This is a genomic window from Streptomyces sp. NPDC023157 (genome assembly GCF_055560575.1).
In genome coordinates this window covers 678,716-736,229 of sequence record NZ_JBVHIL010000003.1, presented here as the reverse complement: position 1 = coordinate 736,229, position 57,514 = coordinate 678,716, and the positions used below count along the sequence as shown (strand labels likewise).

The 57,514-nt window shown below is 73.3% G+C and carries 44 protein-coding genes and 1 pseudogene (2 of these 45 cut by a window edge); 21 read left to right on the top strand and 24 right to left on the bottom strand.

What is annotated here, in order from left to right; genetic code table 11:
- Window positions 1–881: the 3' portion of a peptide-N4-asparagine amidase gene (locus ACZ3ZE_RS14250; RefSeq protein WP_361627561.1), read on the top strand. It extends 721 nt beyond the left edge of the window; the window shows 881 of its 1,602 coding nt (coding positions 722–1,602); its start codon lies beyond the left edge, outside the window; it ends in the stop codon at window positions 879–881.
- Window positions 882–946: 65 nt separating this feature from the next.
- Entirely contained in the window at window positions 947–1,132 is a 186-nt protein-coding gene (locus tag ACZ3ZE_RS14245; RefSeq protein ID WP_361179104.1) for an antitoxin, read from the top strand.
- A gap of 67 nt (window positions 1,133–1,199) precedes the next feature.
- Here ACZ3ZE_RS14245 and ACZ3ZE_RS14240 read toward each other — a convergent pair whose 3' ends face one another.
- Window positions 1,200–4,124 carry an FAD-binding and (Fe-S)-binding domain-containing protein gene (locus tag ACZ3ZE_RS14240; RefSeq protein ID WP_361179102.1) on the bottom strand — a complete coding sequence of 975 codons (2,925 nt, stop codon included), beginning with the start codon at window positions 4,122–4,124 and terminating at the stop codon, window positions 1,200–1,202.
- Window positions 4,125–4,161: 37 nt separating this feature from the next.
- A complete protein-coding gene (locus ACZ3ZE_RS14235) occupies window positions 4,162–4,629 on the bottom strand; it encodes a MarR family winged helix-turn-helix transcriptional regulator (protein ID WP_361179100.1) in 468 nt (155 codons plus the stop codon).
- Window positions 4,630–4,753: 124 nt separating this feature from the next.
- Here ACZ3ZE_RS14235 and ACZ3ZE_RS14230 point away from each other — a divergent pair.
- Window positions 4,754–6,590 (top strand): annotated as a pseudogene (locus tag ACZ3ZE_RS14230) (ABC transporter ATP-binding protein).
- Between the two features lie 297 nt (window positions 6,591–6,887).
- Window positions 6,888–7,754, top strand: a complete 867-nt coding sequence (gene mltG, locus ACZ3ZE_RS14225) for an endolytic transglycosylase MltG (protein WP_363292477.1) — start codon at window positions 6,888–6,890, stop codon at window positions 7,752–7,754.
- Here the strand turns inward: mltG and ACZ3ZE_RS14220 are convergent.
- The 3 genes from ACZ3ZE_RS14220 to ACZ3ZE_RS14210 all read right to left on the bottom strand — a co-directional run bounded on the left by ACZ3ZE_RS14220 (window position 7,720) and on the right by ACZ3ZE_RS14210 (window position 10,798).
- A complete protein-coding gene (locus tag ACZ3ZE_RS14220; protein WP_467259184.1) occupies window positions 7,720–8,811 on the bottom strand; it encodes an NAD(P)-binding domain-containing protein in 1,092 nt (363 codons plus the stop codon). The genes mltG and ACZ3ZE_RS14220 overlap by 35 nt on opposite strands.
- 75 nt (window positions 8,812–8,886) lie before the next feature.
- Window positions 8,887–10,092: an LLM class flavin-dependent oxidoreductase gene (locus ACZ3ZE_RS14215; protein WP_363292479.1), complete on the bottom strand. Its 1,206-nt coding sequence runs from the start codon at window positions 10,090–10,092 to the stop codon at window positions 8,887–8,889.
- 70 nt (window positions 10,093–10,162) lie between these two features.
- Window positions 10,163–10,798, bottom strand: coding sequence for an ATP-binding cassette domain-containing protein (locus tag ACZ3ZE_RS14210; RefSeq protein ID WP_467259182.1), 636 nt, complete (start codon window positions 10,796–10,798; stop codon window positions 10,163–10,165).
- A gap of 419 nt (window positions 10,799–11,217) precedes the next feature.
- On the opposite strand from ACZ3ZE_RS14210, the gene ACZ3ZE_RS14205 reads away from it, so the two are divergent.
- Complete coding sequence (locus ACZ3ZE_RS14205; RefSeq protein WP_361179087.1) at window positions 11,218–11,634, top strand: secondary thiamine-phosphate synthase enzyme YjbQ; 417 nt, start codon at window positions 11,218–11,220, stop codon at window positions 11,632–11,634.
- A gap of 282 nt (window positions 11,635–11,916) precedes the next feature.
- Here ACZ3ZE_RS14205 and ACZ3ZE_RS14200 read toward each other — a convergent pair whose 3' ends face one another.
- Together ACZ3ZE_RS14200 and ACZ3ZE_RS14195 are read right to left on the bottom strand one after the other, a co-directional pair.
- Entirely contained in the window at window positions 11,917–12,684 is a 768-nt protein-coding gene (locus ACZ3ZE_RS14200; protein ID WP_467259179.1) for a hypothetical protein, read from the bottom strand.
- Window positions 12,681–13,073, bottom strand: coding sequence for a hypothetical protein (locus tag ACZ3ZE_RS14195; protein WP_467259176.1), 393 nt, complete (start codon window positions 13,071–13,073; stop codon window positions 12,681–12,683). The genes ACZ3ZE_RS14200 and ACZ3ZE_RS14195 overlap by 4 nt, the downstream gene beginning before the upstream one ends.
- A 387-nt stretch (window positions 13,074–13,460) precedes the next feature.
- Here ACZ3ZE_RS14195 and ACZ3ZE_RS14190 point away from each other — a divergent pair, with 387 nt between their 5' ends.
- The gene (locus ACZ3ZE_RS14190) at window positions 13,461–16,085 is read left to right on the top strand and encodes an ATP-binding protein (protein WP_467259173.1); all 2,625 of its coding nucleotides are present in this window, start codon (window positions 13,461–13,463) and stop codon (window positions 16,083–16,085) included.
- Window positions 16,086–16,362: 277 nt separating this feature from the next.
- Window positions 16,363–17,901, top strand: a complete 1,539-nt coding sequence (locus tag ACZ3ZE_RS14185; protein ID WP_361179084.1) for an SDR family oxidoreductase — start codon at window positions 16,363–16,365, stop codon at window positions 17,899–17,901.
- Window positions 17,902–18,095: 194 nt separating this feature from the next.
- Here ACZ3ZE_RS14185 and ACZ3ZE_RS14180 read toward each other — a convergent pair whose 3' ends face one another.
- Window positions 18,096–20,228, bottom strand: a complete 2,133-nt coding sequence (locus ACZ3ZE_RS14180; protein ID WP_467259170.1) for an ATP-binding protein — start codon at window positions 20,226–20,228, stop codon at window positions 18,096–18,098.
- A 192-nt stretch (window positions 20,229–20,420) separates the two neighbouring features.
- Between ACZ3ZE_RS14180 and ACZ3ZE_RS14175 the strand changes: the two genes are divergently transcribed.
- Both ACZ3ZE_RS14175 and ACZ3ZE_RS14170 read left to right on the top strand, forming a co-directional pair.
- Complete coding sequence (locus tag ACZ3ZE_RS14175) at window positions 20,421–21,794, top strand: cryptochrome/photolyase family protein (RefSeq protein WP_467259167.1); 1,374 nt, start codon at window positions 20,421–20,423, stop codon at window positions 21,792–21,794.
- A gap of 111 nt (window positions 21,795–21,905) precedes the next feature.
- Window positions 21,906–22,565: a sigma-70 family RNA polymerase sigma factor gene (locus ACZ3ZE_RS14170; protein WP_467259165.1), complete on the top strand. Its 660-nt coding sequence runs from the start codon at window positions 21,906–21,908 to the stop codon at window positions 22,563–22,565.
- 16 nt (window positions 22,566–22,581) lie between these two features.
- Here the strand turns inward: ACZ3ZE_RS14170 and ACZ3ZE_RS14165 are convergent, their stop codons facing one another.
- From ACZ3ZE_RS14165 to ACZ3ZE_RS14150, 4 genes are all read right to left on the bottom strand, one after another.
- Entirely contained in the window at window positions 22,582–23,565 is a 984-nt protein-coding gene (locus ACZ3ZE_RS14165; RefSeq protein ID WP_361627591.1) for a MerR family transcriptional regulator, read from the bottom strand.
- A 57-nt stretch (window positions 23,566–23,622) separates the two neighbouring features.
- Complete coding sequence (locus ACZ3ZE_RS14160; RefSeq protein WP_361627656.1) at window positions 23,623–24,657, bottom strand: bile acid:sodium symporter; 1,035 nt, start codon at window positions 24,655–24,657, stop codon at window positions 23,623–23,625.
- A 76-nt stretch (window positions 24,658–24,733) separates the two neighbouring features.
- The gene (locus ACZ3ZE_RS14155; RefSeq protein ID WP_361179074.1) at window positions 24,734–25,561 is read right to left on the bottom strand and encodes an SDR family NAD(P)-dependent oxidoreductase; all 828 of its coding nucleotides are present in this window, start codon (window positions 25,559–25,561) and stop codon (window positions 24,734–24,736) included.
- Window positions 25,562–25,669: 108 nt separating this feature from the next.
- A complete protein-coding gene (locus ACZ3ZE_RS14150) occupies window positions 25,670–28,375 on the bottom strand; it encodes an FAD/NAD(P)-binding protein (protein ID WP_442304685.1) in 2,706 nt (901 codons plus the stop codon).
- 238 nt (window positions 28,376–28,613) lie between these two features.
- Between ACZ3ZE_RS14150 and ACZ3ZE_RS14145 the strand changes: the two genes are divergently transcribed.
- Window positions 28,614–29,075, top strand: coding sequence for an RrF2 family transcriptional regulator (locus tag ACZ3ZE_RS14145; RefSeq protein ID WP_361627596.1), 462 nt, complete (start codon window positions 28,614–28,616; stop codon window positions 29,073–29,075).
- A 76-nt stretch (window positions 29,076–29,151) separates the two neighbouring features.
- On the opposite strand, the gene ACZ3ZE_RS14140 is transcribed toward ACZ3ZE_RS14145, so the two are convergent.
- Window positions 29,152–30,186 carry a TolB family protein gene (locus tag ACZ3ZE_RS14140; protein WP_361179070.1) on the bottom strand — a complete coding sequence of 345 codons (1,035 nt, stop codon included), beginning with the start codon at window positions 30,184–30,186 and terminating at the stop codon, window positions 29,152–29,154.
- A complete protein-coding gene (locus ACZ3ZE_RS14135) occupies window positions 30,183–31,520 on the bottom strand; it encodes an MFS transporter (protein WP_361179068.1) in 1,338 nt (445 codons plus the stop codon). The genes ACZ3ZE_RS14140 and ACZ3ZE_RS14135 overlap by 4 nt, the downstream gene beginning before the upstream one ends.
- 528 nt (window positions 31,521–32,048) lie before the next feature.
- On the opposite strand from ACZ3ZE_RS14135, the gene ACZ3ZE_RS14130 reads away from it, so the two are divergent.
- The 9 genes from ACZ3ZE_RS14130 to ACZ3ZE_RS14090 all read left to right on the top strand — a co-directional run bounded on the left by ACZ3ZE_RS14130 (window position 32,049) and on the right by ACZ3ZE_RS14090 (window position 41,636).
- A complete protein-coding gene (locus ACZ3ZE_RS14130) occupies window positions 32,049–33,197 on the top strand; it encodes a hypothetical protein (protein WP_361179066.1) in 1,149 nt (382 codons plus the stop codon).
- The gene (locus ACZ3ZE_RS14125; RefSeq protein ID WP_467259162.1) at window positions 33,194–34,009 is read left to right on the top strand and encodes a WecB/TagA/CpsF family glycosyltransferase; all 816 of its coding nucleotides are present in this window, start codon (window positions 33,194–33,196) and stop codon (window positions 34,007–34,009) included. Before ACZ3ZE_RS14130 ends, ACZ3ZE_RS14125 begins: the two co-directional genes overlap by 4 nt.
- Complete coding sequence (locus ACZ3ZE_RS14120) at window positions 34,009–35,265, top strand: nucleotide sugar dehydrogenase (protein WP_467259286.1); 1,257 nt, start codon at window positions 34,009–34,011, stop codon at window positions 35,263–35,265. Before ACZ3ZE_RS14125 ends, ACZ3ZE_RS14120 begins: the two co-directional genes overlap by 1 nt.
- A gap of 5 nt (window positions 35,266–35,270) precedes the next feature.
- Window positions 35,271–36,458, top strand: a complete 1,188-nt coding sequence (gene wecB, locus ACZ3ZE_RS14115; RefSeq protein WP_361179061.1) for a non-hydrolyzing UDP-N-acetylglucosamine 2-epimerase — start codon at window positions 35,271–35,273, stop codon at window positions 36,456–36,458.
- Window positions 36,459–36,569: 111 nt separating this feature from the next.
- A complete protein-coding gene (locus ACZ3ZE_RS14110; RefSeq protein WP_361179059.1) occupies window positions 36,570–37,439 on the top strand; it encodes a YveK family protein in 870 nt (289 codons plus the stop codon).
- A 17-nt stretch (window positions 37,440–37,456) separates the two neighbouring features.
- The gene (locus tag ACZ3ZE_RS14105) at window positions 37,457–39,004 is read left to right on the top strand and encodes an oligosaccharide flippase family protein (protein WP_361179056.1); all 1,548 of its coding nucleotides are present in this window, start codon (window positions 37,457–37,459) and stop codon (window positions 39,002–39,004) included.
- A 1-nt stretch (window position 39,005) separates the two neighbouring features.
- Window positions 39,006–40,055, top strand: a complete 1,050-nt coding sequence (locus ACZ3ZE_RS14100; protein WP_361179054.1) for a right-handed parallel beta-helix repeat-containing protein — start codon at window positions 39,006–39,008, stop codon at window positions 40,053–40,055.
- 133 nt (window positions 40,056–40,188) lie between these two features.
- On the top strand, window positions 40,189–40,851 hold the full coding sequence (locus ACZ3ZE_RS14095; RefSeq protein WP_361179052.1) for a class I SAM-dependent methyltransferase: 663 nt from the start codon (window positions 40,189–40,191) through the stop codon (window positions 40,849–40,851).
- A complete protein-coding gene (locus ACZ3ZE_RS14090; protein WP_361627611.1) occupies window positions 40,851–41,636 on the top strand; it encodes a glycosyltransferase family 2 protein in 786 nt (261 codons plus the stop codon). The genes ACZ3ZE_RS14095 and ACZ3ZE_RS14090 overlap by 1 nt, the downstream gene beginning before the upstream one ends.
- On the opposite strand, the gene ACZ3ZE_RS14085 is transcribed toward ACZ3ZE_RS14090, so the two are convergent.
- The gene (locus ACZ3ZE_RS14085) at window positions 41,621–42,565 is read right to left on the bottom strand and encodes a glycosyltransferase family 2 protein (RefSeq protein WP_467259159.1); all 945 of its coding nucleotides are present in this window, start codon (window positions 42,563–42,565) and stop codon (window positions 41,621–41,623) included. The two genes, ACZ3ZE_RS14090 and ACZ3ZE_RS14085, sit on opposite strands and share 16 nt — an antisense overlap.
- Window positions 42,565–44,589: an O-antigen ligase family protein gene (locus ACZ3ZE_RS14080; protein WP_361179045.1), complete on the bottom strand. Its 2,025-nt coding sequence runs from the start codon at window positions 44,587–44,589 to the stop codon at window positions 42,565–42,567. Before ACZ3ZE_RS14080 ends, ACZ3ZE_RS14085 begins: the two co-directional genes overlap by 1 nt.
- 56 nt (window positions 44,590–44,645) lie before the next feature.
- Between ACZ3ZE_RS14080 and ACZ3ZE_RS14075 the strand changes: the two genes are divergently transcribed.
- On the top strand, window positions 44,646–45,293 hold the full coding sequence (locus ACZ3ZE_RS14075) for a YveK family protein (RefSeq protein ID WP_467259156.1): 648 nt from the start codon (window positions 44,646–44,648) through the stop codon (window positions 45,291–45,293).
- Here the strand turns inward: ACZ3ZE_RS14075 and ACZ3ZE_RS14070 are convergent.
- The 8 genes from ACZ3ZE_RS14070 to ACZ3ZE_RS14035 all read right to left on the bottom strand — a co-directional run bounded on the left by ACZ3ZE_RS14070 (window position 45,268) and on the right by ACZ3ZE_RS14035 (window position 56,892).
- The gene (locus tag ACZ3ZE_RS14070; protein WP_361179041.1) at window positions 45,268–45,876 is read right to left on the bottom strand and encodes an acyltransferase; all 609 of its coding nucleotides are present in this window, start codon (window positions 45,874–45,876) and stop codon (window positions 45,268–45,270) included. The two genes, ACZ3ZE_RS14075 and ACZ3ZE_RS14070, sit on opposite strands and share 26 nt — an antisense overlap.
- A gap of 79 nt (window positions 45,877–45,955) precedes the next feature.
- Window positions 45,956–47,002 carry a glycosyltransferase family 2 protein gene (locus ACZ3ZE_RS14065; RefSeq protein WP_361179039.1) on the bottom strand — a complete coding sequence of 349 codons (1,047 nt, stop codon included), beginning with the start codon at window positions 47,000–47,002 and terminating at the stop codon, window positions 45,956–45,958.
- A 39-nt stretch (window positions 47,003–47,041) separates the two neighbouring features.
- A complete protein-coding gene (locus ACZ3ZE_RS14060) occupies window positions 47,042–50,293 on the bottom strand; it encodes a DUF4082 domain-containing protein (RefSeq protein WP_467259153.1) in 3,252 nt (1,083 codons plus the stop codon).
- A 60-nt stretch (window positions 50,294–50,353) separates the two neighbouring features.
- Window positions 50,354–51,469: a DegT/DnrJ/EryC1/StrS family aminotransferase gene (locus ACZ3ZE_RS14055; RefSeq protein WP_467259150.1), complete on the bottom strand. Its 1,116-nt coding sequence runs from the start codon at window positions 51,467–51,469 to the stop codon at window positions 50,354–50,356.
- Window positions 51,466–52,230, bottom strand: coding sequence for a NeuD/PglB/VioB family sugar acetyltransferase (locus ACZ3ZE_RS14050; protein WP_467259147.1), 765 nt, complete (start codon window positions 52,228–52,230; stop codon window positions 51,466–51,468). Before ACZ3ZE_RS14050 ends, ACZ3ZE_RS14055 begins: the two co-directional genes overlap by 4 nt.
- Window positions 52,227–54,392 carry an aminotransferase class I/II-fold pyridoxal phosphate-dependent enzyme gene (locus ACZ3ZE_RS14045; RefSeq protein WP_467259144.1) on the bottom strand — a complete coding sequence of 722 codons (2,166 nt, stop codon included), beginning with the start codon at window positions 54,390–54,392 and terminating at the stop codon, window positions 52,227–52,229. Before ACZ3ZE_RS14045 ends, ACZ3ZE_RS14050 begins: the two co-directional genes overlap by 4 nt.
- Complete coding sequence (locus tag ACZ3ZE_RS14040) at window positions 54,389–55,507, bottom strand: Gfo/Idh/MocA family protein (protein WP_361179026.1); 1,119 nt, start codon at window positions 55,505–55,507, stop codon at window positions 54,389–54,391. Before ACZ3ZE_RS14040 ends, ACZ3ZE_RS14045 begins: the two co-directional genes overlap by 4 nt.
- A gap of 17 nt (window positions 55,508–55,524) precedes the next feature.
- A complete protein-coding gene (locus tag ACZ3ZE_RS14035; RefSeq protein WP_361179024.1) occupies window positions 55,525–56,892 on the bottom strand; it encodes a sugar transferase in 1,368 nt (455 codons plus the stop codon).
- Between the two features lie 466 nt (window positions 56,893–57,358).
- Between ACZ3ZE_RS14035 and ACZ3ZE_RS14030 the strand changes: the two genes are divergently transcribed.
- Window positions 57,359–57,514, top strand: partial view of a glycosyltransferase family 2 protein gene (locus tag ACZ3ZE_RS14030; RefSeq protein ID WP_363292491.1) — the start only. It continues 756 nt past the right edge of the window; the window shows 156 of its 912 coding nt (coding positions 1–156); its start codon is at window positions 57,359–57,361; its stop codon lies beyond the right edge, outside the window.

Below are 57,514 nucleotides of genomic sequence, written 5' to 3'. Positions count from 1 at the left end.
CCACCGACGGGCCGTACCGCGAGGTGCAGATCTCCGTCGACGGGCGCCTCGCCGGCATCGCGGCCCCCTTCCCGCACGTCTGGACCGGCGGCTGGTCCAACCCCTTCCTCTGGTACGTGACCCCCGCGCCGCGCGCCTTCGACGTGCAGCCGGTCGTCTACGACCTCACCCCCTTCGCGGCCGTCCTCAACGACGGGCGCGCCCACCGCGTCGAGGTCGGCGTGGCCGGTGTCCCGGCCGGCCAGTCCGGCTGGAGCGTCCCCGCCAACGTGCTCCTCTGGCAGGATGAGGGCAGCACGGTCGTCACCGGCGCCCTCGACCGGCACGAGTCCGGCACCCCGCGCAACTCCTCCGTCCACACGCCCGGTTCGCCGGACCGCCTGGACACCACCGGCGGACACACGCTCACCGTCGCCGGGCACCTGAACACCTCGCACGGCCGGGTCTCCACCACCGTCACCCGCACCGTCGACCACCGCTCCACGCACCGCTGGGGCGCCGACGAGAACCCGGACGCGCTCACCGCCTCCTGGACCGACGACGAGACGGTGACCGTCGGCCGGACCGCGACCCGCACCCACCGCGCGTACACCATGGACGGCGAGATCACCGTGGGCACCGACAACCGCCTGCGGACCGTCCTCACCGTCGGCGACCGTTCCTCCGTCGACGTCGTCCGCGACGGCCGGCGCCTGTCCTGGTCCCGGCTCGACGACACGTACACCGGCGACGCCGCCTTCACCCTCGGCGTCCCGCGCGAGCAGCGGCACGCGGTCGGCACCAGCGCCGAGCGCTACCGCCTGTACGGCTCGGGGGGCTGCTACGACCGCTCCCTGAAGACCGTGCAGGGGACCCTGGTGGAGGACCTGCGGCGCTGCTGAGCGGATGCGGTCCTGGCGGTGAGCGGTGATGCTGGACAGGAGCACAGCCCGCCAAGGAGGCTCGGATGAGCGTGATGGACAAGCTCAAGCAGATGCTGAAGGGTCACGAGGACAAGGCCGGCCAGGGTGTCGACAAGGCCGGTGACTTCGTCGACGAGAAGACCCAGGGGAAGTACAGCGGTCAGGTCGACACGGCCCAGGACAAGCTGAAGGACCAACTGGGCCGTGACGACGGCACCCCGCCGCGGTAGCCGCTGACGCGGAGCCTCTCGCCGCAGGGACGGGCACCCCCCGCCCCTGCGGCGCACGGCGTCCCGGTCACGGCCGGGTGGCGCGTTCCAGCTCCAGCAGGGCGGAGTGGTAGCTGCGACCGGTGGCCCGGTCCATGCCGATCTCGCACATCCGGTTCGCCGACAGATGCGCGTCGAACGGCCGGGCCGTCACCTCCGCCGCCTCCTTCGCCGTCGCCGACGCGGTCAGCTCCGGATGCAGCATGCCCCGGTCGCCCGCGAAGGCGCAGCAGCCCGCGTCCTGGGGGACGACGACCTCCTCCGCGCACGCCCCGGCGAGCGCCGTCAGCCGGTCCTCGTCACCCAGGTGGCGCATGGAGCAGGTCGGATGCACGACGGCGGAGCCGACGCGGTGGCGCACGTCGAGCCGTGGCAGCAGCTCGTCCGCCGCCCACACCAGCGAGTCGAGCACGGTCAGCTCGGCGTGCAACTCCCGGTTGTCGTCGGTGAGATACGGCACCACCTCGTGCGCGATGCCGAGCGTGCACGACGAGGCGTCCACGACCAGCGGAAGGCGCCCGCCGGCCGTCCAGCCCCAGGCCGCCTCGACGATCCGGTTGGCCATCACCTCGTTGCCGCGCTCGTAGCCCTTGGAGTGCCAGATCGTCGCGCAGCACGTGCCCGCGACGTCGTCGGGGATCCACACCGGCCGCCCGGCCCGGGCCGAGAGCGCCACCACCGCCTCGGGCAGCGACGGGCCCCGGTGCCCCTCGGGGTTGCCGAAGATCCGGTTCACACACGCCGGGTAGTAGACGGCGACGGCGGCCGGCCGGTGGGTGCGGGGGAGCCGGCGGGGGGCGGCGCCCGGGATCTCGGGCAGCCACTCCGGTACGAGATCGGGCCGCACCGCCTTGCGCGCGAGCCCCGTCACGGTGCCGAGCAGCCGGTCCCCGATCCGCTCGGCGGCCCGCACCGCCAGCCGGGCCGCGGCCTCCACGGCGCGGAAGTCCGACGCGGCGAGCGCGGCGATCCGCTCCTCGCGCGCGGAGTGCCGCTCGTGCCGGAACTCCTTCATCAGGGCGCCCGTGTCGATCCCGACCGGGCAGGCCAGCTTGCAGGTGGAGTCGCCCGCGCAGGTGTCGACGGCGTCGTACCCGTACGACGCCAGAAGGCTGGTCTCGACCGGGGAGCCGTCCGCCTGGCGCATCATCTCCCGCCGCAGCACGATCCGTTGGCGCGGGGTGGTCGTCAGGTCGTGGCTGGGGCAGGTGGGTTCGCAGAAGCCGCACTCGATGCACGGGTCGGCGATCGGCTCCACCGTAGGAATGGTCTTCAGGCCGCGCAGATGGGCCTGCGGGTCGCGGTCCAGGACGATCCGGGGGGCGAGGACCCCGTCGGGGTCGATGACCTCCTTGGTCCGCCACATCAGTTCCGTCGCCTTGGGCCCCCACTCCAGCTCCAGGAAGGGCGCGATGTTGCGGCCGGTGGCGTGCTCGGCCTTCAGGGAGCCGTCGAAGCGCTCCACGGTCAGCTTGCAGAAGTCGTCCATGAAGCCCGCGTACCGCTCGACGTCGGCGGGGTCGCCGGCGTCGAAGGCGAGCAGGAAGTGCAGGTTGCCGTGGGCGGCGTGACCGGCGACGGCGGCGTCGAAGCCGTGCCTGCCCTGGAGTTCGAGGAGTTCGGCGCAGGCCTCGGCGAGCCGGGCGGGCGGCACCGCGAAGTCCTCCGTGATCAGCGTCGTGCCCGAGGGGCGCGCACCGCCGACCGCCGTCACGAACGCCTTGCGGGCCTTCCAGTAGCCGGAGATCGTGCCGGCGTCCCGGGTGAAGGCGTTGGTCACGGAGCCGACCGGGGCGACCAGGTCGAGCCGGCCCATGACCCGGGCAGCCGCCTCCTCGTACGCCTCCTGCCCGGCCTCGTCCGGCGCGCGGAACTCCACCAGGAGCGCGGCCGTCTCCTTGGGCAGCTCCGCCCAGTCGGCCGGCACCCCGGGCACCTTCACCGAGGCGCGCAGGGTGTTGCCGTCCATCAGCTCGACGGCCAGGGCGCCCGCGTCGTTGAAGAGGGGCACGGCCGCCGCGGCGGCCGGCAGGGACGGGAAGAAGAGCAGCGCCGTGCTGACCTTCCGGTCCAGCGGCAGGGTGTCGAAGACGACCTCGGAGATGAACCCGAAGGTGCCCTCGGAGCCCACCATCAGACCGCGCAGGATCCCGACCGGGGTGTCCGCGTCGAGGAAGGCGTCGAGCCGGTAGCCGTTGGTGTTCTTGATCGCGTACTTGGCGCGGATCCGCGCGGTGAGCTCCGGGTCCGCCTCGATGTCCGCCTTCAGGGCGAGCAGCCCCGCGCAGAGCCGCGGCTCCGCCCGGGCCAGCTCCGCGTCGGCGGCCGGGTCGGCGGTGTCGACGACGGTGCCGCTCGGCAGCACGAAGGTGAGCGAGGCGAGCGTCCGGTACGAGTTCCGGGTCGTCCCCGCGGTCATCCCGGAGGCGTTGTTGGCGACCACGCCGCCGATCGTGCAGGCGATCGCGCTGGCCGGGTCGGGGCCGAGCACCCTGCCGTACGGCGCCAGCGCCGCGTTGGCCCGGACGACCGTCGTGCCGGGCCGGATCCGGGCCCGGGCGCCGCCGTCCAGGACCTCGACGCCCGCCCAGTGGCGGCGCACGTCGACCAGGATGTCCTCGCCCTGCGCCTGCCCGTTGAGGCTGGTCCCGGCCGCCCGGAACACCACCTCGCGGCCCTTGCCGTGCGCGTACGAGAGGACGGCGGACACGTCGTCGATGTCCTCGGCCACCACCACGACCTGCGGGACGAACCGGTAGGGGCTCGCGTCGGAGGCGTACCGCACCAGGTCCGAGACGGTGGACAGCACCTTGCCCGGGCCGAGGACGGCGGTCAGCTCCTCCCGCAGGTGCTTGGGGGTGCCACGGGCCTGGAGGTCCGGCACCCGGTCGGGCGCCGCCCGTCGCGGCGTACCGGCTCGCAGGGTCTGCGGGTTCGGCTCCAGTACGGGCATGGCCAGGGCTCCCCTCCGGCGAGGCCGTGCCCCGGTCTCAGCAGGCGCGCCCCGGACCGCGGTCGACCAGAGCGGACAGCAGACCTCCGAGCACCTCGCGCTGTTCGACGGTCAGTGGGGCCAGCATCTCCTCTGCGGCGGCACGGCGCGCGCTGCGCAGCTCCCTCAGCGTGTCGCGTCCGGCGTCGGTGAGCTCGATCCGCACGACCCGGCGATTGCTCGGGTCGGGCACCCTGCGCACCCGGCCGGACGCCTCCAGGCCGTCGACGAGGCTGGTCACGGCCCGGGGGACCACTTCGAGCCGGGCCGCGAGATCCGCCATCCGCGGCGGCTCCTCGTAGTGCGCGACCGTCCGCAGCAGCCGGAACTGGGCGGGGGTGATGCCGACCGGCTCCATGTACCCCTTGTGCGCGCGCTGAAGCCGGCGGGTCAGGCGGAGCAGCTGCTCGGCGAGGAGGCCGTCGGGGTCGGGGGCGCGATCGGGGGTGCGATCGGAGGTGCTCATGCGGGGAATACTATCAGGACCATGTTCATTGTGAGTATAGGTAACAATGAGCTATGCTCCGATGGAGTTGCCTGGCACCTCCCTGGCGCCTTCCCTCATCGTCATCGAACCCTCGTAGGAGCCCATGCATCCGCACGACGAGTCCACCTGGACGCCTCCCTCCCGTGAATCCGGCCGCCCCGAGGAGCCCGCGCAGCTGCGGCGCATCCTGCGGCTCTTCCGCCCCTACCGGGGCCGCCTCGCCGTCGTCGGCCTGCTGGTCGGCGCGTCGTCCCTGGTCTCCATCGCCTCGCCCTTCCTCCTGAAGGAGATCCTGGACACCGCGATCCCCCAGGGGCGCACCGGGCTGCTCAGCCTGCTCGCCCTCGGCATGATCGTGACCGCCGTGGTCTCCGGGGTCTTCGGCGTGCTCCAGACCCTGATCTCCACCACCGTCGGCCAGCGCGTCATGCACGACCTGCGCACCGCGGTCTACGCCCAGCTCCAGCGGATGCCGCTGGCCTTCTTCACGCGCACCCGCACCGGCGAGGTCCAGTCCCGGATCGCCAACGACATCGGCGGCATGCAGGCGACGGTCACCTCGACCGCCACCTCCCTCGTCTCCAACCTCACCGCCGTCGTCGCCACCGTCGTCGCCATGCTGGCGCTCGACTGGCGGCTCACCCTCGTCTCCCTGCTCCTGCTGCCGGTCTTCGTCTGGATCAGCCGCCGGGTCGGGCGCGAGCGCAAGCGCATCACCACGCACCGGCAGAAGCAGATGGCCGCGATGGCGGCGACCGTCACCGAGTCCCTCTCGGTCAGCGGCATCCTGCTCGGCCGCACCATGGGCCGCGCCGACTCCCTCACCCGCTCCTTCGCCGAGGAGTCCGAGCGCCTCGTCGACCTGGAAGTGCGCTCCTCCATGGCCGGGCGGTGGCGCATGTCCACCATCGGCATCGTGATGGCCGCCATGCCGGCGCTGATCTACTGGGCCGCGGGCCTCGCCCTCCAGGCCGGCGGCCCCGCCGTCTCCCTCGGCACGCTCGTCGCCTTCGTCTCCCTCCAGCAGGGCCTGTTCCGGCCCGCCGTGAGCCTGCTGTCGACCGGCGTGCAGATGCAGACCTCGCTCGCCCTCTTCCAGCGGATCTTCGAGTACCTCGACCTGCCCGTCGAGATCACCGAGCCCGCCGAGCCCGTCCGCCCGGGCCCACGTCCGTGGCGAGGTCGTCTTCGAGAAGGTCGGCTTCCGCTACGACCCCGAGGGCGAGGGCCGCCCCACCCTCGACGGCATCGACCTCACGGTCCCCGCCGGCGGCAGCCTCGCCGTCGTCGGCCCGACCGGCTCCGGCAAGTCCACCCTCAGCTATCTGGTGCCCCGGCTCTACGACGTCACCGAGGGCCGCGTCACCCTCGACGGCACCGACGTGCGCGACCTCGGCTTCGACACCCTCGCCCGGGCCGTCGGCGTGGTCTCCCAGGAGACCTACCTCTTCCACGCCTCCGTCGCGGACAACCTGCGCTTCGCCAAGCCCGACGCCACCGACGAGGAGATCGAGGCCGCCGCGCGCGCCGCCCAGATCCACGACCACATCGCCTCGCTGCCCGACGGCTACGACACCCTCGTCGGCGAGCGCGGCTACCGCTTCTCCGGCGGCGAGAAGCAGCGCCTCGCCATCGCCCGCACCATCCTGCGCGACCCGCCCGTGCTCATCCTCGACGAGGCGACCAGCGCCCTCGACACCCGCACCGAGCACGCGGTCCAGCAGGCCATCGACTCCCTCTCGGCCGGCCGCACCACGATCACCATCGCGCACCGGCTCTCCACCGTCCGCGACGCCGACCAGATCGTCGTGCTGGAGGCCGGACGGATCGCCGAGCGCGGCACCCACGAGGAACTCCTCGCCCGGGACGGGCGGTACGCGGCACTGGTGCGCAGGGACGAACACACGAACGTGGGAGCGGTTGTTCCCCAGAACGTGTGATCGTGCCGGTTTTCGTTGCTCAACTCCCGTACGGCGTCGGATGATTACCGAGCGCGAACGACGGGCTGCAGACCGCGACCGCGCAGTCCCACAGAAAGCTCTGTACGAGGAGAAGCACCACCATGAACATCATCACCAACCTGCTCGCCGGCGTCCTCCACTTCCTGGGCTGGCTCGTCTGACCCTCACGCCCGGCAGGAAAGCGGCGCCGTCGGCCTCCCGTCCCAGGGGACCGGCGGCGCCGCCGCGTGTCCGGCGCTCCCCGGATTCGCGGGCGCACCGGGTTAGCGTGCGCCCATGACGTACCGGTCCTGGCAGCCCGAGCGCCGTCGCCGCCGCACCCGCCTGACCCGGCGCGGGCGCCGCGCGCTCCTCCTGGGCGCCGTCATCGCCGTCACCGTCGCCGCGGCGGTCACGGTGCCGCTGCTGCTCGGCGGGGAGGAGCGGCCCGTGCCCGAGAAGCAGCGCACCCTGCTCATCCCGGAGGGCTGGCGGGCCGGAGAGGTGTACGCGGCCGTCGACCGCTCGCTCGGCCTGCCGCAGGGCACGACCCGCAGGACCGCCCAGGCGCCGGCCGCCGGTCTGGCCCTGCCGCCCGCGGCCGGGGGCAACCCGGAGGGCTATCTGTTCCCCGCCACCTACCCGGTGGTGAAGGCCACGACCCCGCAGGGCCTGCTCCGCTACATGGTCGACACGGCGGGCCGGCGCTTCGGCGGCGAGCACGTCACCGAAGGCGCCCGGCGGCACGGGATGAGCGTCCACCAGACCGTGATCATCGCGAGCATCGTGCAGGCCGAGGCCGACAGCGCCGGGGACATGGCGAAGGTGGCGCGGGTCGTCTACAACCGGCTCGGCCAGGGCATGGCGCTCCAGATGGACTCCACGATCAACTACGCCCTGGGGCGAGACACCGTGGACACCAGCCACCAGGACACCCGCATCGACAGCCCGTACAACACCTACGAGCGCCGGGGCCTGCCCCCGTCGCCCATCGGGAACCCGGGCGACGCGGCGATGGCGGCGGCGATCGCCCCGGCCGACGGCGACTGGCTCTACTTCGTGACCGTGAAGCCGGGCGACACCCGCTTCACCGCGAGCTACGCCGAACACCAGGCCAACGTGGCCGAGTTCAACGAGCGGCGACGGGCTGCGGGGCGCCCCTGAGGAGCCGGCGGATCTCGTCCACCGCCGCCCGCCCGGCGCGGTTGGCGCCGATGGTCGAGGCCGAGGGGCCGTAGCCGACCAGGTGGACGCGCTCGTCGCGCACCGCCCTGGTGCCCTCGATCCGGATGCCGCCGCCCGGCTCGCGCAGCCGCAGCGGCGCCAGATGGTCGATCGCGGCGCGGAAGCCGGTCGCCCACAGGATCACGTCCGCCTCGACCGTCCGCCCGTCGTCCCAGGCCACCCCGGGCGGGGTGATCCGGTCGAACATGGGCAGGCGGTCCAGGACGCCGCGCGCGCGGGCGGAGCGGATGGCGTCGTTCAGGGGGAGGCCGGTGACCGACACGACGCTCTGCGGGGGCAGTCCGCGCCGCACCCGGTCCTCGACGAGGGCGACCGCCGCCCGGCCCTCGACCTCGCCGAACGGGCCCTCGCGGTAGACGGGCTCGCGGCGGGTGACCCAGGTCGTCTCCGCGGCGACCTCGGCGATCTCCATCAGGTGCTGGGTGCCGGAGGCGCCGCCGCCGACCACGATCACCCGCTGCCCGGCGAAGGACTCGGGCCCGGGGTACCGGGCGGTGTGCAGCTGGCGGCCCAGGAAGGTCTCCTGGCCCTGGTAGCGGGGCCAGAAGGGGCGGTCCCAGGTGCCGGTCGCGTTGATCAGCGCGCGGGTGACGTACACGCCCTCGGAGGTCTCGACGCGCAGCCGCCCGTCCTCGCCCTCACGGACCGCCGACACCTCCACCGGGCGGTGCACCCGCAGCCCGAAGGTCTCCTCGTAGTCGGCGAAGTAGCCGCCGATCACCTCGGAGGAGGGCCGGGCGGGGTCCGCTCCGGTCAGTTCCTTGCCGGGCAGCGCGTGCATGCCGTGGACCTTGCCGTACGTGAGCGAGGGCCACCGGAACTGCCAGGCGCCGCCCGGTCGCGGGGCGTGGTCGAGGACCACGAAGTCCCGGTCGGGCTCGAAGCCCGTGCGCCGCAGGTGGTAGGCGGCGGAGAGGCCCGCCTGCCCGGCGCCGACGACCACCACGTCCACCGCGTGTACCCCGAAATCGTTCACGGTTCCACTAACCGTGGGCGGGGCGGGGATCTTCCCGGCCCCGCCCACGACGCCACGCGCGGGGACGCCGGCCGGCTACCGCCCGCCGCCGGACACCAGGAGCGGAGCCCCGCCCGGCGCGGAGGCCGGACGGCCGTTCGCCGCCGGGACCCCCAGGAGCGGCGACGGGGGGACGGCCGGCAGCAGGCCGCGCGCCGCCAGCTCCGGCGTCACGCCCTCCCCGAACCAGTACGCCTCCTCCAGATGCGGATAGCCCGACAGCACGAAGTGCTCGACGCCCAGGTCGTGGTACTCCTCGATCCGGTCGGCCACGTCCCTGTGGCTGCCGACGAGCGCCGTCCCGGCCCCGCCGCGTACCAGCCCCACGCCCGCCCACAGGTTCGGCGCGATCTCCAGCCGGTCCCGGTCGAGCGTGCCGCCGCCGTGCAGCGCCAGCATCCGCTGCTGGCCCACCGACTCGCTGCGGCCCAGCGCCGCCTGGGCCGTGGCCACCGTCTCCGCGTCGAGATCGGCGAGCAGCCGGTCGGCCGTCGCCCACGCCTCGCGCGCGGAGTCACGGGAGATGCTGTGCAGCCGGATGCCGAAACGGACCTCGCGGCCCCGCTCCTCCGCGAGCCGCCGGATCCAGTCGATCTTCTCCTTCACCTGCCACGGCGGCTCGCCCCAGGTCAGATACACGTCCGCGTGCTCGGCGGCGACCGGACCGGCCGCCGCCGAGGAACCCCCGAAGAAGATCTCCGGCAGCGGGTCCGGCGGCAGCGCGGTCAGCCCGCCCTCCACCTGGTAGTGGACGCCCTCGAAGTCGTACGGCTGCCCGCTCCACACCCCGCGCACCACCCGCAGGAACTCGGCGGTCCGCTCATAGCGCTGATCGTGGCCGAGGAAGTCGCCGTAGCGCCGCTGCTCGGCCGCGTCGCCGCCGGTCACCACGTTGAGCAGCAGCCGGCCACCGGTGATCCGCTGGTACGTCGCCGCCATCTGGGCCGCGAGCACGGGGGAGACGACCCCCGGCCGGAACGCCACCAGGAACTTAAGCCGTTCGGTGTGCTGGGCGAGCGCGACGGTGGTCAGCCAGGAGTCCTCGCACCAGGTCCCGGTCGGTGTGAGGACCGCCTCGAACCCCAGCCGCTCGGCCGCCTTGGCGATCTGCGCCAGATACGCGATGTCCGGGGCCCGCACCCCGCTCGTGCGGCCGATGCCGCCGTCGCCGTACACATGCCGGTCGACGAGGGTGCGGCCGTCGCCGCCGGTCGGCAGGAACCAGTGGAGATGGACGGTCATCGGGAGCTGCCCTTTCGGTAGCCGCGCGCCGGGGTGGCCGACGGAGCGGGACGTGCGTGGGGTGGACGGTTCAGGCGGCCCGCGGAACGGGCGAGTCCGCCACGGCCCCGAGCTCGGCGAGCAGACGGACGCGCCGCGCGGCGAAGGCCGGATCGGCGGGGGAGCGCGGCCGGTCGAGCGCGACCGGCGTGTCGTACGCGATGCCCCCGCCCCGCAGGACGAGCACCCGGTCGGCGAGCAGCAGCGCCTCGTCGACGTCGTCGGTGACCAGGAGCACGGTGCGGCCGCCCCGCTCCCACCACTCCCGCACCCGACCCCGGGCCGCCGACGCGGCCCGCGCGTCCAGGGACCCGAACGGATCGTCGAGCAGCAGGAGATCGGGATCACGCGCCAACGCCTGTGCGAGCGTCACCCGTTGGCCGGGCGGGCCGGGCGGCGCACCGCGCCACACCCGCCTCCACGGCGCCAGGCGCGGCACCCGGGCCACGAGGGCCCGGCGGCGAGGCACCAGCACGGTGCCGCTGACCTCGCGGTCGAGCCCGGCGAGCACCCGCAGCAGCGTCGACCTGCCGGAGCCGCCCGACCCCAGCAGGGCCGTGAACTGCCCGGCCACCAGGCTCAGATCGAGCCCGTCGACGACAGCGCGTCCGTCGAAGGAGCGGGTCAGACCGCGGACGGTCACGGCCCGGTGGAGTTCGGTCGCCATCACGGCGGCAGCCTTTCGGGAGTACGCCCACGGCCGCCTCGGCGAGGAGGCCGTACGCGACGAGGCGAGGGAGAGCCCGGGGGGTACGCGTCAGCGCCCACGGACACGTACGCGAGACCGCGCACGCGCTCGGGGCTGTCACCGCGTCAGGAAGTCAGGAAGCCCCAGGAGGCCTGGAACAGGAGCCCGGAACAGGGAGGCCCGGAAGCGGGAGGCCCGGAAGTGGGGAGAGGAGGGGCAGACGTCAGCGGCCGCGACGACACGCGGCGGAAGCCACCCGCAGCAGGTCGATGTGACCGCGCGTGGTGAGCAGGGCTGAACGCAACATGCCGCGAACGTAGCGAGCCGTTCCGCGCCCGGTCAACGGTGTCTCGGAGCGTGGACGCGCGATCCCGGCCCGTGAACGGCAGGATGGCCCCATGCCCTTCAGCACCACGATCCTCAGCCTCACCACCGGCTCCACGGAGACCGTCACCGACCTCACCCGCCACTGCGAGGACTTCCTCACCCGCACCGCGCAGGGCGCCGACGGCCTCCTCAACCTCTTCGTCCCCCACGCCACCGCCGGCCTCGCCATCCTGGAGACCGGCTCCGGCAGCGACGACGACCTCCTCACCGCCCTCCACCACCTGCTCCCCGCCGACGACCGCTGGCAGCACCGCCACGGCTCCCCGGGCCACGGCCGCGACCACGTCCTCCCCGCCCTGGTCCCGCCGCACGCCACGGTGCCGGTGCTCGGCGGACGCCTGGAACTCGGGACCTGGCAGTCGATCTGCCTGGTCGACACCAACAAGGACAACCCGGAGCGGCAGGTGCGATTGTCGTTTCTCGGGTAGCGGCTCTCTGCTGCATGAAAGTCGGCGGGGTCTGCGGCGGCACCGAGGAAAAGTCTGGAGCATGCCCCCGCCGGGCATCCGCCCTCCGAACCGGAGGCTGCCGGGTGGTTCAGCGTCAGCTTGACCAGACGTCGTCCGGGTGCGCCGCACCGGCGGGGCCGCCTCCCCTGGTGGTGGGTGTGGCCTGCTGCCCGCGTCCCAGGCCTCGGCGGCCTCCTCCGAACTGCCTTACCGCAGGTTCGGAGGGGCGTGTCGACATCCTTGGGGACTTCGTCCGGGAAGTCAGTGCCCGGATGTGTCAGGCGGGAACAGCGATTCCACGCGGCACATGGGATCCTGCGATCCGGAATCGTTCCAGGTGGGCTGTGGACACTTTTCGGGGTGGAACTCGGCGAAGAGGACCCGATGCGACCAGCGCCATCTGTCGCCGAAGCGCTCCATGTAGCTGTACGACGGCTCCGGATCGCCTGGCCGCACCTGGACGACCTCGGCCCATTCCCCCTGGACCGCCACCTCTCGCAGACTGCCGGCTGCCGCCTCGTCCAGCGTTGAGGCCTCCGAGCTGGCGAAGAGCTCCCCCACAGCCTTGGCACAGGTGTCCGGGGTCGTGTCTTCCAGCTTCTTGCGATAGTCCACCGTCATGAGGGCGCACACGGTCTCCCCGTCTCCTCTCCGTACTGCTTCGGAGGTGCTGGTCCATGTGTCGCGCACACCGGCTTCGCCCGGCTGAGCTCCGACATCGCGGACGGAGTTTCCGGATTCCTGCGTGGCCCAGTAGACGCCCCCGCCCGTTCCGGCCAGGAGCAGGACCACGAGAGGGATCCACCAGCGCCCTCCCTTCTTGGTCGTGTTGTTGATGTCCCGGCCGGCGACGGTGCCCCGGTTGTCCCGACCGATGGACGGGCCGGCGTTCGGGTTCGTGATGTTGTGGCCTGCCAGCAGCGCCCCGTCACCCGCAGTGAACCGGGTGGAGGGGGGATGAGCGGGAGGAGGTGGTACGGACGGCCGTGTCGCGTCGAGCGGAACGTCGGCGTCTTGGGCACCAGTCATGAGGGGATGGCGTCCTCTCCCGCTACTACGTCTCGAAGGGCGGCACCGGAGATGACGGAACCGTCTCCAGCAGCCATGTGCACATCCTTACCGGCGTCGACCTGCGACGAGCCGTCACGGGGCACACGGGCGTGTGACCGCTCGATGCTTCCCTGGGCAAGGAGCGAACCGCGTCCGGCGCGCATGGTGACAACCGCGGCTGGGGTGCTCGGAGTCCTCAAAAGGATCACCAGCGGCACGACAGCCGCGATGACGCCCGCGATCGCTCCGCAGACACCCGCTACCTGATCAGCCTCGTCCAGGTCTCCCAGAAGTGCCCAGGAGACGAGTCCCAGGGCAACCAGCGTCGACAGACACACCAAGGCCCCACAAAGCACGCGCTTCCACATTTCAGCCCCCTGTCCGAGGCGGTGGGAGTTCGTGCTGCGAGGCGCAAGTCCTCACTGGAGGGTCGGGCCGAACTCGCCCGTTCGTGTGGTCAGCCACGGCCGTCGCATGCCTTGCAGTCGCCACTGCCGCGGCAGCTGTCGCACTTCCACACGCCGCGGTATCCCGTTCCGTCGCACGTGTTGCACTTTCCCCTGCCATCGCAGCGTTGGCACTTGTTCCACATGATGAATCCTCATTCCGTTGGTGTATCGGCTCCGGTCCACTCCGGTCCGCTGCCGGGCGCCCGGTCAACCCCGAGCATCGGGGGCGATCGAGATGATCACCACGCTGTGCGAGGGTCATAATCAACGAATCATCAATCCGAACATCCCGAGAGGTGAACCGAGTTGGCAGGAAGGCCGGGACGTCGGGAGCAACCGCTCGATCCGCAGGCCGGCCCACTGGAACGGTTCGCGCTGGGTTTGCGCGACCTGCGCGAAAGGGCCGGCCTGACCTACATGGAGATGGCAGGCATGGCTCATTTCTCGGCTAGTACCCTCTCCCAGGCTGCTGCTGGGCATCGACTACCCACCCGGCCGGTGCTGCGGGCCTACGTGCGCGCCTGCGGTGGGGATCCGGATCCGTGGGAAGAGTGCTGGGAGCGAGTGCGGCACGGCACGTTCGGCCAGGAGAAGGAACGGACATCCGTGCCATTCGAGCCACACGAAGTAGGCTTGGAGGAAGCAACCAGTTTTGTGGGCCGGGAGGGCGAACTCGCGGTAGGCAGCGAAATGATCGAGCGCTGCCGACTGGTCACATTGGCCGGAGTCGGCGGTGTGGGCAAGACGCGGTTGGCCGGACGACTCGTCCGGCACGTGGCCGGCCGCTTCAAGGATGGCAGTTACCGGGTGGAACTGGCCGATGTCAACGGCGGTGATTCCGTCGCGGCAGCGGTCGCCGCGGCAATCGGCGTACAGACTGCCACCGAGCGGGAACCGCTGGATGGACTCACCCGAGCGTTACAGGGGCGTAGCGTGCTCCTCCTGCTCGACAACTGTGAGCACGTTCTGGACGCGAGCGCTCACATCGTCCGCGCCCTGCTCACGTCCTTGCCGGAGCTCCGTATCCTCGCCACCAGTCGGCAACCCCTCGATATCGGGGAAGAGTACGTGCTGCAGGTGAACCCGTTGGCCTTGCCCACCCGGGGGAGCGGCCATCCAGGCGAAACCTGTGAAGAGGCCGAGTTTCGCCCGACCTCTCCGGCGGTCACCCTTTTCGTCGACCGAGCAAGAGCCGCCTCCCCAGGCTTCCGGGTGACGAGGGCGAATCGAACCGTTCTCGACCAAGTATGCCGATCGCTGGACGGGCTACCCCTCGCGCTGGAGATCGCCGCACGTCGGCTACGCACGCTGACTCTCGACGAGCTCCTGGAACGGCTGGATCACCGGTTCGCTCTCCTCGGACCTGGCGGACGTGACCGTACGGCGCACCCTCGTCACCGTGCATTGCGCGCGCTCTTCGACTGGAGCTACGAGCTGTGCACCGATGCCGAGCGAGCCGCCTGGCAGCAGCTGTCCCTGTGCTCCGGCGGAGTCCTGCTCGCTGATGCCGAGCAACTCTGCGGGCGCACCGCGACAGACGAAGCGCAGGACATCGCCGCCCCTGAGGACGTTTTCGAGTCCCTGGCCGGGCTCGTGGACAAGTCCTTGCTCACGAGGGTGGAGACAGGGGGCCGGAGCCGCCTGTACATGCTCGAGACCGTCCGGGCCTACGGGCAGGAGCGCCTGGCGGAGAGCGGCCGGGCGCAGGGCGCACTGCGTCGTCACCGCGCCTGGTACCTCGGCCTCGCCGCCCAGGCCGGGGCCGCTTACGGAACCCCCGAACAGGCCGACTGGCTGCGGCGCCTGCGCTCTGAGCATGCGAATCTGCGGCAGATCGTGACGTCACCCCAGCCGGCCGGTGAGCCTGCGGAGACGCTGCTGAATGCGTCCCTCGGCTTTTGGCTGCACTGCTTGACCTCGGGCCATGTGGGAGAGGGCGTTCATTGGATGCGAAGGATCATCGAGCGGCACCCGCTTCCACCCCGTCCGGAGACCACCTTCACGTGGTGTCGGGCTGTATGGGTTGCCGGCTTTCTGCTGATCCTTCGCGGGGACCGCACAAGCACCCTCGAGATGATCGGGCGCGGTGAACAGGCTTTGGCGGTCAGGACCGCCGTGGACGTCACGGCGCACGAGGTGGCCGGGGCCGCTGAACTCACCGCGGCGTTTCTGCAACTGCGGAGCCTCGTGGCGCTGATGGCCGAGGACGCGGAGAGCTGCGCACGCTACGCGCTGTCAGCCCTGGAGACGGGACACTGTTCCGCGATGCTGTTGACGCAACCGCAGTGCATCGCCCAGCTCGGCTTCTCCGCCGTCATCCAAGGTGACCACGCTCGCTCCACCACGCTGCTCCAAGAGGCCTTGGACATGTCCGAAGCGACGGGCGACACGTGGCACCGCTGCTATCTGTTGTGGGCCCTCGCGATCGAACACGGAGAGAAAGGGCGAGCGAAGGAGGCTCTCCGTCTGCTCCGCCGGGCGCTCCGGCACGCCTGGGAGATCGACGAACACATGGGAGAGGCGGCGCTGAGCGAGACAGTGGCTTGGGTACTTGCCTCCTGCGGTGGTGCCCGCTCAGCGGCCCTGGTGCTGGGTGCCGCGGATCGCGTCTGGCACCCGTCCGGCGTTCCTCGGCTCTTCGGTTTCGCCGCTATGGCCGCCCACCGTGCACGCGGCCTGGACCATGCCCGCCAGGCACTAGGAGAGACGGAGTACGCCCAGGCGTATCGAGAAGGTCAACAGCTTGGTTTGCGCGCCGCGCTGAAGACGGTGTTCGAGGACGTGCAGCAGCTCACCGGTCAGGGCGGGACACCGGCGACCATCGAGGGCGAGAACTCAGACCGTGGTCAGGCCGGAGCGGGACGCCGGCGTGGCACGGCAGGCCATGCCCCGGTACCCCCTCGCCACGGGAACCCACGCGCGTGGGAATGACATCGGGGTTGTCTCAGCAGAGGTCGGCGGACACCAACAAGGACAACCCCGTCCGGCAGGTGCGGCCGAGCTCCCTGGGCTGAGCGCGGGCCGAGGGCGGGGCGAGCCCGGGTCGAGCACAGGCTGAGCCTCGGTTGAGCCGGAAGGGCGGTCCCGGCCCCAGACCGCATCCAAAGACCCCCGTCCTGGCGAAGAATCGACACAGGGGCGTGTGCGCCACGGCACGCCGCGGCCACGGCCCGGACACGTCACGGACCTCGGTGGAACGGATCAGCGCATGGACACTCCCAGCCCCTCCGAGGGCGCCCTCTGCCTCGTCACCGGTGCCAGCGGGTACATCGGGGGGCGGCTCGTGCCGGAGCTGCTCGACAAGGGGTACCGGGTGCGGTGTGTCGCCCGGCATCCGGACAAGCTGCGGGACTTCCCCTGGGCCGGGCGGGTGGAGACCGTGCGGGGGGACGTCACCGACGCCGCGAGCCTCCGGGAGGCGTTCGACGGGGTCGAGGTCGCCTACTACCTCGTCCACTCGATGGCCTCGACGGCGCACTTCGAGGACGCCGACCGGCTCGCCGCCCGCACCTTCGCCGCCGAGGCCCGGGCCGCCGGTCTGCGGCGCCTCGTCTACCTGGGCGGTCTCGCCCCGAGCGGCGTGCCGGACGCGGAGCTCTCGCCGCACATGCGGTCCCGTACCGAGGTCGGGCGCATCCTGCTCGGCTCGGGCGTCCCCACCGCCGTCCTGCGGGCCGCCGTCGTCATCGGCTCCGGGTCGGCCTCCTTCGAGATGCTGCGGTACCTGACCGAGCGGCTGCCCGTCATGGTCACGCCGAGCTGGGTCGGCAGCCGGGTCCAGCCCATCGCGGTCCGCGACGTGCTCCGGTACCTCGTGGGCGCCGCCGCCCTGCCCCCGGACGTCAGCAGGACCTTCGACATCGCCGGCCCGGACGTCCTCACGTACCGGGAGATGATGGTGCGGTACGCGGAGGTCGCCGGGCTGCCCAAGCGCCTCATCGTCTCCGTGCCCATGCTCACGCCCCGGCTCTCCAGCCACTGGATCGGGCTCGTCACCCCGGTCCCCGCCGCCCTGGCGAAGCCCCTCGCGGAATCGCTCCGGCACGAGGTGGTCCGCACCGAGGACGACATCACACGGTACGTCCCGGACGGCCCGGGGGAGCCGCTCACCTTCGACGAGTCGCTGCGGCTCGCCCTCCGCCGCGTCCGGGAGGCCCGGGTCACCACCCGCTGGTCCTCCGCCGGCACGCCGGGCGTGCCGAGCGACCCGCTGCCGACCGATCCCGACTGGGCGGGCGGCAGCCTCTACACCGACGAACGCTCGCGGGCCGTCGACGCGAGCCCGGAGGCGCTGTGGCGGGTCATCGAGGGTGTCGGCGGCGAGAACGGCTGGTACTCGTTCCCGCTGGCCTGGGCCGTACGCGGCTGGGCCGACCGGCTCGTCGGGGGTGTGGGACTGCGCCGGGGGCGCCGGGACGCCGAGCGGCTCCGGGCCGGTGACGCGCTGGACTTCTGGCGCGTGGAGGAGATCGACCGCGGCCGCCTGCTGCGCCTGCGGGCCGAGATGCGCCTGCCCGGCCTCGCCTGGCTGGAAATGCGCGTCGACCGCGACGAGCGGGGCCGCACCTCGTACCGGCAGCGGGCGCTCTTCCACCCCCGGGGCCTCGCGGGGCACGCGTACTGGTGGAGCGTGGCCCCGTTCCACGCCGTGGTCTTCGGCGGCATGGCCCGGAACATCGCCCGGACCGCCGAGACCGAGAGCGGGCGCAGCACGGCCGGAGGGACCGGCGTTCCGGACCGGCGGTAGGCGGGCGTGGGATCCCGCGACGGCTCGGACCACGGGGACAGGCAGGGACGAACTCCGGGAGGGCGCCGAGGCGGAGGCCCGAGACCCGCCGACTCGCCAGGTAGCCCAGGGCCATGGCGAGGACGTGTCGCCGCCAGGACTCGGCGGTCCGCTGCCGCATGACCTCCGTCCGCACGCCTCCGCCGTCCTTCGAGTCAGCCCGCCAGCATCGTCTCCAGCGTCCTGAACGGGTCCGCGATCCGGGCCAGTTCGTACGCGGTGTCGTACGCGGCGTCGCCTATCTGGAGGCGGGCCGCCCGCTCGGCCCGCTGCCGCAACGGCCTCAACTCGGGGGTGCCCCGCTGCGGATGCCCGACCATCTCCCAGAACACCTGGCCCGCCCCGTACGCGACCGCCGCCTCCTCGCCCCGCTCCAGCGCCGCGAGGGCGACCGCCAACAGGTCGAGGCCCAGGCCGAGACCGAAGGCGTCGCCGATGAGGCGCTTGTCGCGGAGCATCGCCCGGGCGTGCGCGGCGGCGTCGGACGCGCGCTCCTCGAACAGGGCTATCACCGCCAGCTGGTACTCCGTATAGGAGCGCGTCCAGTGCTCTCCCACCGCGACGGAGTCGTCCCGCAACGCCTCGGCCGCCGCCCGGGCCCTGCGCAGGGCGCCGGAGGCCGTCAGCGCGAAGACGCGCACCAGCCGGCACCGGGCCGTCGCGGCCGGGCCGGACGCCGGCCCGGCCAGCGCGCGGTCGGCGACGGCGAGCGCGTTCCGGGGCTCGCCCCGGAGCAGCATCACCAGGCCGCGCAGATACGCCGCGTCCGCGAGCAGCGTCGCGTCCCCCGCCCGTACCGCCTCCTCATCGGCCCCGCCCGCCAGCCGCGCCGCCGTGTCGTACTCGCCCCGCAGGCACCGCACCACCCCCAGCGCCCAGCACAGCCTGGCCCGCACGGCCGAGGGCCCGGCGACCAGCCGCAGGCACTCCTCCAGATAGTGCGAGGCCTCGTGCAGATGCCCGGAACACGCCCAGAAGAAGCCGACGGCACCGGCCAGTTCGGCGGCCCGCTGAGGGTCGGTCGCCAGCAGGTGTTCCAGCGCCGCGCACAGGTCGCCGTAGGAGGCGGTCAGCCGCGCGTTCGTCTCCGCCTGCCCCGGCCCCCACCAGGACTCCTCGGCGGCCAGGGCCAGTTCGTGGAAACGCCGGGCGTGCCGGGTGCCCGTCGCACGCGTCTCGCCGAGCTCCGCCAGCCACAGCGCCCCGTACTCGCGCACCGTGTCGTACAGGTGCACCCGGTCGTCGGAGCGCGTGACGACGCTCTTGCGGACCAGCCCTTCGAGCGCCCGGGCCAGCACGCTGTCGGTCAGCGGTCCGCCGCGGCAGACCCGCGTCACGTCCTCCACCGTGGCACCCGAACGGAAGACCGAAAGGCGTGCCCATAGCAGGCGTTCATGGGGATCGCACAGCTCGTGGCTCCACCCGATCGTCGTCCGCAGCGCCCGGTGACGGGCCGGCTGGACCCGGCTCTCCGGGCCCCGGGCGAGCGCGAGCCGGCCGCGCAGCAGCCGGGCCATCGCGGACACCGGCCGCTCCCGCAGCATCCCGGCGGCGAGCTCCAGCGCCAGCGGCACCCCCTCCAGCCAGCGGCACACGTCGGCGGCGGCGACGTACTCCTCGGGCCGGGTCCACCGGACGCCCATGGCCTCCGCACGCGCGGCGAACAGCTCCATCGCCTCGGAGTCGGGCTCCAGCGGGCCGACGGGGAACCGCGTCTCACCGGCCACCCCCAGCGGCTCACGGCTGGTCGCGAGCACCACGAGCGCGGGGCATCGCGCGAGGAGTACGCGGACGAGCGCGGCGCACGCGTCGAGCACGTGCTCACAGGAGTCCAGGACCAGCAGGACCCGGCGGGCGCCGATCCAGTCGGCCACGGTGTCCACCGGATCGCCCGCCGAGTGGTCCGACAGACCGCAGGCGTCGGCGACCAGCGAGGTGACGAGGGAGGGGCTGGTCAGGGACCAGAGGGGGGTCCAGTGGACGGCGGCGAACGCGTCCGGTCGGGGTGCGTCCGGTCGGGGTGCGCCCGGCCGGAGCGGGTGCGGCCGGAGGCCGTCGCGGGCGGGGCACGGTCCGGCGGGCCCCGGTCCGGCGGGTCCCGGTCCGGCGGGGCCCGGGGCGCCCGGTCCGAACTCCTCCGCCACCCGCGCGGCGAGCCGGGACTTGCCGATGCCGCCCATGCCCACCAGCGTCACAAGCGGCCGCGTGGACAGCAGGGAGCCCAGGTCCCCGACGGCCTCTCCCCGTCCGACGAACGGCCCGCTCTCCGGCGGCTGCCAACTCTCCATGCCCCGCATTCTGGGGCCAGGGGAACCGGCGACCGCTGTCTTCGGCCGTTTCCGTGCCGGGTGCATCCGGAACGCGTGTCGAACGGGAACCGCGAGTGCCCGGGTGTGACAACGGGTGTGACATCAGTACGCCGCCGGTGCGGGCTCGCGGGCTCGCGGGCTCGCGGACGGCGGCCCGGCAGGGAGAGCGCGATGACCGTCTCCGTCGTTCTGTACACCTCCGACCTCAGGGTCCACGACCATCCGCCGCTCAGGGCCGCGGTCGAGGGGGCGCGGGAGGTGGTTCCGGTGTTCGTCCGCGACCCGGCCGTGGACCGGGCGGGCTTCGCCGCGCCCAACCGGCTGGCGTTCCTCGCCGACTGCCTCGCCGATCTGGACCGGGGGCTCGCGCGGCGCGGTGGCCGCCTCGTGGTGCGGGAGGGCGACACCGTGGCCGAGGTGCTGGCGCTGGTGCGGCAGACCGAGGCCGACGAGGTGCACATGGCGGCTGGGGTGACCGCCTTCGCCAGGGCGAGGGAGACACGGCTGCGCGAGGCGCTGGAGGGCGACGGGCGCCGGCTGTACGTGCACGACGGCGTCGTCACCGTCGTACCGCCCGGTGACGTCCTTCCGCACGGATCGGACCACTTCGCCGTGTTCACGCCGTACCACCGGCGCTGGGCCGCCGAACCGATCCGGACGCCCCTGCCCGTCCCCACGGCGGTCCGGGTGCCCTCGGCGGTGCGGTCCGCGCCGCTGCCCCGCCGGTCCGCGGTCCCGGACGTGTCGCCCGGGCTCGCCGCCGGGGGCGAGAGCGAGGGGCGCAAGCGGCTCGGCTCCTGGCTGACCGCCCATGTCGACGCGTACGAGGAGGGCCACGACGACCTGGCGGGCGACCTCACCTCCCGCCTCTCGCCCCACCTCCACTTCGGCTCCGTCTCCGCGACCGAGGCGGTGCACCGGGCGCGTGAACGGGGCGGGGCGGGTGCCGCCGCGTTCGTACGGCAGCTGTGCTGGAGGGACTTCCACCACCAGGTCCTGGCCGCGCGCCCCGAGGCGGCGGCCGAGGACTACCGGCCCCGTCAGGACCGTTGGCGGCGCGGCGCCGACGCCGAGGCCGACTTCGCCGCCTGGCGGGAGGGTCGGACCGGCTATCCCGTGGTCGACGCCGCCATGCGGCAGCTCGCCCACGAGGGGTGGATGCACAACCGGGGCCGGCTGCTCACGGCCTCCTTCCTGACGAAGTCGCTCCGCATCGACTGGCGGGAGGGGGCGCGCCACTTCCTCGGCCTGCTGGTCGACGGCGACATCGCCAACAACCAGCTCAACTGGCAGTGGGCGGCGGGCACCGGCACCGACACCCGGCCGAACCGTGTCCTCAACCCGGTGCGGCAGGGCCGGCGGTACGACCCGGACGGCGGCTACGTACGGCACTGGGTCCCGGAGCTCGCCGGGCTCGAAGGGCCGGCCGTCCACGAGCCCTGGCGGCTCGTCGGACTCGAACGCGCCGCCTTGGACTACCCGGAACCGCTGGTCGAGCTCTCCGACGCCCTGGCGCGCTTCCGGGCGGACCGGGAGAGGGGTTGAGCGGTTTCGACGCGAAAACGATGCGAGTTGGACGGGCGGGGGCGATGGCCGGAACGTGAGGGTGCACGGGACCGGTGAGGTCCCGACGCCACTCCCGCCGGAGGAACCGTCATGACCGCCACCCGGACCGCCGACGCCCGGTTCACGGACGACCGGATCGCCGCCACCCAGACCACCGCCACCCGGACCACCGACGACCGGACCACCGGCACCCGGATCACCGACGACCGGATCGCCCGCGGTCTGGTCCTCGGCGACGAGGCCTGCCTGGCCGCGGCCTACCACCGCTGGGGCCGCCTGGTGCAGGCCCTCGCGGCGCGGGCGCTGGGCGACCCGCGCGAGGCGGAGGACATCACCCAGCAGGTGTTCGTCGCGGCCTGGCGCGGACGGGCCGGTTTCCGGCCCGAGCGGGGCACGCTGCCCGCCTGGCTCACCGGGATCGCCCGCCGGAAGATCGCCGACGCGCTGTCCGCCCGCACCCGCCGCACCGAGCTCGCGGCGGTCCTCGGCGCCGCCCTGGAGCACGAGGACCGTCCGGAGGCGGAGCCGGAGCGGGTCCTCGACCGGATCGTGGTCACCGAGGAGCTGGCCAGGCTGCCCCGGGTCCAGCGCGACGTCCTGGCCCTCGCCTACTTCGCCGACCTGACCCAGGCGCAGATCGCCGACCGCACCGGCCTCCCCCTGGGGACGGTGAAGAGCCACGCCCGCCGAGGCCTTCTCCGCATGCGCCACGGCCTCGCGCCCGCCACGGCCGCCGGCCGCCGGGCCTGAGGAGGCCCGGGCCCGGTCAGCCTTCGACGCCCTCGCGGGGCTCCCCGTACAGGCCGGAGATCAGTCCGATCGCCTCGCGCAGCCCGGTGGGGCGCACCGTGCCGGGGGCGGGTGTCCGGCCGCGCCAGCCGGGGCCCGCGAGGAGGACCAGGGGGGCCGTGCGCGCTCCCCGTACCCCGAACTCCGTGCGCGCGACGTGCCGGGCCAGGGCGTGGTGCGCGGTGGAGCGCGCCTGCGACCAGAGGACGACGGCGGCCGGGCCCGAGCGCCGTACCGCCGCGTCGACGGCCTCGGCGGGTACGGCGGCGCCGAACATCCTGGTCGGCAGGCCCTGTTCGGCGAGTGCCGCGGTGAGCGCCTCCAGCGGCAGCGTGTGCTGTTCGGCGGGGACGCAGGCCAGGAGGACGGGGGCGGCTGAGGGGGCGGGGGCCGGTCCGGCGACGGTGCCGCCCCGCCGCAGCGCGGTGGAGATGTGCCAGGACAGCAGGTGCTCCACCTCGACGTAACGGTCCCCGGACGATTCCCACTTGCGGCCCACCGCGTGCAGCGTCGGGACCATGATCTCCTCCCAGGCGGTGACCAGACCGTGCTCGGCCAGCACCTCCTGGAGCAGCCGCTCCATGCCCGGACCGTCGAGGCGCACGGCGGCGCGGGCGAGCCCCCGGCACTCCTGGCGTACGTCGCCCAGCGGCAGCCCGCTGCCGGGCCCCGCGCGGCGGGCTGTCTCCCCGGGCGCCACCGGCGGCTCCGCCGCGGGCCGTGCCCGCCGTACCCGCTGGGCGGCCCGCGCGGCCTCGGCGGGCGGGACGCCCGAGGCCGTGAGGCGGCACATCTCCTCCAGCATCGCGACGTCCGCCGGGCTCCACCTGCGGTGCCGTCCGTCCGCGCGCACGGCGGGACCGATGCCGTACCGCTGGTCCCAGGAACGCACCGTCGTGGGGGAGACGCCCAGGCGCCGCGCGACGGCGCCCGTCGTGATCCCGTGAGCCGTGTCGGGCATGCCTTCACCTTACGACGCGGAATCGACGCGAAGGGCGCACGAGCCCTTCCGTGGCTCCTACGGGCGCCGCCGACGGGACGCCGTCTGGGCCGCGATCTTCTGGAACAGGCTGTACGCGAGGATCGGCAGCAGCACCTGGGGGCGCGGGGCGAAGCAGGTGGCGGCGAGCGCTGCGGCGGCGCTGCTGTTGTTCATGCCGGTGGCCAGGGTGAGGGAGATCGAGTCCGGCCGGTCGCAGTGGGCCCGGGCCGCGGCCCACCGGCCGCAGCGGAAAGCGAGGAAGCACACCGCGGCGGCGGCGCAGGGCGCCACGACGAGGAGGTCGGGGTCGGGGTGGGCGAGGGCCCGGCCGAGCGCGCCGGTCGCGTTGACGTAGCAGAGCAGCAGGGTGTTCAGTAGGTTCAGCGCCTTGACGGCGGGCAGCGCGCGGGCCACGACGCGCTCGCCGAGCACGACGCGGGCGCCCATCCCGGCCAGGCACGGCAGGACCACGGCGACGACCGCGAAGGGTCCGGCGCCGGTGCGCGCGATGCCGTCGAGGGTGGCCGTGTCGTCGAGCGCGCCGATACCGGCGGGGCCCACGACCCGCCCGGCCACGTAGAGGGTGGCGGGGACGGTGAGCGGGCTGAGCAGGGTCGAGCCGATGACCGTCGCGACGGCCAACGGCAGGTTGCCGCCCGCGTTCTGGGCCCAGGACGCGGCCCCGCCGGCGATCGGCATGGCCAGCACCAGCATCAGCCCGACGAGCAGCCCCTCCGCCTCCGAGGCGTCGGGCCACAGCGTCAGGACGAGGGCGGCGACCGGCAGGACGGCCAGCGGCAGCAGGGCGTTGCCGGCGACGCCGAGCGCGGGCCGCAACGGGTGCCGCACCACGGCCCGCAGGTCGGAGAGCCGCACGCCGAGCCCCGCGTGGAACACCATCAGGGCGAGCAGCGCCATCGGCAGGGTGATCCGCGAGGACCCGCCGGGGAGGGGCACACCCAGCCCGCGCAACGCCTCCCCGGGGCCCGGGCACACCGCCGCCAGCACGTAGCAGCCCAGCATCAGTCCCAACAGGCGCCGCTGAACGAACGCCGGCACACGCGCGAGCATCACACAGCGGAGCCTATCGGCCACGCATGGTGAGATCGGGCAGGGTGGGCGGCGCGCGGAGGCTCGGGGGAGCGCGTCAGGCGCTCGGCTCCCCGCCCTCCCTCGGCTCGATGCGGAAGTCGAACGCCAGGGTGCCCGGGTCCAGGGCGGTCGTGCCGCCGTCGACGGTGAGGGTCGCGCCGTTCACGAAGGAGGCGGCGGGGGAGAGGAGCCAGGCGACGGCCTCGGCGATCTCGCGCGGTTCGGCCGGGCGTCCGGCGGGCAGCGGGCGGGTGACCTCCTCGTACGCCGCCTCGGTGCCGCCCGCCCCGAGCCGCGCCTCCTCCGCGAAGCGGCTCATGCGCCGGTCCGCCATGTCGGTGCGCACCCAGCTCGGGCACACCGTGTTGGCGCGCAGGCCGGCGGCCGCGTAGTCGACCGCGAGCGAGCGGCAGAGCTGGAGGAGCGCCGCCTTGGACGTGGCGTAGGCGGCGTTGCCGACGCCGTTGCGCAGGGCGGAGACCGAGGCGACCGCGACGACCGAGCCGCGCGCGTCGAGCAGGTGCGGGAGGGCCGCCCGCAGCAAGTGGAAGGGGCCGGTGAGGTTGGTCAGCATGACCGCCTCCCAGTCCTCCAGCGTCACCGAGCCCACGCTTCCGCCGCGCCCGATACCGGCGTTGAGTACCAGCCCGTCGAGACGCCCGTACGTGCCGACGGCCGTCTCGACGAGGGTGCGGACGTCCTCCGGGTCGGTGATGTCGGACGGCACGGGCAGCGCCCCCGACTCCGCCGCCACGAGCCGCAGGGGCTCGGGGCGGCGACCGGAGACCACCACGTGGTGACCCGCCTCGCGCAGCAGCCGCGCGGTGGCGGCGCCGATGCCCGTCCCGCCGCCGGTCACCAGGTACACCCGCTGGTCCGCCATGGTCGTCGTCCTCCGTCCCTCCGCCGGTGTCGTCGGTCTCTTCGACTTCCTCACCCGGTCCGGCGGAGGACTTGATCATAGGCGCGGCGGACGGCGGCTGACCGGGCGTCAGGCGCCCAGGCCGGCCAGCCTGCGCCGGTCGAGCGGCGACGCGCGCCGGTCGAGGCGCTGCTCCAGGAGGTCACGGGCGGTGTCCCGGTGCCCCGCCTCCACCAGGGCGTACAGCAGCGTCTCCTCGACGACCTCGCGCTGCGCCGCGCTGCCGCCCACCCGGCGCAGCGAGGGCAGCAGCGCGCGCAGCCCCCGTGCCGCCGTGTTCCACTCCTCTTCCAGGACGGCCTCCAGCGCGCTGCACAGCGGGACGACGACCTCGCGCTGCACCGGGTCCGCGCCCGCCGCGTGCGTCCGCAGCCGGCGGAGCGCGGGCAGGTCGCCGGCGGCGGTGAGGGCGAAGGCGCCGTGCAGGGCGGTGAACGCGGTCGAGGGGCGCTCGACCAGCTCGCGGGCGACCGCGTCGAGCACGCCGTCGACCGGCACCCGGCCGCTCCAGTTCCGCGCCATCCGGGCCCGCCACAGGAGCGAGCCGGAGTCGACGAGCGCCCGTACGCCGTTCACCTGGCCCGGGGCGAGCTGCGTGTACCAGCGGCGGCGTACCGCCGCGGCGTCGTCGAGGGCCAGTTCGTGCAGGCCCACGTGCCAGGAGAAGTGCGCCCGGTGCACGGCGCCGCGCCCCTGGGCGCCGATCCAGCCGTCGAGCCAGTCCCGGCCGGCCGCGTGGTCGCCCGACTCGTAGTGGACATGGGCGAGGGCGTGCACGGCGTGGCCCGAGGCGGGCTCCGCCGCGAGGGCGGCCCGCGCGAGCTCGCCCGCCTCGTCGATCCGGCCCTGTTCCTGCCGGACGAAGGACAGCAGCGAGGTGTGGAACCAGTGCCCGTCGTACGCCCCCGCGGTGCCCTCCACCAGGCGCCGGGCCAGCGAGCCGTCGATGTCCCCGATGCCGGAGAAGGCGATGGTGGGCACGGCGACGGCCAGCGCGAACGCGTCGCCGGGGAAGCGGTCCAGGTGGGTGATCAGGGCCTGGTCGCCGGCGTCCGGGCCGTCCGCCGACGCGTGCGTCTCGATCCGGCGGGTGACCATCTCCACGAACGAGCGCTCCCGTTCGTCCCCCCGCTCCCGCACACTGCGCTGGGCGTCCGCGAGTTCCCGGGCCACGTCGACCTCGGCGCCGCACTCGTGCCCGAGCAGGGCCAGCGCCGCGTGCCCGAGGGCGAACCCGGGGTCCAGCTCGGTGGCGCGCGCGAACGCCTCCGCCGCCTTCGCCCGTACGGTGATCACCCGGCCGAGCCCGCCCCGGAACGAGGCCGCGGCGGCGGCGTGCGTGGACAGCGGCAGCCCGAACTGGTCGGTGGGCCTGCGCCGGACCGGGCGCGGGGCACCGGCGAGCGGGGCGAGGACCGCCTCGGCGATCTCCTTGGCCTGCGCGCGGATCTCCGGGATCGCGGTCGTCTCCCACAACTCGCCGCGCCGGGGCGCGCCCAGCGTGAACAGCGGGCGCTCCGCGCGCCCCGCCGCGTCGAGGAGACGGCCCGCGTCGGTGGCCACCCCGATGCCCAGCGGCCCGGGCACGGCGAGGCCGTCGCCGAGCAGCCCGCTCCACAGCGGGTCGCCGCCCGCGTCGGCCCGCAGCCCGGGCCCCGTACAGTCCACCACCCAGGCCACCGGCAGCGTGCCGCCGTCGGCGAGGGAGACGGTGAGGCCACCGTCCTCGCGGGGCGCGGCGGAGGCGATCCGGCCGGCGTGGATCCGCAGCCTGCGGGCGGCGCGCGCCCGGGCGACGGTCTCGGCGGTGGACGGGGCCATGCGGTGCCGGTGCACGTTCCACGGGGTGGCGTCGCGGCCGAGGAACTCCGCCCGCTCGTCGTCGGTGAGCCCCTGCCAGAGCTGTGCGATCCAGGGCCGGAGGCCGTCGAACGCGGGCCGCCAGTCGCCGTGCGTGCGGCGGGTCTCGGCGACGTACCGCAGGACCTCCCGGCGGAGCCGGGCGAAGGGGAGCACGGCGAGGTCCCGGGGCGGCAGCACGGCCTGGAGCGGGGTGAGCGCGTGCGGCTGCGGCAGGAGGCCGGTGCGGGAGACGGCGTGCACGGTGCGGCCGGGCCGGTCGAGGACGAGGGCGAGGTCGACGGCGGTGAGCCCGGTGCCGACGAGGAGCACGTCGTCAGAGGCGCCCACGGCGTCCAGCGCGCCGGGCACCCAGGGGCGGGCGATGAAGCGGTCGGAGCCGCGCAGCTCCTCCGGTGCCCACTCCGAGTGGCCCGCCGCCGGGCCGGTGGCGAGGACCACGCTGTCCGCCGTCACCGTCCCGCCGTCCGCGAGCCGCAGCTCGACCCGCCCGCCGGGGAGGTCGGCGCAGCCGGTGGCGCGGGTGCGCAGGCGCCGCACGGAGACGGTGCCGTGCGCCGTGATGATCGCCCGGCCCAGGGTGTCGGCCAGGTACGAGCCGTAGCGGTAGCGGGAGGCGAAGTCGGCGGCGGTGACGGTGGTTTCGCCGTGCCGGCAGAGCCAGCGGCGGAAGTGGCCGGGGTCGTCCGGGTAGCAGCTCATGCCGCCGACCGGCACGTTGAGGCGGTGCTCGGGGACCTCCGTGGAGTACGCGACGCCCCGCCCCGCCTCCGCCGCCGGGTCGATCAGGACCAGGTCGAGCGGGGTGCGCCGTCGGGCCGCCGCCTCGCACAGCTGGACGGCGACGAGCGCGCCGGCCGCGCCCGCGCCGACGACCGCGACGGTGGGGCGCGGACGCCCGGACGCGGTGGGCACGGGGGGCTCCGGTGAGGGAGCGGACACCACGGACACTTCGGACACCTCCGGGTCGGGCGGACACTGCGCGGATGAAGTTCACTATGTCGATGAACAAAGTGGAGTCGCAACGCTGCTTCCGGACAACCAGGCCCAGTGGGGGCTTCGTTGAGACGCTCCGGCCGTCGTCCGCCGGCCGTCGGCCGGTCCCGCGCCCGGTCGGCGGCCACCCTCCCGCCGGGCGTGAGACATTGAGTGCGTGAGGATCTCAGCACGAACGGACTACGCCATCCGTGCCATGGCGGAGCTGGCCGGCGACCAGGACCGGCCGCTCAAGGCCGAGGACATCGCCGGACGCCAGGACATCCCCGTCCGCTTTCTCTTCGTCGTGCTCAGCGACCTGCGCCAGGCCCGGCTGGTCTCCAGCGTGCGCGGCCCCGACGGCGGCTACACGCTGACCCGCCCGCCCGAGGAGATCACCGTCGCCGACGTCATCCGGGCCATGGACGGGCCCCTCGTCAGCGTCCGCGACCTGAAGCTGACGGGTCTGGAGTACCAGGGCGCCGCCGCTCCCATGCCGGACGTGTGGCGGGCGGTACGGGCGAGCCTGCGTCAGGTCCTGGAGGGCACGACCCTCGCCGACCTGGTCCGGGGGACGCTGCCCGAGCTCGTGCGAGAGCGGGCGCGCGAGTACAACGACGACGTGCGGACGTATCCGTAGCGGACGACGGGGTGCCTCACCCCGCCCCGCTCACTCCGCCCCGCTCAGCCCGCCCCCGGCTCATTGCGCCCCGCGCTCACTCCGTCGCGCGCGGCGGTGCCTGCGCGTCCGACAGCAGGACCCGTGGGGTGCCCGTGCCGTCCGCCGGTACCGTCCACACGTCGTCAACGCCCGTGCGGCCCTCGGCCGGCAGCGCGTAGGCGACCGTGCGGTCGTCGAGCCAGACGGCCTGGTCGTCGACGCTGCGGCGCTCCGCGAGCGCGGTGGACTTCAGGGTCCGCAGGTCCAGGACGTGCTCGCGCCACAGGGCCGCCGTGCCGAGCACCCGCTTCTTGTACGCCACCCGGGTCCCGTCCGGGGAGAGCGAGGGGCACTCGACGTTCTCGGCCAGGCTGGTGACGCTGCGGGCGGCGAGCGAGCCGCGTACGAGGTACGTCTTCTCGCGGGTGCTCAGGGTGGCGTAGAAGGTGTCGTCGTCGCCGGCGAAGGTGACGCCCCAGAAGTTGACGTCGCTGTCGCGGTACGGGCCGCCGTTCAGGGTGATCGCGAACTCCTCCAGGTTCGCCGACAGTTTCCAGCCCCGCGTGTCCAGGATCGAGGTCCGGGTGGAGAAGAACGCGGTGCCGTACGACTCGCCCTTCACGAACACCGTCCAGGCGGCGAGCCGGCCGCTGGGCGAGATCCGGGCGCGGCTCGGGATGCCCGCGAGCGGGTAGCTCCGCAGGGTGCGCAGGCCGGAGTCGAGGATCTGCGCCCGGTAGGCGGGCCGACCCAGGGCGGTGGTGGCCTGGAGGCAGACACCGGTGCCGGCGGACGCGTGGAAGCGCAGGCAGGAGACGTCCGAGGCGGTACGGGTCGCCCCGGCTGCGGTGCCGGCCGGGACGGAGACGAGCCGGTCGCGCCGGGGGCCTCTGGCCATGTTGCGGAAGACCAGCCGGTCCGGCTCCGTCAGGCTCACCTTCCCGTCCGCGAACACCGGCCCGCCCGCCCGGGGCTTGTTCTCCTCGGCCGCCCGGTCGGCGGCCGACAGCACCGACCAGGCGCCGACGCCGACGAGGACCAGCACCCCGGTGGCGAGGATCAGCAGACGGCGCAGCGGGGTGAGGGTCATCGCGGAACTCCCGTCGATCGTGGATCTCCCGTCGGGCGCAGCGCGACACCGGCGCCCGTCGCGCAGCAGGCGAGGCCGACGGCGGCCGAGGCGAGCGCGGGGCCGTCGCCCCACGCGGCCCACACGGCGCCGAAGGCCAGGGAGCAGCAGAAGCGGGCCAGCGCCTGACCGGTGCCGACCAGGGCGATGCCACTGGCCCGCAGCCGCTCCGGCACCACCGCGGCGACGGCCGCGGGCAGCACCCCGTCGGTGGCGGCGTAGAACGTGCCGTGCAGCGCGAGCACCAGGTACGGCAGGGCGGGGACGGCTGGCGCCCACAGCAGCAGCGCGTAGCCGAGGAGCAGTCCGGCGTGCCCGGCGAGGAACACCGTCCGCCGCCCGATCCGGTCCGCCAGCCGACCGGCGGGCACGGCGAGCAGCAGGAAGACCGCGGCCGTGCCGAGCGGGAGCAGCGGGAACAACTGCTCCGCCACTCCTGTACGGCGTTGCAGCAGCAGATAGAGGAACGCGTCGCTCACCGTGGTCAGGCCGAGCAGCACGGCACAGCCGAACAGGGTCCGCAGCCGGCGGCCCCGCAGCAGACCGAACGCGGCCCGCAGATCCGGCCGTTCCTCGGGCGGGGCCCCGGCTTCCTCGGGAGCTGCCCCGGCTTCCGCGGGCGAGGCCCCGGCTTCCGCGGGGGCCTTTCCGGCCGCGGCGGAGTTCTTTCCGCTCGGTACGAAAAGAAGCAGGATCAGCACCCCGAGCGCCGCCACGCAGCCGCTGACCGCGAAGACCGCGTCGTAACCGCCCGCCGCCACGCCCAGGATCAGGAACGCGGCGATCGGCCCGAGCAGCGCCCCCGTGGTGTCCATCGCCCGGTGCAGTCCGAAGGCCCGCCCCTGCCGCTCCGGCGGCACCGAGAGCGAGATCAGCGCGTCGCGCGGCGCCGTGCGCAGGCCCTTCCCGGTGCGGTCCAGGGCCAGGGCGACGCCGAGCGCGCCGAGATGGTGGACCAGGAGCAGCGGCTTCACCAGCGCCGACAGGCCGTAACCGAGGCCTGCGATCAGCTTGTGGTCGCGCACCCGGTCGGCCAGATGGCCGCCGGTGAGTTGGACCAGCGCGCTCACCCCGTTCTGGACCCCGTCGAGCATGCCGAAGCCGAGCGGGCTGAGCCCGAGCCCCATGACGAGGTACAGCGGCAGCACCGCCGTGACCATCTCGGTGGAGACGTCGGTGACCAGGCTGACCGTGCCGAGCGCCAGCACGGTCGGGGAGACCGCCCGGGCCGTGCCGCGCAGGCGGTCCTGCGCGGAGGTCGCCCCCTGCGGCGTGGAACGGTCGGCCAGATACACGGTGAAGGACCCCAACCGGCGTGAGCGGGTGATCGCGCGCCCACTGTAACCGCTGCCCGCCCGGGAGTTAGGCGGGATCGGTGCGGCTTAGCGACTGCTTGCGACCAATTCCTCGAAAGGCCTCATCGACACCGTGTTGTAGGCCTATCTTCCCGTTGTACGCTGCGAGTTGAGCACAACGTTCGCGCTGTGCGCTGGGGGTGTCCGTGGGGGGTTCCACCGGCAGGAGGCCGAAGCTCCGTCGCTTCGAGGCCGACTGTTCTCATCGTCATGTCCGTCGCGGCTGGGGAGCCGCCGACTAGAGGTCATGTGCGCCGACGCGCAGCTGCGGCATCCCTCCAGGGTGCCGCGCGTCCGTCGTGCGCGAGCGCCGGTCCGCCCACGCCACCACCGAGCGCACCGCCGTAACTCCGCAAGCGCGCCACAAGCCAGCCGATCCGGATCAGCGCCCTGATCCGAACCGACCCGAGGGGGGTGGGTGTGTCCGATCGTCCTGCCAACACACCCGACAGTCCACGCAGTTCACGGATGACGGAGCTCGCGAGAGCGGACCGGCCGCTCCATGACCTCGCCACCCGCCTGCTCGCGGTGGCCGAGCGGGGACTCCCCGCCATGCTCCTGCCGGAGGGGACCGGCTTCGTCTTCACCCGGGCCGGCCGGCGCGCCGACGACGGCTCCGTCCGTCTCGAACAGCGCGGCACCAGCATCCGCTACGCCGCCATCACCGTGCTCGGCGCCCGCTTCCTGCCGCCCGACCGGCAGCGCGTCGTCCTCGGCGGCCACACCGCCGAGGAGTTCGCCGGCGAACTGATCGAGCGGCTGCCCGGGGTGCGCAACCTCGGCGACGCGGCCCTGATCGCCTGGGCCGCCGCCGAGACCGGCCACCCCAAGCTGTCCGACGCCCTCGACCGGGTCACCGCCCTGGACGAGCCCGGCCGCCCCCAGTACACCGTCGAGGCCGCCTGGGTGCTGTCCGCGCTCGCCGCCGCCCGCGGCACCCTCGACGTCGAGGACCGGCTGAAGAGCGCCCGCGACCGGCTGCTGCGCGCCCGGACCGGCACCAGCCCGCTCTTCCCGCACGCCACCGGACCCGGCCTCAACCCCTGGTACCGCGCGCACATCGGCTGCTTCGCCGACCAGACCTACCCGCTGCAGGCGCTGGCCCGCGCCCACGCGAGCGGCGACGACCCGGAGGCGCTGGCCGCCGCCGACGCCTGCGCCACCCGCATCTGCGCCCTCCAGGGCGACGGCGGCCAGTGGTGGTGGCACTACGACGCCCGCCGCGGCACCGTCGTCGAGGGCTACCCGGTCTACAGCGTGCACCAGCACGCCATGGCCCCGACCGCCCTCCTCGACCTGGCCGAGGCCGGCGGCACCGACTTCAGTGAGCCGATCCGCAAGGGCCTGCGCTGGATGACCGACGTGCCCGAACTCGCCGCGGCCGGCGCCGCCGAGCCGATGATCCTGGACGAACTCGGCGTCACCTGGCGCAAGGTGTACCGCGGCGACCCGAAGAAGGCCGTCCGCGCCGCCCGCGGGCTGACCACCCGCGTCGCCCCCGGCCTGAGGCTCGCCCCGCTCGACGGGGTGTTCCGGCCCACCGCGGTGGACCGCGAGTGCCGCCCGTACGAGTTCGGCTGGATGCTCTTCGCCTGGCTGGGAGGGATCGGGAGATGACCTCGGAGCCCCAGCCCAAGAGAGTGACGAAGCGTCAGACACTGTTCGGCGTACGGCTCGACGCGCTCACCATGGACGAGACCGTCGACCACTGCCTCACCGCCGTACGGGCCGGCGAGCGCCTGGAGATCGGTGTGGTGAACGCCGCCAAACTGGTCAACATGCGGCGCGATCCCGCCCTCGCCCGGGCCGTCTCCGGCTGCGACCTCGTGCTCGCCGACGGGCAGGCCGTCGTCTGGGCCGGGCGCCTGCTGCGCCGCCCGCTGCCCGAACGCGTCGCCGGCATCGACCTGTTCACCCGGCTGCTCGGCGAGGCCGAGGCCGCCGGACTCTCCGTCTACTTCCTCGGCGCCAAGCAGCCGGTCCTGGACGAGATGGTCCGCCGGGTCGCCGCCCGCTTCCCCGGCCTGCGCGTGGCCGGCAGCCGGCACGGCTACTTCGGCGACGCCGACCAGCCCGCCATCGCCGACGCGATCGCCGAGAGCGGCGCCCACATGCTGTTCCTCGGCATGACCTCTCCCAAGAAGGAGATCTTCACCGCCGGTTACGGCGAGCGCAGCAAGGTGGCGCTCGTGCACGGCGTCGGCGGCTCCTTCGACGTCCTCGCCGGAGTCACCCGCCGCGCCCCCGAACGCTGGCAGAGGCTCGGCTTCGAATGGCTCTACCGCGCGCTCCAGGAGCCGCGCAGGCTGGGCCGCCGCTACCTCACCACCAACATCTCCTTCGCCCTGATGACGGGCCGGGAGCTGCTCCGCCGCCGCCCCTCGATCACCCAGGTCACCCCGGTCACCACCGCCAGCAGGGAGTCATGATGCGCGTCGTCGTGGTTGGACAGGGCTATGTCGGCCTGCCGCTCGCCATCCGTGCCGCCGAGACCGGTCACGAGGTGATCGGCTACGACGTGGACCCCGAGCGGGTCAAGAGCCTCGCCGCGGGCGAGTCGTACGTCGAGGACGTCACCTCCGAGCGCCTCAAGGCGGCCCTGGAGGCCGGCACCTACCGGGCGAGCGACGCCGTGCGCGACTGCGGCGGCTTCGACGTCGCCGTCGTCACCGTCCCGACCCCGCTCCACGAGGGCACCCCCGACCTCCGCTACATCGAGGAGTCGGGCCGGGACCTCGCCCGCTACCTGCGCCCCGGCGCCACCGTCATCCTGGAGTCGACCACCTACCCCGGCACCACCCAGGAGCTGTTCGGCCCGCTCCTCGAAGAGGGCTCCGGGCTCGTCGCCGGGGCCGACTTCCACCTGGGCTACAGCCCGGAGCGCATCGACCCGGGCAACCCGGTCTGGGGCTTCGAGCAGACCCCCAAGGTGGTCTCCGGAGTGGACAAGGCCTCACTCAAGGCCGTCCGGAAGTTCTACGACGGACTCGTCGAGACCACGGTACCGGTGAGCTCGCCCAAGGAGGCCGAACTCGCCAAGCTGCTGGAGAACACCTTCCGGCACGTGAACATCGCGCTGGTCAACGAGATAGCCATGTTCGCCCGGCACCTCGACATCGACGTGTGGCAGGCCATCGACGCCGCCTCCAGCAAGCCCTTCGGCTTCATGCGCTTCACCCCCGGACCCGGCGTCGGCGGCCACTGCCTGCCCATCGACCCCTCGTACCTCTCCTGGCACGTGCAGCGCGAACTCGGCACCAGCTTCCGCTTCGTCGAACTCGCCAACGACATCAACAACCACATGCCGGACTACGTGACCCGGCGCCTGGTCAACGCCTTCAACACGCGCAAGCGGGCGGTCAACGGCTCGCGCATCCTGCTGCTCGGCCTCGCCTACAAGAAGAACACCGGCGACGCCCGCGAGTCGCCCGCGCTGCGCATCTCCCAGCTCCTGCTCGACATGGGCGCCGAGGTCCGCGCCGCCGACCCGCACGTCGTGGAGGGCCACCGGGTCGACAACCGGCTCGTCCGGGTCGAGCTCACCAAGGAGGAACTGGCGGCCGCCGACGCCGTCGTGCTCCTCACCGACCACGACGCCTTCGACTACGAGCTCGTCGAGGCCCACGCCGAGTACGTGCTCGACTGCCGGAGCCGGCTGAGCGGATCCAGGATCGAGGTGCTCTGAACCGCATGGCCGACACGAACATCACGAACATCACGACGAGCATCACGAACACCACGGACGGAACGCGGGGAATGCACGGCACGCACGTCAAGAGGGTCGTCTGCGTCGCCGGCGCGCGCCCCAACTACATGAAGATCAAGCCGGTGATGGACGCCCTGGAGGCCAAGGGGGCCGAGGTCCTCCTCGTCCACACCGGACAGCACTACGACCCGGCCATGAACGACGTCTTCTTCCGCGACCTCGGTCTGCGCCCGCCGGACCGCTTCCTCGGCGTCGGCTCCGGAAGCCACGCCGTGCAGACGGGGCGGGTCATGGCCGCGTTCGAACCGCTCGTCACCGAACTCGCCCCGGACCTCGTCGTGGTGGTCGGCGACGTCAACTCCACGCTGGCCTGCGCCCTGGTCACCGCCAAGGCCGGCCCGCTCCTCGCCCACGTGGAGGCCGGGCTGCGCAGCCGCGACTGGTCGATGCCCGAGGAGGTCAACCGGCTCGCCACCGACCGGATCAGCGACTACCTCCTCGCCCCCTCGCACGACGCGGCCGAGAACCTGCGCACCGAGGGCTACCACGACGACCAGATCCACGTCGTCGGCAACGTCATGATCGACACGCTGTTCGCCAACCGCGAGCGCGCCCTCGCCACCGACGCCCTCGCCCGCCACGGTGTCACCCCCGGCGCGTACGGACTGGTCACCCTGCACCGGCCGGCCAACGTGGACGACCCCGAGGTGCTCGCCGGGCTCCTCAAGGGACTCGGCGAGGTCGCCGCGCACTGTCCGCTCGTGCTGCCCGTGCACCCCAGGGCGGCCGAGCGGCTGAACGCGCTCGGTGTGCCCGGTGGCATCCGGCTCGTCCCGCCGGCCGGATACCTCGACTTCATCGCCCTCCAGGCCGGCGCCCGGATCGTCCTCACCGACTCCGGCGGCGTCCAGGAGGAGACCACCGCGCTCGGCGTGCCCTGTGTGACCCTGCGGGACAACACCGAGCGCCCGATCACCGTCGACGAGGGCACCAACGTCCTCGCCGGCCGCGATCCACAGCGGATTCTGGCCACCGCCGTACGCCTCCTGGACGACCCGCCGCCGCCGCGCCGCCCGGCCCTGTGGGACGGGCACGCCGGGGAGCGGATCGCCCGGGTCCTGCTGGAAGGGGGGACCGCGGGCGTCCGCCCGCGGCCCACCGACCTCCGTTGAGCGCAGACGTGGTGATCGCGAAGGGCTCACAACCTGTCGCGATCCCACCTATCCTCATGAGCGGTACGGCAGTTGAGCAGCCGCCACATCGGGGGCGCAGGGGGGAACGCCATGGACCTCGCAGAGATCTTCCGGGTCATGTGCCGGCGGTGGTACGTCCTCGTGCCCGGGCTGCTGCTCACGGCCGGCCTGACCGTGGGGGCGTGGTTCTCCGTCCCCACCTCGTACGAGTCGCAGAGCACCGTCGCGCTGCTCAACTCCCGCAAGGGGGCCGCGGCCGACGGCAACCCCTTCCTGAGCATGGAGCCCTCGCTGACGGGCATGGCCGACAGCCTCGCCCGCAACGTGAACTCCGACGTCTCGGTCAGCGAACTGAAGGGCAAGGGGCTCACCGAGAAGTACGAGGCGAAGATCGCGGACAACGCGCAGGGCCCGCTGCTCTGGCTCACCGTGACCGGTGACGACCCCGACTCCGTCCTGACGGCCAACAAGACGCTCATGGCGTACACCGCGCAGCGGCTGAAGGAGCTGCAGGCCGACCAGAAAGTCGAGCCGGACTCCATGATCCGGCTGACCACCATCGTGCCGCCGCAGGACCCCCAGGCCCAGCTGAAGTCCAAGGTCCAGTACCTGATCATGGCCGCCGGACTCGGCTTCGTCCTCAGCCTCGTCGCCACCTTCTTCGTGGAGGCCCGCCGCCGCCACGGCGCCCCGGCGAAGCACCGCCAGACCGAGGCCGCGGAGACCCCGCGGTCCACGGAGCCGACCGGGCCCGCTGGGTCGTCAGGGCAGTCGGGGCCGTCTGGGCTGTCGGGACCCTCGGCGCCCGAGGAGTCCGCCGGGCCCGGACCGCTCGTCGACCCCGAGGTCTCGGCCGGGCGGCCCGCCGCCCAGCCCCTCGACCAGCCCACCATGCAGCTGCCCGTCCAGTCCGCCGCCGAGCACCGCCCCGCCAAACGCCCGCCGTCCTGGGTGAAGTGACGAGGAGCCCCCTCCCGATGGAAACCGCGCCCGCCGCGCCCGCCGCCCCCGGCGACCAGGCGACCCTGGGGACCAAGGTCCGCTCGGCGACCCGGTGGAGCCTCATCAACACGATGGTCATGCGGCTCGGCAACTTCGCCACCGGCATCGTGCTCGTCCGCTACGTCCTCGACCCGGCCGCCTGGGGCGTGTACGGCGTCGCACAGACCGTCCTGATGGTCCTGCTCTCCGCCAACGAACTCGGCGTCTCGCTGGCCATCGTGCGCTGGGAGGGGGACGTCCGCCGGTTCGCGCCGACCGTCCTCACCCTCAGCGCGGTCTCCAGCGGCCTGCTCTACCTCGGCCTGTTCGCCGCCGCGCCCGCCGTCGCCGGCCTGCTCGGCTCCACCGAGGCCACCGCGGTCCTGCGGGTGATGTGCGTCTGCCTCGTGCTCGACGGGCTCTCCCAGGTCCCCGCGGGCGTCCTCACCCGCGAGTTCGCCCAGGGCCGCCGGATGATCATCGACGCGCTCAACTTCGTCGTCAGCACCTCGGTGACCCTGGCCCTCGCCCTCCACGGCTGGGGCGCCATGAGCTTCGCCTGCGGCGCCGTCGCGGGCAACGTCGTCGCCCTCGCCGGCTGCGCGCTCGCCGCCCCCGGCATGCTCCGCTTCGGCTGGGACCCGGCACAGGCCCGGGCGCTGCTCCGCTTCGGCCTGCCGCTCGCGGGCGCCAGCATGCTCGCGCTGGCCGTCGTCAACGCGGACGCCATGATCGTCGGCGCGGTCCTCGGCAACATCTCGCTCGGCTTCTACATGCTCGCCTTCAACATGGCGGGCTGGCCGGTGCGGGTCATCTCGGAGACCGCCCGCCGGGTCTCCTTCGCCGGTTTCTCCCGGCTCGCCGACGACCCCAAGGCCCTCTCCCAGGGCTTCGGCAACGCGCTGGGCATCCTGATGGGCGCCACGGTCCCGGCCTGCGTCCTGCTCGGCGCGCTCGCCGGACCCGCCGTCGAACTCGTCTACGGGGCCAAATGGCTGCCCGCCGCCCAGGCGCTGCCCTGGCTGATGGCCCTCGGCCTCGCCCGGATCGCCGCGGAACTCACGTACGACTGTCTGGTAGCCATCGGCCGGCGCCGCTCGCTCCTGGTCATCCAGGGGCTCTGGCTGGTCGTCCTGGTCCCCGTGCTGGTGCTGGCCGCCCGCGCCGGGGGCATCGAGACGGTCGCCGCCGGCCATGTCCTGGTCGCGGGCGTCGTCGTGCTGCCGGCCTTCCTGCTGGCGCTGCGCCGCGGCGGGATCGCCACCCGGGCCGTCGTCCGGGTCTGCGTCCGGCCGGTCCTCGGCGGCGCCCTGATGGCGGGCGTCCTGGTGCTGCTGCGCCGGGAACTGGGGGAGGGCGTCTGGGCCCTGTCCGCCACGTGTGTCATCGGACTCGTGTGCTACGCGCTGTGCGTCCTGCCCGGCCGCAGACTGGTGCGCGGCGCGCTCGCGCGGTTCGGCCGGGGCCCGGCCGGGCAGGGGGAGAGCGCCGACCCCGCCGTACCGGCGCCGAGGCAGCCGGCCACCCCGGCACGTGAACGATGAGGTGAGTCCCCTGGCCCGAACCGGCCGCCGCAAGCTCCTCGGAGCGGTGCTGCTCTGTGCCGTCCTGCTCTTCTCCCTGATCACCTTCACCGGACTCGGAGCCAAGGCCGTCTGCCTCGGCGGCGCGGCGCTGTGCGACTCCCGCGCCATCACCGCCCCCGGTGAGAGCGCCGGCGGCCCGGCCCGGTCCGCCGGCCCCTCCGACGCCAAACCGCGCGCCCCGAAAGGCTGCGCCAGCCCCCGGGCCTGCGGCTTCCCCGACGCGAGCAGCACCGGGCCGCGGGTCGCCACGCTGACCCCGCAGAGCACCGGCAACGCGAGCATCCGCACCGACGGCACCGTCATCAGCGGCTGGGACATCACCGGCTCGCTCGACATCTACGCCAACGACGTGACCGTGATCGACAGCCGCGTCACCTCCACCAACTGGTGGGGGATCAACCTGCGCCCCGGCTTCTCCGGGCTGCGGATCCTGCACACCACGATCACCGCCGTCCCCGGCAAGGGCCCCAACAACGGCGGCTCGGACTACGCCGTCTCCAACATGAGCACCAGTTCGGTCGAGGTCGGCCACTGCGACATCACCGGCTTCGGTGACGCCCTCTCCATGGGCCAGGGCAACCTGCACGACAACTACGTGCACGGCATCGTCCCGTACAAGAACCTCGACGGGCAGTGGCAGCACACCAACGCCGTCATCAGCAACGGCGGCGGCAAGGGCAAGCTGATCATCCGGCACAACACCCTGATCAACGCGACCCCGGTCGAGCAGGGCGCCTCGGCCGCCATCGGCCTGTTCGCCGACGCCGCCCCCGTCACCCACACCGTCGTCGACGCCAACTGGCTCGCCGGCGGCGCCTACACGCTCTACGCGGGCGGCAAGGACTCCAGCTCCATCGAGGTCACCGACAACGTCTTCTCGCCCGAGATCTACCCGGCGGGCGGCCGGTACGGCGCCGTCGCCTACTGGAACGCCGCCGGGAAGGGCAACGTCTGGCGCGGCAACCGGATGGCCGACGGCACCCCCGTCGTCCCCGCCGACCCGTCCTGAGACCCACCGAAAGTGCGAGGCCGCGTTCCGGGCATCCACCTGATAAATCACCCCATCCCCCACTACGGTTGATCACGTCCCCGACTCCTCTGAGCGGGCCCGAACTCCGAACTCACTCCAGGTGGTTGATGCGATGTCGCGCACCCGTGCCCTCCGCAACCGATTCGTCGACGCGCCCGACTCCCTCGGCGAACGATTCCGTGCGGCCCGCTGGGAGCGATTCCGCAGGTGCTTCCCGCAGATCGAGAAGATGCGGGTGGTGGACCTCGGCGGCACCGCGGAGAACTGGCAGCGCTCCCCGCACCGCCCCCTCCAGGTCCACCTGGTGAACCTGGAGGCGCACCCCACCGAGCTGCCCGACTGGATCACCGCCGAGACCGCCGACGTCACCGACCCCGAGATCCCCGCCCGACTGGGGGAGTTCGACCTGGTGGTCTCCAACTCCACCATCGAGCACGTCGGCGGCCCCAGCCAGCGCCGCCGCTTCGTCGCCGCCATCGAACAACTCGCCCCGCTGCACTGGGTGCAGACCCCCTACCGGTACTTCCCGGTGGAGCCGCACTTCCTCGCCCCCGGCTTCCAGTTCCTGCCGCTGGCCGCCCAGGCCAAGCTGGTCCGGCACTGGCCGCTCACCCACAGCCGCCCCGCCACGCCCGAGGAGGGCATGGACGCGGTCATCAACATCGAACTGCTCACCCGCGCCGAGATGAGCTACCTCTTCCCCCGCTCCGTGATCCTCAGCGAGCGGGTGGCCGGACTCACGAAGTCGCTGACGGCCGTCCGTACCCGGGTCTGATGCGCCGGGTCCTCAGAGGGCCGTGGGAGCTGCTGAAACGGCGCTTCGGGTGGCTGGTCCTGTACGAGCTCCGCAACAAGGTCCTCCTCGCGCCGGGCGCCGTCCGGCTGCGCCGCTTCGAGGACGCCGAGACCGCCCGGCTCGCCCGGGTCCTCGGCCGGCGCCCCACGGCCGAGGTCGCCACGGTCATCGCCACCCACCGACGGCCCGAGGCACTGCTGCGGGCCGTCCGCTCGGCCCTGGAGCAGTCCGTCCGCGACCAGGTCGTCATCGTGGTGGACGACGGCGCCGGCCTGCCCGAACTCCCAGCGGACCCCCGCCTGTTCGCCGTCTCGCTCAGCCGCAACACCGGCGTGGCCGGGGTGGTGCGCAACGTCGGCATCCGGCTCACCGCCTCGCGGTACGTCGCCTTCCTCGACGACGACAACCTCTGGGAACCCGAGCACCTCCAGGAGGCGCTCGGCGCCCTGACCGCCCCCGGCGGGCCCGACGGCGTGTACACGGCGCTGCGCAGGGTACGGCCGGACGGCAGCGACATGGACGTCCTGTCGGTGCCGTTCGACCGGCGCAGGGCCGCCCACGAGGCCTTCCTCGACACCAACGCCTTCGTCGCCCGGCGTGTCCCCGCCCTGCGCTTCAGCCGGCTGCGGCGCACCCCCCAGGTGCTGCCCCGGGAGGACTGGGAGCTGATCCGCCGCTACAGCCGAGGCCGCCGGGTGGCGCACCTCGACCGGCCCACCGTGCGCTACCTGGTCAACCCCGGCAGCTTCTACACGTCCTGGTGAGGCGAGCGGGGCGCGCCGAGCAGGGCGCGCACCGCCGCCCGCGCCGGCTCCCGGCCGAGCGCCGCCCGGGACGCCTCCCGCAGCAGCACCGCCGAGCGGAACGCCGCCGTCGCCGGCAGGCCGTGACGGCGCCGGAACAGGCGCACCCGGTTCACCACCAGCAGCGACCACAGCCGGGGCGAGACCCGGGAGTCGCCGCCCAGGTGCGTCGCCCGCGCCCGCGGCTCCAGGCGGGTGCGCAGCCCGAGGTCCCGGGCGCGCAGGCAGTACTCCGTCTCCTCCGAGTACAGGAAGAACGACTCGTCCCACGGCCCGCAGGCCGCCACGCACTCCCGGGACAGCGCGAGCAGCGCCCCCGTCGCCCAGTCCGCCGAGGTCCGCCCGGTGTACGCGGACGGCGCCGTGACCAGCTCGCTCCAGCGGGGGAAACGCCCGGCCCTGCGATTGCCCAGCACGGCCTCGCCGAGCGCCCGGGTCACGCTGGACTCGCGGCGCAGCGAGTGGATGAGCGACCCGTCCTCCTCGTGCAGCAGCGGCACGCTGACGCCCACCCGGGTGCCGTCCGGCAGCGGCTCACCCAGCGCCCCGATCAGGGTCGCCGCGCAGCCCTCGTCCATCCGGACGTCCGGGTTGCAGATCAGCACCGGGCCGAAGCCGCCCTCCCAGGAGGCCGCGGCGCGCAGGGCCGCGTTGATCCCGAAGGAGTAGCCGCCGTTGCGGCCCGTCTCGACGACGGTGGCCTCGGGGGCGTGCTTGCGGACCACGGCGACCGTGTCGTCCGACGAGGCGTTGTCGGCGACGACGAGACGCCAGTCCAGGCCCCCCATCCCGGCCGGCAGCGACTCCAGGAAGCCGGGCAGCACCTCGGCGCTGTTCCAGGTCACGACGAGGACGGCGACCGGTGCCGTGTCCTGCTGCTGATCGTGCATCAGATCTCCACGAGGTGCGTCGAGTCGGGCGCGCGCCGGCGGGGGGCCCGCTCGGCCCGCCGGGCCGCTTCCGCCTCGCGCCGTACGAATCCGAGGCAGCTGCCTCCCGCGCCGAGGAGCAGGAAGAAGACGCCGGCGAACATGGGGAAGCTCAGGGTGTCGAAGGTGGCGCTGATCACCAGGGCGACCAGCGCGGAGGCGAAGAAGGCCTGGCCGAGCTCCCGGTCCGCCTCGTCCCGGGCCAGCCGCCGGATCGCGCCGCCGTTGTGCACCCCGGTGAGTCCCAGGACGAGCAGGACGAGGACGCCGAGCGCGCCCAGCTCCGCCAGCGTCAGCAGGTACTGGTTGTCGGTGAAGAAGTAGCGCTCGGGCGTGAAGGTGCCGAAGCCCCGGCCGAGGACCGGGTCCTGCGCGAAGTACTCGGCGATCTTCGGGTACTTGATCGTGCGGGCCTGGGTGCTGCTGTCCGCGTTGTTGAGGCTGCCCGAGAAGAGGGTGGTGATGGTGCCGATGAGCCCCGGCACCAGCACCTTGAACACCGCCACCGCGCCGAACAGGATGCCGATCGCCGTCCACCGCCGCTGCGGCTTCCACCGGGGCACCATGATCAGGACGACCACCAGCAGACCGATGATCGAGGTCCGCGACACCGTCAGCGGCAGCCCGCCGCCGAGCAGCACCACCGGCGCCCAGCGCTTCCACCCGGGCAGATGCGCCCGCACCGGGTCGAAGGCCTGCGCGATGGCGAACGGCAGCAGGATGGCGAGCATCCCGCTGAACTCCAGCGGGTGCGCGGTCAGCGAGCGCGGCCGGGTGAACGAACCCCGGTCGAGCACCGCCACGTTCGCCACGCTGGAGTTCAGGCCCGGGACGCGCAGCGAGTCGGCGATGTTGGTGCCGGTGAAGAAGTCGTACAGGCCGAGCAGGGCGACGATCGAGCCCATCACCACGAGCCGCCGCATCAGCACGTCGAGCCGCCCCCGGTCCTGGATCCCGGCCGTGGTCAGCACCACCAGGGACACCCACACCAGGAGCACGATCAGCCCCCGGTCCGCGGCGAGGATCTCCTTCTGCGAGCTGATCCGGTCCTGGTTGGCGACGTACGACAGGAGCACGCCGACCGCGAGCAGCAGCATCACCGTGCGCATGGTGCGGGTCCCCGGCGCGGGGGCGATCCGCCCGCGGCACCAGGTCGCCAGGTACCAGAACAGGCCGAGCAGCGCGAAGACGTTCGCCGGGGTCCCGGCGCCGCCGAGGGCCGGCAGCGCCAGGTTCGACGGGAGGAACAGGGCGAGCGCCAGATAGCCGGTGAGGACGGCCGTGGCGTCCAGCGGCCGGGTCAGCAGGGTGCGCAGCCGCCCCGCGCCGGGCCGGGGCGCCGGGGGGACGGGCAGCTCGGGCAGACCGCGGGTGCGGCGGCGGGCCACCGCCCAGGTCTCGATCACGAAGGACAGCAGAAAGGCACCCGTGACGCCGAAGACGACGACGGCGGCCACCTTCTGGTACCGCGACTTGGGCTGCGAGACCGGCTTCTGCGGCGGCACGATCCGCGCCGACCTGACGTAGTAGCCCTCCGGCACCCGGGCCTGCTCCTGGAGCACCTGGAGCTGCTCGGAGGCGTAGTCCGTGATCTTCCGGGTCTCCTCCAGGACCTTGGCCTTGTCCTCGCCCTTGACCGTCAGGGTGAGCAGCGGCCCCTCCGCCTGGGCGGCGAAGTCCACGCCGTACTCGTCGGTGATCCCACGGCCTTGGAGTAAACGGGCCGTCTCGGGCGACTGGAGCGCGCGGATCAGCACATCGGCCGTGCCGATCAGCGAACCGCTCGCGTACGCCAGGGTGTTGCCGTAACTGGGAGCCGGCTTCGCCACCTTGCTGGAGTTCAGCAGGGCGAGCTGGCTCTGCGACTCGTACGTCACCGGCACGGTCGTGTACAGGTAGCCGCCCGCCAGCAGACTCAGCAGGGTCAGCGGCACCATCACGTACCAACGCCCCGCCAGGACGCGGAAGATCTCGGCGATGCTCACGAACCCTCCCCCGGTTCCTCTTCGTGCTGCCAGTATCGACGCTGATGGAAAGAGACGTGCTGACTCCCGAAGGACTGGCCCGCGTGCTGCTGCGCCGCTGGTACGTCCTGGTCCTCGCCATGCTCCTCACCGGCGCCGCCTGTTACCCGGCGCTGCGGCCCGCGCCGCGCTGCCTGAGCTCGGCGGTGCTCGTGGTGAAGCCCCCGCGCACCGGCAACCAGCCCAACCAGCTGACCAACCTCCAGCCCTCGCTGGCCCTCGTGTCGTACGCCGTCGTCCAGCAGCTCCAGTCGCCCGCCGGACACGCCGAGCTGCGGGCCGCCGGCGTACGCGGCACCTACCGGATCACGCCCCGCAACAGCGGCACCAGCGCCACCCCGTACTACTCGATCCCCACCCTCCAGGTCGAGTCGGAGCAGACCCGGCCCGAAGAGGCGGACCGCCAGGTCCAGTTGATCATCGGGGTGTACGGCAAGCACCTGAACGCCCTCCAGGCCGCGCAGCACGTGCCGTCCGCGACCCTGCTCACCGTCGACCTGGTGAACCGCCCCGGCACCGTCGCCCTGCCCCCCAACCGCACCCGCGCCGTGGCCGGCGCGGGCGCGCTGGGCACCCTCGCCGGGGTGATGGCGGCGCTGTGGACCGAGCGGATCGCGGCGGCGCGGCGCGGACGGCGGCTCAGCGCGCCGCACCGTACTCCGTGAGCCGCCCGTCGCGCTCCTCGTACCGCTCACCGGTCTCCGGGCAGCGCCACACACCGGGCGTGCCGGCCTCCTCGGCCAGCCGGACGCCGGCCTTGCCGACCCAGCCCGCCCGCCGGGCCGGGACCCCCATCACCAGGGCGAAGTCGGGAACGTCCGCGGTGACCACCGAACCGGCCGCGACCAGCGCCCAGCGCCCGATGGTCACCGGGGCCACGCACACCGAGCGGGCGCCGACGGCCGCGCCGTCTCCGATCCGGACCGCGACCGGCTCCCAGTCGCCGCCCCGCTTCAGCCGCCCGTCGGGGTCCACCGCCCGCGGGTTGTGGTCGTTGGTCAGGACCACGGACGGGCCGATGAAGACGCCGTCGCCGAGCACGGCCGGCTCGTACACCAGGGCGTAGTTCTGCAGCTTGCAGTTGTCGCCGATGGTCACCCCGGGGCCGACGTACGCGCCCCGCCCCACCACGCAGTTCTCGCCGAGCCGGGCGTCCTCGCGGATCTGGGCGAGCTCCCACACACTGCTGCCCGCGCCGACGACGGCCTTCTCGTCGACCTGGGCGGTGGGCTGGACGCGGTAGTTCACGGATGAGCCTTTCTTTCGCTGGGAGGGGAACGAGGGCCTGCGTTCGGATCATGCCGGGCTCAGATCCCTGAGACGGGCCCTAGATGCCGCGGCGCTTCCACGACCGCCACCAGAGCCACTCGCGGCCCCGGTCGACCACCGCCGAGAGCACCAGCGGCTGGAGGTACGGCATGACCCGCGCCCCGATCCGGCGCCGCAGCCGCAGCGCCCGGAACTCCGGCAGCGCCTCGGCGTCCGGCCGCCACTGCCGGGCGAGGTCCACCAGCTCCTCGACCGGTACGACGCCGGTGCGCCCCCGGTCGTAGGCCCGGTAGGCCCGCCGCAGCGCCTGCCGGGCCAGCCGGGTGTCGACCAGGGCCGCCAGGCGGTCGGCCTGGGGGAGCCGGTCGGCGCACTTCTCCAGGACCGCCGTGAACGCGGCGCGGCGCTGCCGCAGGTCGTCGAGCTGCCCGCCGAAGTCGGTGGTGGACATGTTGTTCCCGTGGACCCGGTAGTAGGCCTGGTCCGCCCCCGCGACGTAGCCGACGTCCGCGTGGGCGGCCAGCCGCATCCACATCTCGATGTCCCCGGCGTGCGGCAGCTCGGGGTCGTAGCCGCCCACCTTCCGCTGGAGGCTGGTGCGGACCACCACCTCCGGCGAGGTGATGCACCCGGTGCCCTCGCGGAAGCGCCGCTCCAGCCACCAGTGGCCGGGGTAGACCACGGAGCCGGTGGAGCGGGTGCGGGCCGCCGGGAGCGGTCCGCCGTGCTGGAAGCGCAGCGGCCTGCCGTAGGCGAAGCCCGCCTCCGGGTGGGCGTCGAGCAGGGCCACGGCCCGCACGAGCGCCCCGGGGACCAGCCGGTCGTCGGCGGACAGGAGCACGACGTAGTCGCCGTCCGCCCATTCGAGCAGGCCCTCGTTGTAGGTGGCGATGTGCCCCTTGTTCGTCTCGTGGACCCGTACCTCGATCCGCGGGTCGGAGGCGGCCAGTTTCCGGGCCGCCTCCGCCGAGTCGTCGGGGGACGCGTCGTCGATGATGAGCACCCGCACGTCGAGGCCGGGCTGTTCGTCGAGCACGCTGCGTACGCAGTCGGCCAGGAAGTGGCCGTACTTGTAGCAGGGGATGACGACGCTGACTGAGCTCATGTGGTGCGTTCCCCGATTTCGGTGGGTGCGGTCGGCCGGTCAGCCGGTCGTGAAGACCGGGCCGACCCAGTAGTTCGTCGCGTTGTAGGAGTTGTTCGGGAAGGCGCTCGTGGCGCCGTACCGGTAGAGCCCGTTGGCGCCGCCACTCGCGTCGGCGGGCGCCGACAGCGGGTAGTTGAGGTGGGCGCCCGTGAAGAACCCGGGATCCGAGGCGTAGTTGCCGTTCGGCGCGTGGTACGAGGCCACGTAGGTGGTGCCCGCGGTGATGGCGACCGGGGTGGCGAACGTCAGTGTCTGCCAGCCGGTGGCGGTCTCGCCGCCGAAGGTGCCGGTGGCCAGCTGGGTGCCGTCGGCGGCCCACAGACTTCCGGTGTGGCTGCCGGTGTTGGTCGCTCCCTTGTAGAACGTGATGCCCGTGACCTTGCCGTTCAGCGAGGACTGGAAACGGGTGCCCAGTTCGAGGGAGTTGCCGTCACCGGTCTCCGCGGTCCTCGACGGCACCGTCTGCGTGCCCCACAGGGTGCAGGGGCAGGCGGCCGGCGGCGGGGTCGCGCTCGTCGTGAAGGTCCAGGTGACCGGGTCGGGCATCGCGTTGCCCCACAGGTCGGCGGCCTGCACGGAGACCGTGTACGTGGTGCCGAGCGCCAGCTGGCTGTTGAGCGTGAACGCCGCGGTCTTCCCGTCGCCGTCGAGCGTGGCCCGGCCCGGGACGGAGCCGCCGCCGGGGCCCTGCACGGTGAACAGCAGGGTGCCGCTGTCGATGCTCTGGTTGAAGGTGGCCGACAGGGGGGCCGTGATCGACACCCCGGTCGCCCCGGGACTCGGGGTGCGGCCGGTGACGGTCGGCGGCACGGTGCTCGCCGTGCCGGTCTCCAGGATCGCGTCCACCCAGTAGTTGCTGCCCGCGGACGCCTGGTTCGGGAAGCCGCTGGTGGTGCCGTACCGGTAGACGCCGTTGCCGCCGTCGGTACCGGACTGAAGGGCCGTCAGCGGGGCGAGACCGGCGTTCTTGTCGGTGAAGTAGTGGGCGTCGTAGGAGTATCCGCCGCTCGGCGCGAAGTACGAGGCGATGTACGTGGTGTTGGCCTTCACCGGGACCGGGTTCGCGAACTTCAGCTCCTGCCAGCCGGAGGCGGTCTCGTTGGTGAACGTGCCGGTCGCGAGGAGCTGGCCGGTGGCGGACCACAGGCTGCCCTTGTGGGTGCCGACGTTGGCGCTCGACTTGTAGAAGCGGACACCGGTGATCGCGCCGGGCACCGAGCTACGCACCTTCACCCCGAGCTCGACGGAGCTGCCGTCGCCGCTGTTCGGCTTGGAGGGTGTGGCGGTGGCCGGCCACACCGCGCACGGGCACTGCTGCTGCGTCACGGTCAGCGGGACGGTGGTGACGTTGCCGAGGTTGACGCTGTCGTCGACGGCGCGGACCTTGAGCTGCGCCGGGCCCTCCGTGAGCGGGGTCCACTTGTAGCTCCAGGAGCCCGTGCCCTCGGCGGCCTTCCAGGTGGTGCCGCCGTCGGTGGAGACCTCCACCCGGGCGACCACGCCGCCCGAGTCGGCCGCCGTGCCGGTGACGGTGATCTGCCGCAGCGCGGGCACCGAGGCGTTCGGGGCCGGGCTGGTCACGGTGACCGTGGGGCCGGTGAGGTCCTTGGACGCCTCGGCCGGGACCAGGCCGTCCTGGAGGGACTTCGGCTGGAAGCCCATGTCGGCCAGGATGTTCACGGTGGCCTGCTGCATCCGCTTGTCCTCGGTGACCACCCCGCCGTCCGGATCCGCCGTCGGGACGTTGGTCAGACCCCAGGACCACTGCACGGTGCCGGTGCCGAACACCAGGGCGTGGGAGGTCTGGTCGCGGAAGGCGACGAGGCTGTGGGTAGCGGTCCCGTTGCCGTAGTAATTGCCCCAGTCGAGCAGGTAGTTGCCGTCGTTGACGTCGACGACGGTGGAGGAGAGCCTGATCTGGCCGGCCGGCCGGGAGGCGTTCTCGATGTCGCTGTCCCACTCGTAGCCGAGGGTGCCCTGCGGGAAGGTGGCCACCTGGTTGCCGGTCAGGCCGGCGACCGAGGTGTTGCGCCACAGGCGCATCTTCGCGAACGCGGCGGGCACCGTGATGGCGTCGTTGCGGGGGCCGTTCACCTGGAACAGCGAACCGGTGAGGATGTTCTGCGGCCGGTAGGGCTCGCCCTCCTTGGTGCTGTCAGGATCCATCCAGGTGCCCGTCCACACGTTGCTGGGGTCGGGCACGCCGTTCGGCGTGGGGAACTTGAGCTTGGTCTCCTTGTAGGAGACCAGGGTGCGGTTCGCGGTACCGCTACCGTCGATGCTCGGCTCCAGGCGGGTCTTCCAGAAGATCTCGTTGCCGGAGAAGTAGGTCTGGTGCTGGCCCGCCTTCCGCGCGTTGAGCACGTTGGTGAACTGCTCCTGCGTCCAGTACTCGTCGTGCCCCTGCGACATGAACATCTTGTGGTTGGCGAGCAGCGCGGAGCCCCGGGTGGCCGTGTCCAGTCCGGAGACGTAGCTGAGGTCGTAGCCGTTGCGCTCCAGCCACGAGATCATCTCGAACTCGGAGCCGTAGATGCCGTTCTCGCCGCCGATGTCCATCGGGCGGTTGTAACTGACCTTGTACGCCCGCCCGTCGGGTGCCGGACCCTGACCGTCGTACAGGTTCGTGCCGCCCCAGTCGTTGTACGCCTGCCAGGTCTGGTCCGAGGTCTGTACGACGATGTCGGAGCGGCTGGCGTCGTTGCGCACCACGAACGGGTACGGCATGAGGCCGTTGCCGTCGGCCTGGTCGAAGTTGGCCACGTACAGGCCGGAGACCGCGTCGCCCGGCACGGTCCAGTTCACGGTCGTCGGCCAGTTGCCGCAGTCCATCAGCCCCGTCGGCTGGTCCTTCAGGCAGCTGGGACGCTGGGAGAAGTAGGTGGCGGGGTAGGTCTGGTCGGCCTGGGCCTGGGTGGAGACCAGCCGGGCGCCGTCACCGCCGTACCAGCCGAGCCGGTAGATCCGGACCCGGTAGGCGGACGGGGACTGCACCTTGAACTGGAGGGTCTCCCCGGCCTGGAGGCTCATCTTGGTGGGGAATCCCGCGATGTCGCCCCAGGAGCTGCCCGCGAACCAGTCGGACAGGGGCGTGCCCGGCTTGGAGTTCTCGCAGACGATGGGATTGCCGCCCGTTCCGCAGGGGTCGGCGAGCGCGCTCGCCTCTCCGGCCGGTGGCAGGAAGATCGCGGTCAGCGCCGCCGCCAGGGCGAACAGGGCGCCTCTGGCTCGACGGAATCGGTTTTGCATCGCTGTACCTTTCACGGCAGTACAGGTCCAGGCCTACCGGCCGGGGTGGGGGAGCGGGCCCTAGTTCAGGGCGTTGACCAGCGCGTCCCCGACCTGCTGTTGCTGGTCGGGGGTGATCTGCGGGAAGAGCGGGAGCGAGAGGATCTCGCCGGCGGCCCGCTCGGCGTGCGGGAAGTCCCCTCGGCGGTACCCGAGGTGGGCGTAGGCGGGCGTCAGGTGCACCGGGTCCGGGTAGTGCACCCCGGCGCCGATGCCGCCCGCGTTGAGCTTGCCCACCACGGCGTCGCGGTCGGCCCCGGGCACCCGCACCACGTACAGGTGCCAGACGTGCTCGTTGCCCTCGGCGGTGGCCGGGAGCACCAGCCGCCCGGACGCGGCGAGCGGGGCGAGCAGCTCGTCGTAGCGGGCCGCCGCCGCCCGCCGGGCCGCGTTGCCGGCGGCGAGCCGGCGCAGCTTGGCCCGGAGCACCACGGCCTGCAGCCCGTCGAGCCGGCTGTTGAAGCCGGGCACGTCGTGCCGGTACTTCTCGACCCCGCCGTGGTTGGCGATCGCCCGCACCAGGGCGGCCGCCTCGGGGTCGTCGGTGAGCACCGCCCCCGCGTCGCCGTAGGCGCCGAGGTTCTTGCCCGGGTAGAAGCTGGTGGCGGCGATGCCCCCGCTCCCCGGCGTCCGTCCGTCCCGGCTCGCGCCCTGGCTCTGGGCGGCGTCCTCGACGATCCGTACGCGCTCCGGCAGCGCGGCGGCGAGCGCGGCCACGTCCGCGCTCTGCCCGTACAGGTGGACCGGCACCACGGCCCGGGTGCCCGGCCCGACCGCGGCCACGGCGGCCGCGGGGTCGATCAGCAGGGTCTCCGGGTCGCAGTCGACCAGGACCGGCCGGGCCCCGGCCCGGGCGACCGCGCCGGCCGTGGCGATGAAGGTGTTCGCGGGGACGACCACCTCGTCGCCGGAGCCGACCCCGCTCGCCCGCAGCGCCAGCTCCAGGGCGTCGGTGCCGTTGGCGACGCCCACGACCTGCGCGACGCCGCCGAACTCGGCGTACTCCCGCTCGAACTCCCGGACCTCCGCACCGCCGATGAAGGCGGTCCCGGCCAGGACCCGGTCGAAGCCGGCGCGTATCTCCTCGGCGACCTCGGCGTGCGCCGCCTTCAGGTCCACCAGGGGGATCTGGTTCATGTGCCGTTCACTCCTCTTGCCGGGACGGGCGGGACGTACGGGACGTGCGGGACCGGCCGTCCCGGCTCGGGGACGGTGCCGTCGGCGGGGCCGCGGCCGTCCGCCGTGAGCTGTGCGAGGGCCGGGGGCGCCGCCGCGCGCAGCCGGCGGGCCGGCGACCCGGCCCACACCTCGCCGGCGGGGACGTCGGCCAGGACCGTACTGCCCATGCCGACGAGCGACCACGCGCCGACCGCCGTGCCCTCGCGGACCAGCGCGCCCGCGCCGAGGTAGGCGCCCCGGCCGATCCGGGCGCCGCCGCCGAGCCGCACCCCGGAGGCGAGGGTGGCGAAGTCCGCCACCTCGTCGTCGTGGGTGAGGACGGTGTGCGGCATCACCGCGACATGCCGGCCCACCCGCACCGCGGCCGTCAGGACCGCGTGCGCGAGGAGCACCGTGCCGGGGCCGAGCGCCGAACTCGCGGAGACCACCGCGGTCGGGTGCACCACGGTGGCGTACCGCTCCTCCGGCAGCCCGAGCCGCTCGACGACCCGGGCCCGGGACGCGTAGTCGCGCGGGCTGCCGACGCACACCACGAAGGACGCGCCGGGCAGCTCCCGCACCAGCGCGCTGCCGCCGAGCACCGGCACGCCGTCGACCTCGACGCCGTGCAGCGCCGGGTCGTCGTCGAGATGGCCCGCCAGGGGCAGGCCGGCGGCGCGGGCGGCCTGCGCGGTCTCCCGCGCGAAGCCGCCGGCGCCGATGATGACGAGCTCGGTCACGGACGCGCCGCCGCTTCCCGCAGGACGGCGACCACGCGGTCCTGCTGCTCCTCGCTCAGGGTGTGGAACAGCGGCAGGATCAGCGAGTCGCGGGCGATCCGCTCGGTGGCCGGCAGCGGCCCGGCGGGGTGCCCCGTGTAGGCCGGTTCGAGGTGGCCGGCCATGATGCCCCGGCGGGCCGACACCCCGGCCTCGGCGAGCACGGCGAGCAGCTCGTCGCGGCCGACCGGGAAGTCCTCGGCGAGCAGCACCCAGTACGACTGGAAGTTGCCCTCCCCGTGCGCCGGGTCCCGCACCGGCTCCAGGCCGGGCACGTTCCGCAGCAGCTCCCCGTAACGGGCGGCCAGCTCGCGGCGGCGGGCCACCATCGCGTCCAGCTTGGCCAGTTGGGCGAGGCCGACCGCGGCCTGGATGTCGGTCATCCGGTAGTTGAACCCGGTCTCCAGGTAGCTCTCCAGGACCGGCTTGCCGCTCGCGTGCCGCTCGGCGGCCGAGACGTTCATCCCGTGCTCGCGCAGCCGGCGCAGCCGCGCCGCCCACGCGTCGTCGTCGGTGGTGACCATCCCGCCCTCGCCGGTGGTGAGCAGCTTGCGCGGGTGGAACGACCAGGCGGCGAGCAGCGCGCCCCGCCCGACGGACGCGCCGTCGACGGTGGAGCCGATCGCGCAGGCCGCGTCCTCGACCAGCGGCAGCCCCCAGCCCACGCAGGCGGCCCGCAGCGCGGTCACGTCCGCGGGCACCCCGCCCTGGTGGACCAGGAGGACGGCCTTGGTGTCCGGGGTGCGGACCGCGTCCACGGTGGCGGCGGTGAGGTTGCCGGTGGCGAGGTCGACGTCGGCGAAGACCGGTTCGGCGCCCACGTACCGTACGGCGTTGGCGGTGGCGATGAAGGAGAGCGAGGGGACCACGACCTGGTCCCCGGGGCCGATTCCGAGGGCGACCAGGGCCAGGTGGAGCGCGGTCGTGCAGGAGCTGACCGCGATCCCGTGCCGGGCGCCGACCCGCTCCGCGAAGGCCTGCTCGAACGCGGCGACCTTCGGGCCCTGCGCGACCCAGCCGGAGAGCACGGTGTCGGAGGCCGCCTTCGCCTCCTCCTCGCCGAGCCACGGCACCATCACGGGGATCCGTACGGGCGCCTTCCCGACGGCGGCCTCGGCGGCCACAGCAGCTACGGCAGCTACGTCGGAGTCTGTCGCCGTCGCGCCCTTCTCCGCCCGCCACCAGTCGACCAGGTCCCGCAGACCGGTCCGCAGGTCGATCTCGGCCTTGAAGCCGAGCCGCTCCTCGGCGCGCGTGGTGTCCGCGAGCCGCCGGGTCACCCCGTTGACCGCGCGGGCCGGGCCGTGCACGGGCTCCAGGCCGGAGCCCATCACGCCGAGGAGGCCGTCGGCGAGCTCGCGCAGCGAGGTCTCGGTGGCGCTGGCCACGTTGAACACCTCGTCGGTGAGCCCCTCGCGCGCCGCCAGGATGTTGGCGCGGGCGATGTCACGGACGTCGACGAAGTCCATCGTCTGGGTGCCGTCGCCGAGGATCAGCGGCGGCTCGCCCGCCTCGATCCGCTCCATCCAGCGGATCAGCACCTCGGTGTAGAGGCCGTGGATGTCCATCCGCGGCCCGTACACGTTGAAATAGCGCAGCGCCACGTAGTCCAGGCCGTACATGGCGTGGAAGCTGCGCAGCATGCCCTCGTTGAAGGCCTTGGCCGCGCCGTAGAACGTGTCGTTGTTGTACGGGTGATGCCGCTCGGTGGTCGGGAACGACTCCGCCAGGCCGTACACGGAGGCCGACGAGGAGGCGATCACCTTCCCCACCCCGGCGGCCGCGGCGGCCTCCAGGACGTTGAACGTGCCGTTCACCATGACCTCGTTGGCGAGCCGGGGCTCCTCCGCGCACTGCGTGATGCGGATCGCCGCCAGGTGGTAGACGAGGTCGGCGCCCTCCGTCACCCGGTGGACGGTCGCCGCGTCGCGGATGTCGCCCTCGACGAGCTCGACCCGGCCGCTCGCCAGGGCCTTGGCGAGGTTGGCCCGCCGCCCGCGCACGAAGTTGTCCAGCACGACGACCTGGCTCGCACCCCCCTCCACCAGGAGGTCCGTCACATGGGAGCCGATGGTGCCGGCACCGCCGGTGACCAGGACCCGCTTGCCCGCGATATCGCTCAACGCTGTTCTCCCCGCACTTCGTCACCGTTCTTGAGGGACCGGTCGGAGCCGGTCCGCAGCCCGACGACCGCGCCGCGGAACTGCAGGCTCCGCGACGCCGCCTCCAGGATGTCCAGCACGCGCAGGCCCGCCCGGCCGTCGGTCAGCGGCGGCCTGCCCTCCGTGATCGCCGCCGCGAACTCGTCGACCATGCTGCGCAGCGCCTCCTTCTCGCCGATCGCCGGGGCGACCATGTCGCCGCTGCGGTACGAGATGAGGGCTTCGCGGCGCTCGTCCGCGCCCAGCTCCTGCGGCGTCGCCAGGTCCACCCCGCGGTCGAACAGCGCGACGCGCTGGGCGGGGTTGAGGTCGTCCCAGACCAGGGTGCGCTTGGAGCCGCCGACCATGGTGGTGCGGACCTTGGTCGGGGAGAGCCAGTTGACGTGCACGTGGGCGATGGCCCCGGTGTTCAGCTGGAGCGTCAGGTACGTGATGCAGTCCTGGCCCGCGCCGATCGGGTCCGCCCCGTGCGCGGCGACCGCGACCGGCTCCACGTGCTCGGGCAGGATGAAGTCCAGGATGGACAGGTCGTGCGGGGCGAGGTCCCACAGCACGTCGATGTCCTTCTGGACCAGACCCAGGTTGATCCGCACCGAGTCCACGTAGTGGATGTCGCCGAGCGCGCCCTCGCGCACCAGCTCGCGGATCTTCGCCACCGCCGGGGTGTAGCAGTAGGTGTGGTCGCACATCAGGGTCAGGCCGCGCTCCTCGGCCTCCGCGACCAGCCGCGCCCCGTCGGCGTACGTGGTGGCCAGCGGCTTCTCGACCAGGACGTGCTTGCCCGCGCGCAGCGCCGCGAGCGCCACGTCCAGGTGGGTGCCGGCCGGGGTGGCGACGGCGACGGCGTGCACCGCCGGGTCGGCGAGGACCGCCGCGTAGTCGTCGGTGGCCTGGACGGTGGAGTACCCGCCGAGGACCCGCTGGGCGCGCGTGACGTCGAGGTCGCACAGCCAGCGCAGCCGGAAGCGGTCGCTGGCCTGGAAGTTGCGCACCAGGTTCGGGCCCCAGTAGCCGGCGCCTATGACGGCGACTCCGAGCCGCTCGTCCGGCCGGCCGGCGTCGTTCACGTCGCTCACGTCGTTCCCCTTCATCGTCAGTAGGCCCCTGTTCCGCGCAGCACGGCGGGGCCGGTGCGCAGCAGGATCAGCGCGTCCAGGCCGAGCGACCAGTTGTCCACGTACGCCAGGTCGAGGCGTACGGCCTCGTCCCACGGCAGGTCGGAGCGGCCGCTCACCTGCCACAGGCCGGTGAGGCCCGGTTTGACGAGCAGCCGGCGCCGGACCTCGTGGCTGTATCCGGCGACTTCCTCGGGCAGCGGCGGGCGCGGCCCGATGAGCGACATCCGCCCGTTCAGCACGTTGAGGAGCTGGGGCAGTTCGTCGATCGAGTAGCGGCGCAGCGTGGCGCCCACCCGGGTGACGCGGGGGTCGTCGCGGACCTTGAACAGCAGGCCGTCGCTGTTGTGGTTGGCGTCCGCGAGCTCGTCCCTGACCGCCTCGGCGTCGGGCCGCATCGTCCGGAACTTGAACATGGTGAACTGCTTGCCGTGCAGGCCCACCCGGACCTGCCGGAACAGGGCCGGGCCGCGGCTGCCGAGCCGTACCGCCAGCGCGACGGCGCACATCAGCGGGGCGAGCGCGAGCAGCAGCACCGCGGCGAACAGGCGCTCGGCGAGCTCCTTCGGCAGCCGGGCCCAGCGGGACAGCCGGGGGGCCCGCAGATGGATCAGCGGGACCCCGCCGACCGGACGGATCTCCAGGCGTGAGGCGGCCACGTCACCGAAGCCCGGCGCCAGCAGGAAGTCGCCGCCCGCGGCGGCCGTGCTCCAGGAGAGCGCCCGCAGCATGGTCGCGTCGATCTCCGGCGAGGGCAGCACCACCACGGTGGTGGAGCCGCCGAACCCGCGTATCGCGCCCGGGACTTCGTCCACCCCGCCGAGCACCGGCACGCCCAGCTTGTCGAGCACCGCGCGGCCCCGGTCGTGGCCGGGATCGGTCAGGCACACGCCGGCGATGTCCATGCCCTGGAGCCCGGCCCGGCCGGGCGCGCGGTCGGAGCCGCCGTTCCACAGCGCCGACAGGAGCGCGGAGACGCCCGCCGAGGGCCCCACCAGGATCGCCGTGGTCCGGTTCCGGCCCTGCGCCCAGCCGCGGCGCAGCCAGCGCCGGAGCAGGAAGCGGGCGGCCAGCGTGAGGACGGCCACGGCCGGAGCGGCCAGGATCATCTCGTGCAGCAGGTCGAGATCCCCGGCCAGACCCCAGCCGAGGACCGCCGCCAGGGCCGGCAGCACCAGGGCGCCGCGCAGTACCCGGCGATAGATCGCGCCGCCGGTGCCCAACGCGCCGCGCTCATAGGCCCGGTGGGCGTACATCAGGGCGACCCAGGCCGGCGGCAGGCCGAGGACGACGGGCCAGTGGCCCACCGTGCCGAGGACGCTCACCGCGGCGACGGCGGCCGCCATCGTGTCCGCGGCCAGCAGGACTGTCTGGTGTCTCCTCCGCCACCACAGGCGGTGGACGTCGAAATGTGTGGATTCGACTCGATGCCGCTCATGCGTGACCGGCAGGACGGTCATCCATTCCCCCCAAGGGCGCTTCGCACGCACCCCGTTGGACCACCTGTGCCGTTCCCGAGGGACTGCCGGCGCGAGCGGCTCGCGGGCACGGGAAAGACAGCGGTGGTGCGACGAGGGTGCGCGGGTCTTCCGCCTGACTGAACGGTGCGGACCGCGGTCGCAAGTCTCCCCAGCCACGGCCGGTGTCCGCACAGGACGCTGAATCCGCCCGGGACGAGTCGTGTTCGTGCCCCAGCGGATCCGGCAGCGCTCAATCTAGACCAACTGGGGCAGGCCATCCAGGAGTTGTGTGAAACTCCTACCGATACTTGAAGGAACTGTAAGAGTGGGACTCCTTGGTCATACTGTCCCCGTGCCCAGCATCGTGATCCCCGCCCACAACGAGGAACGCACCCTCGGCCGCCTCCTGGACGCCCTCCTGGACGGCGCCCGCGACGAGGAGTTCGACATCGTCGTCGTGTGCAACGGCTGTACGGACGCCACCGCCCGCGTCGCCGCGGGGCACGGC

Excerpts from the sequence above, each read along its gene's own strand:
- ACZ3ZE_RS14215 (WP_363292479.1), bottom strand. The coding sequence starts at position 10,092 with ATGACCGTCCATCTCCACTGGTTCCTGCCGACCGGCGGCGACGGCCGC.
- ACZ3ZE_RS14060 (WP_467259153.1), bottom strand. The coding sequence starts at position 50,293 with ATGCAAAACCGATTCCGTCGAGCCAGAGGCGCCCTGTTCGCCCTGGCG.
- wecB (WP_361179061.1), top strand. The coding sequence starts at position 35,271 with ATGGCCGACACGAACATCACGAACATCACGACGAGCATCACGAACACC.
- ACZ3ZE_RS14130 (WP_361179066.1), top strand. The coding sequence starts at position 32,049 with ATGACGGAGCTCGCGAGAGCGGACCGGCCGCTCCATGACCTCGCCACC.
- ACZ3ZE_RS14165 (WP_361627591.1), bottom strand. The coding sequence starts at position 23,565 with ATGCCCGACACGGCTCACGGGATCACGACGGGCGCCGTCGCGCGGCGC.
- ACZ3ZE_RS14195 (WP_467259176.1), bottom strand. The coding sequence starts at position 13,073 with ATGTGGAAGCGCGTGCTTTGTGGGGCCTTGGTGTGTCTGTCGACGCTG.
- ACZ3ZE_RS14245 (WP_361179104.1), top strand. The coding sequence starts at position 947 with ATGAGCGTGATGGACAAGCTCAAGCAGATGCTGAAGGGTCACGAGGAC.
- ACZ3ZE_RS14035 (WP_361179024.1), bottom strand. The coding sequence starts at position 56,892 with ATGGCGGCCGCCGTCGCCGCGGTGAGCGTCCTCGGCACGGTGGGCCAC.
- mltG (WP_363292477.1), top strand. The coding sequence starts at position 6,888 with ATGACGTACCGGTCCTGGCAGCCCGAGCGCCGTCGCCGCCGCACCCGC.
- ACZ3ZE_RS14055 (WP_467259150.1), bottom strand. The coding sequence starts at position 51,469 with ATGAACCAGATCCCCCTGGTGGACCTGAAGGCGGCGCACGCCGAGGTC.
- ACZ3ZE_RS14170 (WP_467259165.1), top strand. The coding sequence starts at position 21,906 with ATGACCGCCACCCGGACCGCCGACGCCCGGTTCACGGACGACCGGATC.
- ACZ3ZE_RS14210 (WP_467259182.1), bottom strand. The coding sequence starts at position 10,798 with ATGGCGACCGAACTCCACCGGGCCGTGACCGTCCGCGGTCTGACCCGC.
- ACZ3ZE_RS14180 (WP_467259170.1), bottom strand. The coding sequence starts at position 20,228 with ATGGAGAGTTGGCAGCCGCCGGAGAGCGGGCCGTTCGTCGGACGGGGA.
- ACZ3ZE_RS14120 (WP_467259286.1), top strand. The coding sequence starts at position 34,009 with ATGCGCGTCGTCGTGGTTGGACAGGGCTATGTCGGCCTGCCGCTCGCC.
- ACZ3ZE_RS14065 (WP_361179039.1), bottom strand. The coding sequence starts at position 47,002 with ATGAGCTCAGTCAGCGTCGTCATCCCCTGCTACAAGTACGGCCACTTC.
- ACZ3ZE_RS14155 (WP_361179074.1), bottom strand. The coding sequence starts at position 25,561 with ATGGCGGACCAGCGGGTGTACCTGGTGACCGGCGGCGGGACGGGCATC.
- ACZ3ZE_RS14110 (WP_361179059.1), top strand. The coding sequence starts at position 36,570 with ATGGACCTCGCAGAGATCTTCCGGGTCATGTGCCGGCGGTGGTACGTC.
- ACZ3ZE_RS14205 (WP_361179087.1), top strand. The coding sequence starts at position 11,218 with ATGCCCTTCAGCACCACGATCCTCAGCCTCACCACCGGCTCCACGGAG.
- ACZ3ZE_RS14095 (WP_361179052.1), top strand. The coding sequence starts at position 40,189 with ATGTCGCGCACCCGTGCCCTCCGCAACCGATTCGTCGACGCGCCCGAC.
- ACZ3ZE_RS14240 (WP_361179102.1), bottom strand. The coding sequence starts at position 4,124 with ATGCCCGTACTGGAGCCGAACCCGCAGACCCTGCGAGCCGGTACGCCG.
- ACZ3ZE_RS14140 (WP_361179070.1), bottom strand. The coding sequence starts at position 30,186 with ATGACCCTCACCCCGCTGCGCCGTCTGCTGATCCTCGCCACCGGGGTG.
- ACZ3ZE_RS14090 (WP_361627611.1), top strand. The coding sequence starts at position 40,851 with ATGCGCCGGGTCCTCAGAGGGCCGTGGGAGCTGCTGAAACGGCGCTTC.
- ACZ3ZE_RS14185 (WP_361179084.1), top strand. The coding sequence starts at position 16,363 with ATGGACACTCCCAGCCCCTCCGAGGGCGCCCTCTGCCTCGTCACCGGT.
- ACZ3ZE_RS14200 (WP_467259179.1), bottom strand. The coding sequence starts at position 12,684 with ATGACTGGTGCCCAAGACGCCGACGTTCCGCTCGACGCGACACGGCCG.
- ACZ3ZE_RS14235 (WP_361179100.1), bottom strand. The coding sequence starts at position 4,629 with ATGAGCACCTCCGATCGCACCCCCGATCGCGCCCCCGACCCCGACGGC.
- ACZ3ZE_RS14125 (WP_467259162.1), top strand. The coding sequence starts at position 33,194 with ATGACCTCGGAGCCCCAGCCCAAGAGAGTGACGAAGCGTCAGACACTG.
- ACZ3ZE_RS14085 (WP_467259159.1), bottom strand. The coding sequence starts at position 42,565 with ATGCACGATCAGCAGCAGGACACGGCACCGGTCGCCGTCCTCGTCGTG.
- ACZ3ZE_RS14160 (WP_361627656.1), bottom strand. The coding sequence starts at position 24,657 with ATGCTCGCGCGTGTGCCGGCGTTCGTTCAGCGGCGCCTGTTGGGACTG.
- ACZ3ZE_RS14105 (WP_361179056.1), top strand. The coding sequence starts at position 37,457 with ATGGAAACCGCGCCCGCCGCGCCCGCCGCCCCCGGCGACCAGGCGACC.
- ACZ3ZE_RS14175 (WP_467259167.1), top strand. The coding sequence starts at position 20,421 with ATGACCGTCTCCGTCGTTCTGTACACCTCCGACCTCAGGGTCCACGAC.